The 57,671-nt window shown below is 33.4% G+C and carries 49 protein-coding genes and 1 tRNA gene (2 of these 50 cut by a window edge); 32 read left to right on the top strand and 18 right to left on the bottom strand.

The window, feature by feature from the left end:
• Together ACM55K_RS03800 and ACM55K_RS03795 are read left to right on the top strand one after the other, a co-directional pair.
• Positions 1-26, top strand: partial view of a bifunctional nuclease domain-containing protein gene (locus ACM55K_RS03800; RefSeq protein ID WP_416848905.1) — the 3' end only. It extends 604 nt beyond the left edge of the window; 26 of the gene's 630 nt are visible here — the last part of the coding sequence; its start codon lies off the left edge, out of view; the stop codon is at positions 24-26.
• A gap of 89 nt (positions 27-115) precedes the next feature.
• A complete protein-coding gene (locus ACM55K_RS03795) occupies positions 116-940 on the top strand; it encodes a thymidylate synthase (RefSeq protein ID WP_416848904.1) in 825 nt (274 codons plus the stop codon).
• Positions 941-1,005: 65 nt separating this feature from the next.
• Here the strand turns inward: ACM55K_RS03795 and ACM55K_RS03790 are convergent, their stop codons facing one another.
• Positions 1,006-1,302 carry an isoamylase early set domain-containing protein gene (locus ACM55K_RS03790; protein ID WP_416848903.1) on the bottom strand — a complete coding sequence of 99 codons (297 nt, stop codon included), beginning with the start codon at positions 1,300-1,302 and terminating at the stop codon, positions 1,006-1,008.
• Between the two features lie 236 nt (positions 1,303-1,538).
• On the opposite strand from ACM55K_RS03790, the gene ACM55K_RS03785 reads away from it, so the two are divergent.
• Positions 1,539-1,871: a 2TM domain-containing protein gene (locus ACM55K_RS03785; RefSeq protein WP_416848902.1), complete on the top strand. Its 333-nt coding sequence runs from the start codon at positions 1,539-1,541 to the stop codon at positions 1,869-1,871.
• A 14-nt stretch (positions 1,872-1,885) separates the two neighbouring features.
• Positions 1,886-2,368, top strand: a complete 483-nt coding sequence (locus ACM55K_RS03780) for a dihydrofolate reductase (protein WP_416848901.1) — start codon at positions 1,886-1,888, stop codon at positions 2,366-2,368.
• Between the two features lie 55 nt (positions 2,369-2,423).
• Here the strand turns inward: ACM55K_RS03780 and ACM55K_RS03775 are convergent, their stop codons facing one another.
• Positions 2,424-2,741, bottom strand: a complete 318-nt coding sequence (locus ACM55K_RS03775) for a hypothetical protein (RefSeq protein WP_416848900.1) — start codon at positions 2,739-2,741, stop codon at positions 2,424-2,426.
• A 221-nt stretch (positions 2,742-2,962) separates the two neighbouring features.
• Between ACM55K_RS03775 and ubiE the strand changes: the two genes are divergently transcribed.
• Together ubiE and porT are read left to right on the top strand one after the other, a co-directional pair.
• Positions 2,963-3,694 (top strand): bifunctional demethylmenaquinone methyltransferase/2-methoxy-6-polyprenyl-1,4-benzoquinol methylase UbiE, encoded by a 732-nt coding sequence (gene ubiE / locus ACM55K_RS03770; protein WP_416848899.1) that lies wholly within the window; start codon positions 2,963-2,965, stop codon positions 3,692-3,694.
• Position 3,695: 1 nt separating this feature from the next.
• Positions 3,696-4,400 carry a type IX secretion/gliding motility protein PorT/SprT gene (gene porT / locus ACM55K_RS03765; RefSeq protein WP_416848898.1) on the top strand — a complete coding sequence of 235 codons (705 nt, stop codon included), beginning with the start codon at positions 3,696-3,698 and terminating at the stop codon, positions 4,398-4,400.
• A 21-nt stretch (positions 4,401-4,421) separates the two neighbouring features.
• On the opposite strand, the gene ACM55K_RS03760 is transcribed toward porT, so the two are convergent.
• Positions 4,422-5,153, bottom strand: a complete 732-nt coding sequence (locus ACM55K_RS03760; protein ID WP_416848897.1) for an RNA methyltransferase — start codon at positions 5,151-5,153, stop codon at positions 4,422-4,424.
• A gap of 37 nt (positions 5,154-5,190) precedes the next feature.
• On the opposite strand from ACM55K_RS03760, the gene tamL reads away from it, so the two are divergent.
• The 3 genes from tamL to accD all read left to right on the top strand — a co-directional run bounded on the left by tamL (position 5,191) and on the right by accD (position 9,840).
• On the top strand, positions 5,191-7,755 hold the full coding sequence (tamL, locus tag ACM55K_RS03755) for a translocation and assembly module lipoprotein TamL (RefSeq protein WP_416848896.1): 2,565 nt from the start codon (positions 5,191-5,193) through the stop codon (positions 7,753-7,755).
• Positions 7,756-7,814: 59 nt separating this feature from the next.
• Positions 7,815-8,882, top strand: coding sequence for a class II fructose-bisphosphate aldolase (fbaA, locus tag ACM55K_RS03750; RefSeq protein ID WP_416848895.1), 1,068 nt, complete (start codon positions 7,815-7,817; stop codon positions 8,880-8,882).
• A 103-nt stretch (positions 8,883-8,985) separates the two neighbouring features.
• The gene (gene accD, locus ACM55K_RS03745) at positions 8,986-9,840 is read left to right on the top strand and encodes an acetyl-CoA carboxylase, carboxyltransferase subunit beta (RefSeq protein WP_416848894.1); all 855 of its coding nucleotides are present in this window, start codon (positions 8,986-8,988) and stop codon (positions 9,838-9,840) included.
• 133 nt (positions 9,841-9,973) lie between these two features.
• On the opposite strand, the gene ACM55K_RS03740 is transcribed toward accD, so the two are convergent.
• On the bottom strand, positions 9,974-11,224 hold the full coding sequence (locus ACM55K_RS03740; RefSeq protein ID WP_416848893.1) for an ABC transporter permease: 1,251 nt from the start codon (positions 11,222-11,224) through the stop codon (positions 9,974-9,976).
• 164 nt (positions 11,225-11,388) lie between these two features.
• Here ACM55K_RS03740 and purH point away from each other — a divergent pair, with 164 nt between their 5' ends.
• The 6 genes from purH to rodA all read left to right on the top strand — a co-directional run bounded on the left by purH (position 11,389) and on the right by rodA (position 18,619).
• Complete coding sequence (purH, locus tag ACM55K_RS03735) at positions 11,389-12,915, top strand: bifunctional phosphoribosylaminoimidazolecarboxamide formyltransferase/IMP cyclohydrolase (protein ID WP_416848892.1); 1,527 nt, start codon at positions 11,389-11,391, stop codon at positions 12,913-12,915.
• A 53-nt stretch (positions 12,916-12,968) separates the two neighbouring features.
• Complete coding sequence (locus tag ACM55K_RS03730) at positions 12,969-13,997, top strand: rod shape-determining protein (protein ID WP_416848891.1); 1,029 nt, start codon at positions 12,969-12,971, stop codon at positions 13,995-13,997.
• 104 nt (positions 13,998-14,101) lie between these two features.
• Complete coding sequence (gene mreC / locus ACM55K_RS03725; protein WP_416848890.1) at positions 14,102-14,926, top strand: rod shape-determining protein MreC; 825 nt, start codon at positions 14,102-14,104, stop codon at positions 14,924-14,926.
• Positions 14,919-15,425 (top strand): rod shape-determining protein MreD, encoded by a 507-nt coding sequence (locus ACM55K_RS03720; protein ID WP_416848889.1) that lies wholly within the window; start codon positions 14,919-14,921, stop codon positions 15,423-15,425. The genes mreC and ACM55K_RS03720 overlap by 8 nt, the downstream gene beginning before the upstream one ends.
• Complete coding sequence (mrdA, locus tag ACM55K_RS03715) at positions 15,422-17,365, top strand: penicillin-binding protein 2 (RefSeq protein ID WP_416848888.1); 1,944 nt, start codon at positions 15,422-15,424, stop codon at positions 17,363-17,365. The genes ACM55K_RS03720 and mrdA overlap by 4 nt, the downstream gene beginning before the upstream one ends.
• An 18-nt stretch (positions 17,366-17,383) precedes the next feature.
• On the top strand, positions 17,384-18,619 hold the full coding sequence (gene rodA, locus ACM55K_RS03710) for a rod shape-determining protein RodA (protein ID WP_416848887.1): 1,236 nt from the start codon (positions 17,384-17,386) through the stop codon (positions 18,617-18,619).
• Positions 18,620-18,785: 166 nt separating this feature from the next.
• On the opposite strand, the gene ACM55K_RS03705 is transcribed toward rodA, so the two are convergent.
• Both ACM55K_RS03705 and ACM55K_RS03700 read right to left on the bottom strand, forming a co-directional pair.
• A complete protein-coding gene (locus tag ACM55K_RS03705; protein WP_416848886.1) occupies positions 18,786-19,640 on the bottom strand; it encodes a DNA/RNA non-specific endonuclease in 855 nt (284 codons plus the stop codon).
• A 140-nt stretch (positions 19,641-19,780) separates the two neighbouring features.
• Positions 19,781-22,057: a carboxy terminal-processing peptidase gene (locus tag ACM55K_RS03700; RefSeq protein ID WP_416848885.1), complete on the bottom strand. Its 2,277-nt coding sequence runs from the start codon at positions 22,055-22,057 to the stop codon at positions 19,781-19,783.
• A 207-nt stretch (positions 22,058-22,264) separates the two neighbouring features.
• Here ACM55K_RS03700 and surE point away from each other — a divergent pair, with 207 nt between their 5' ends.
• From surE to ACM55K_RS03675, 5 genes are all read left to right on the top strand, one after another.
• Entirely contained in the window at positions 22,265-23,047 is a 783-nt protein-coding gene (surE, locus tag ACM55K_RS03695; protein ID WP_416848884.1) for a 5'/3'-nucleotidase SurE, read from the top strand.
• Positions 23,007-23,312: a hypothetical protein gene (locus ACM55K_RS03690; RefSeq protein ID WP_416848883.1), complete on the top strand. Its 306-nt coding sequence runs from the start codon at positions 23,007-23,009 to the stop codon at positions 23,310-23,312. Before surE ends, ACM55K_RS03690 begins: the two co-directional genes overlap by 41 nt.
• Positions 23,313-23,415: 103 nt before the next feature.
• Positions 23,416-24,528 carry a lipid-A-disaccharide synthase gene (gene lpxB, locus ACM55K_RS03685; protein WP_416848882.1) on the top strand — a complete coding sequence of 371 codons (1,113 nt, stop codon included), beginning with the start codon at positions 23,416-23,418 and terminating at the stop codon, positions 24,526-24,528.
• Between the two features lie 36 nt (positions 24,529-24,564).
• On the top strand, positions 24,565-25,062 hold the full coding sequence (locus ACM55K_RS03680; RefSeq protein ID WP_416848881.1) for a C40 family peptidase: 498 nt from the start codon (positions 24,565-24,567) through the stop codon (positions 25,060-25,062).
• A 65-nt stretch (positions 25,063-25,127) separates the two neighbouring features.
• Positions 25,128-27,164: a ComEC/Rec2 family competence protein gene (locus ACM55K_RS03675; RefSeq protein WP_416848880.1), complete on the top strand. Its 2,037-nt coding sequence runs from the start codon at positions 25,128-25,130 to the stop codon at positions 27,162-27,164.
• Between the two features lie 3 nt (positions 27,165-27,167).
• Here the strand turns inward: ACM55K_RS03675 and ACM55K_RS03670 are convergent, their stop codons facing one another.
• The 4 genes from ACM55K_RS03670 to ACM55K_RS03655 all read right to left on the bottom strand — a co-directional run bounded on the left by ACM55K_RS03670 (position 27,168) and on the right by ACM55K_RS03655 (position 33,320).
• Complete coding sequence (locus ACM55K_RS03670) at positions 27,168-27,629, bottom strand: thioredoxin family protein (RefSeq protein ID WP_416848981.1); 462 nt, start codon at positions 27,627-27,629, stop codon at positions 27,168-27,170.
• A gap of 45 nt (positions 27,630-27,674) precedes the next feature.
• Entirely contained in the window at positions 27,675-29,480 is a 1,806-nt protein-coding gene (locus tag ACM55K_RS03665) for a peptide MFS transporter (RefSeq protein ID WP_416848879.1), read from the bottom strand.
• A 5-nt stretch (positions 29,481-29,485) separates the two neighbouring features.
• Positions 29,486-31,030 carry a peptide MFS transporter gene (locus tag ACM55K_RS03660; RefSeq protein ID WP_416848878.1) on the bottom strand — a complete coding sequence of 515 codons (1,545 nt, stop codon included), beginning with the start codon at positions 31,028-31,030 and terminating at the stop codon, positions 29,486-29,488.
• A gap of 85 nt (positions 31,031-31,115) precedes the next feature.
• A complete protein-coding gene (locus ACM55K_RS03655; RefSeq protein WP_416848877.1) occupies positions 31,116-33,320 on the bottom strand; it encodes a S9 family peptidase in 2,205 nt (734 codons plus the stop codon).
• 269 nt (positions 33,321-33,589) lie between these two features.
• Between ACM55K_RS03655 and ACM55K_RS03650 the strand changes: the two genes are divergently transcribed.
• Positions 33,590-34,906: a hydroxymethylglutaryl-CoA reductase, degradative gene (locus tag ACM55K_RS03650; protein WP_416848876.1), complete on the top strand. Its 1,317-nt coding sequence runs from the start codon at positions 33,590-33,592 to the stop codon at positions 34,904-34,906.
• 53 nt (positions 34,907-34,959) lie between these two features.
• Positions 34,960-35,877: a GYDIA family GHMP kinase gene (locus ACM55K_RS03645; protein WP_416848875.1), complete on the top strand. Its 918-nt coding sequence runs from the start codon at positions 34,960-34,962 to the stop codon at positions 35,875-35,877.
• 125 nt (positions 35,878-36,002) lie between these two features.
• Here the strand turns inward: ACM55K_RS03645 and ACM55K_RS03640 are convergent, their stop codons facing one another.
• The 6 genes from ACM55K_RS03640 to ACM55K_RS03615 form a co-directional block, all read right to left on the bottom strand.
• Entirely contained in the window at positions 36,003-38,099 is a 2,097-nt protein-coding gene (locus ACM55K_RS03640) for a peptidylprolyl isomerase (RefSeq protein WP_416848874.1), read from the bottom strand.
• Positions 38,100-38,208: 109 nt separating this feature from the next.
• Positions 38,209-39,468: a hemolysin family protein gene (locus ACM55K_RS03635; RefSeq protein ID WP_416848873.1), complete on the bottom strand. Its 1,260-nt coding sequence runs from the start codon at positions 39,466-39,468 to the stop codon at positions 38,209-38,211.
• Positions 39,469-39,471: 3 nt separating this feature from the next.
• Positions 39,472-39,666 carry a hypothetical protein gene (locus tag ACM55K_RS03630; RefSeq protein WP_416848872.1) on the bottom strand — a complete coding sequence of 65 codons (195 nt, stop codon included), beginning with the start codon at positions 39,664-39,666 and terminating at the stop codon, positions 39,472-39,474.
• 17 nt (positions 39,667-39,683) lie between these two features.
• On the bottom strand, positions 39,684-40,238 hold the full coding sequence (lptC, locus tag ACM55K_RS03625) for an LPS export ABC transporter periplasmic protein LptC (protein ID WP_416848871.1): 555 nt from the start codon (positions 40,236-40,238) through the stop codon (positions 39,684-39,686).
• Between the two features lie 48 nt (positions 40,239-40,286).
• Positions 40,287-41,537 (bottom strand): hypothetical protein, encoded by a 1,251-nt coding sequence (locus ACM55K_RS03620; RefSeq protein WP_416848870.1) that lies wholly within the window; start codon positions 41,535-41,537, stop codon positions 40,287-40,289.
• Positions 41,530-42,264 (bottom strand): type III pantothenate kinase, encoded by a 735-nt coding sequence (locus ACM55K_RS03615; protein ID WP_416848869.1) that lies wholly within the window; start codon positions 42,262-42,264, stop codon positions 41,530-41,532. Before ACM55K_RS03615 ends, ACM55K_RS03620 begins: the two co-directional genes overlap by 8 nt.
• Positions 42,265-42,362: 98 nt before the next feature.
• Between ACM55K_RS03615 and ACM55K_RS03610 the strand changes: the two genes are divergently transcribed.
• The 10 genes from ACM55K_RS03610 (at position 42,363) to ACM55K_RS03565 (ending at position 54,329) form a co-directional block, all read left to right on the top strand.
• A tRNA-Phe gene (locus ACM55K_RS03610) sits at positions 42,363-42,435 on the top strand.
• Between the two features lie 279 nt (positions 42,436-42,714).
• Entirely contained in the window at positions 42,715-43,134 is a 420-nt protein-coding gene (locus tag ACM55K_RS03605) for a transposase (RefSeq protein WP_416848868.1), read from the top strand.
• A gap of 107 nt (positions 43,135-43,241) precedes the next feature.
• Positions 43,242-44,480, top strand: coding sequence for a hypothetical protein (locus ACM55K_RS03600; RefSeq protein WP_416848867.1), 1,239 nt, complete (start codon positions 43,242-43,244; stop codon positions 44,478-44,480).
• Between the two features lie 23 nt (positions 44,481-44,503).
• Positions 44,504-46,039 carry an MFS transporter gene (locus tag ACM55K_RS03595; RefSeq protein WP_416848866.1) on the top strand — a complete coding sequence of 512 codons (1,536 nt, stop codon included), beginning with the start codon at positions 44,504-44,506 and terminating at the stop codon, positions 46,037-46,039.
• Between the two features lie 11 nt (positions 46,040-46,050).
• Positions 46,051-46,275: a DUF6814 family protein gene (locus ACM55K_RS03590; protein WP_416848865.1), complete on the top strand. Its 225-nt coding sequence runs from the start codon at positions 46,051-46,053 to the stop codon at positions 46,273-46,275.
• A gap of 256 nt (positions 46,276-46,531) precedes the next feature.
• Complete coding sequence (locus ACM55K_RS03585) at positions 46,532-49,237, top strand: ATP-binding protein (RefSeq protein ID WP_416848864.1); 2,706 nt, start codon at positions 46,532-46,534, stop codon at positions 49,235-49,237.
• A gap of 1 nt (position 49,238) precedes the next feature.
• Positions 49,239-49,601: a response regulator transcription factor gene (locus ACM55K_RS03580; RefSeq protein WP_416837217.1), complete on the top strand. Its 363-nt coding sequence runs from the start codon at positions 49,239-49,241 to the stop codon at positions 49,599-49,601.
• A gap of 18 nt (positions 49,602-49,619) precedes the next feature.
• Positions 49,620-51,527, top strand: a complete 1,908-nt coding sequence (locus ACM55K_RS03575) for an AMP-binding protein (protein WP_416848863.1) — start codon at positions 49,620-49,622, stop codon at positions 51,525-51,527.
• A 17-nt stretch (positions 51,528-51,544) separates the two neighbouring features.
• Positions 51,545-53,452, top strand: a complete 1,908-nt coding sequence (acs, locus tag ACM55K_RS03570) for an acetate--CoA ligase (protein WP_416848862.1) — start codon at positions 51,545-51,547, stop codon at positions 53,450-53,452.
• A 331-nt stretch (positions 53,453-53,783) separates the two neighbouring features.
• Entirely contained in the window at positions 53,784-54,329 is a 546-nt protein-coding gene (locus tag ACM55K_RS03565; protein WP_416848861.1) for a hypothetical protein, read from the top strand.
• A 79-nt stretch (positions 54,330-54,408) separates the two neighbouring features.
• On the opposite strand, the gene ACM55K_RS03560 is transcribed toward ACM55K_RS03565, so the two are convergent.
• Complete coding sequence (locus ACM55K_RS03560; protein ID WP_416848860.1) at positions 54,409-57,261, bottom strand: alpha-amylase family glycosyl hydrolase; 2,853 nt, start codon at positions 57,259-57,261, stop codon at positions 54,409-54,411.
• Between the two features lie 74 nt (positions 57,262-57,335).
• Positions 57,336-57,671: the end of a SusE domain-containing protein gene (locus ACM55K_RS03555; RefSeq protein WP_416848859.1), read on the bottom strand. Its footprint extends 420 nt past the window's final position; 336 of the gene's 756 nt are visible here — the last part of the coding sequence; its start codon lies off the right edge, out of view; the stop codon is at positions 57,336-57,338.

Here is a 57,671-nt window from a genome sequence, read left to right as displayed (position 1 = left end):
ACGAAATTTCAAAGAGAGAAGCGTAATACATTTAATCATTGATTTGTTTAATCGCTTAATTGACATCTATTTCCTGATTAAACTGTAACTGATTATCCGATTAACCCCAAATAAAATGAAGCAATATTTAGATTTAGTGCAACACGTAATGGAAAACGGTTGTCAAAAAGGAGATCGAACAGGAACAGGAACAAAAAGTGTGTTTGGTTATCAAATGCGTTTTAATTTAAGTGAAGGTTTCCCAATGGTCACCACTAAAAAATTACATCTAAAATCTATTATTTACGAATTGCTTTGGTTCCTGAAAGGTGACACAAATATCAAGTACCTTCAAGAAAATGGAGTGAAAATTTGGGATGCCTGGGCAGATACCAACGGAGATTTGGGTCCTGTCTATGGCCATCAATGGCGTAACTGGAATAGCGAAGAAATAGATCAAATCAGTGAACTTATCACGGAACTAAAAACCAACCCAAACAGCCGTAGAATGCTTGTTTCAGCTTGGAATCCCTCTGTACTTCCAGATACAAAAAAGTCTTTTGAGGAAAATGTAGCCAATAACAAAGCAGCGCTACCGCCATGCCATGCATTTTTTCAGTTCTATGTTTCCAACGGAAAATTATCCTGTCAATTATACCAACGAAGTGCCGATATTTTCTTAGGTGTCCCATTTAACATTGCTTCCTATGCATTGTTAACTATGATGATTGCACAAGTTTGCGAATTAGAACCAGGCGAATTTATTCACACTTTTGGTGACGCACATATTTACAACAATCATTTTGACCAACTGGAATTACAATTGTCACGCGAACCAAAACCATTACCAAAAATGATTTTGAATCCTGAGATTAAAAATATTTTTGATTTTGATTTTGAAGATTTCACCCTTGAAGGTTATGAACCACACGCCCTTATAAAAGGAAGTGTTGCAGTCTAAAACAACAACAACTAATACCCGATAAAATAAAAAAATCCGCTTCACAGCGGATTTTTATATATTGATTAGATCGATAAAACACTATTCTCAGCACCGGCAAAATCATTCCATACAAATGAATCTGCTTCTGGCTCATTAACGAACTCTCCATCTATTACGTATTTAAACTGATAAGACGCGTCTTTGTTTAAGTCGTAAGTTGCTTTGAAAGTTCCATTTTTCAATTTACTTAAAGCGCCTTCGGTTAAATTCCAATTATTAAAATCACCAACCACTGATGCTGATGTAGCTTGCTTTGCTTCTACTGAAAATGTAACTTTACAAACTGGTTTTGTTTTTACAAATTGTTTCTTTATTGACATAACTATTTCATTTTTAGAATTATGAGACAAAGAAAATAAATTCAAGTGAACTTTCAACAAAGGACATGAAGTTTTAGCAGAATAACACAAACTATGTTAATTTTTAAATAAATTCCTAATTATCTTAATCTAAAATTTTATATCCTAAATAAGAAAACGTTTTCTTACTAAATAATCACCAATCAAAATAGTGCCTTTACAAAATAAAATTTACCTTTATAAACAAAATTTAACCTATGGAAAAATATCAACATGAACAATATGAGTATGCTAGAAGAAGAATTAAGCAAAAAAAAAGACTCTATTTCCATTTTGTTTTGCTTCTTTTAGGAAGTTTCTTTTTATTTATATCCAATAAGTTTTTTGGAATTGACGTAGATTCGGATAGGTATATTTGGGGAATTACAATATGGCTTTTTATTTTCATTTTGCACTTTATAAAAGTATATATTACCGATCGTTTCATGAATAAAGATTGGGAAAGAGAACAAATAGACCGACTGGTTACACTTCAGCAAAAAAAAATTGATCAATTAGAAACAAAAATCAACGAAGAATCCTCTATCTAAAAATTAAGAGAACTATGATAATAATGATTGCGGCTGTTGCCGAAAATAATGCACTTGGAGAAAACAATAAATTGGTTTGGCATCTTCCTAATGATTTCAAAAGGTTTAAAACACTTACTTCCGGACATCATATTATAATGGGCAGAAAAACTTTTGAAAGCTTCCCAAAACCATTGCCTAATCGAACTCACATTGTGATATCTAGACAGAAAGAATACCACCCCGAAGGCTGTATTGTAGTAGATAGTATGGAAAAGGCCTTGGCAATTTGCCCAGAAAACAAAACCTCTTATATTATTGGAGGAGGAGAAATTTACAATCTGGGACTACCTTTTACTGACAAGATTGAAATCACAAGAGTTCATAATAGTTTTGAAGCAGATGCTTTTTTTCCTGAAATCGATCTTGAAGAATGGGAAATTACAGTATCTGAATTTAATGAAAAAGACGAAAAACACCTTTACGACTATACGTATCAAACTTTTTCCAGAAAATAAAAAAAACATCCCATTTTGGGATGTTTTTTATTTAACAATGACAAGGGAAACTGACCTATACTTGAAACAGTATTTGATAACTCAAAATAAAAATCACTAATACTAGTAACGCTCCAGATATGGAGATAATAACATTTGATAATTTTTGAGAGTACATTTCAAAAAAGCCTTTAATACCAAATACCACGAAGGTACTAAAGACAAAGAAAATCAAAATTTCCAAAAACAAATTTAATCCTAAGAACGTATGTTGCGCTTTAAATACAATACCATTTTGTAAAATAGTAGTTTCAAAACTGCTCACAAGAACAAATGACATTGTTAACGCAAGAAACAACCATTTGATTTGGGTCATTGAATCCCTATTAATCATTGATAAATATTTTAAATATTATAATGTAAAATTGAACAATAAAAAGATTTGTTGCAATACCCACTTTTAGTGATATTTGCGATTCAGTGTAATCAATTTATAATTACTCCCAAAGAATAAAACTAATACTCTTTTTCTACGTAAAATAAAGTTTACCGCTAATCCTGAAACTGATTTTTAGTTTGTGCAGTTTGTATTATATTTGTGGGAAATTAAAAAAAATGTCGAAAAACATAACACCTTATAAAAACTCAACCTTAGGCAAAAAAGAACAAGTTGCAAAAATGTTTGACACCATATCTGGAAATTATGACAATCTTAATCGTGTCATTTCTTTTGGTATTGATATCAAATGGCGCAAAAAAGTTTTAAAAATTGTTGCTAAGTCCAATCCAAAAATAATTCTGGATATTGCAACAGGAACTGGTGACTTAGCTATTTTGATGGCACAAACTAACGCTGAAAAAATCATCGGACTAGATATTTCTACAGGTATGCTTGAAGTAGGCAAGAAAAAAATTGCCGCAAAGAATATGTCTAATACTATAGAAATGATTTTAGGTGACTCTGAAAACATGCCTTTTGATGATAATTATTTTGACGCTATCACAGTTGCGTTTGGTGTTAGAAATTTTGAAACTCTCGAAAAAGGTTTGGCCGAAATCTTAAGAGTTTTGAAACCAAATGGTGTTTTTGTAATTTTAGAAACCTCAGTACCGGAAAAAACCCCTTATAAACAAGGATATACTTTTTACAGTAAAAACATACTGCCACTTATAGGAAAATTATTTTCCAAAGACAATGTAGCGTATGGTTATTTATCTGAATCTTCAGCTGCTTTTCCTTACGGTGAAGTATTAAACAATATTTTGAGAAAAATTGGGTTTATAGATGTTATAGCAATGCCACAAACATTTGGCGTGGCCACCATTTATTCTGCTTCTAAAAAATAAGATGAAAAAAATAATTATTTTAGTTTTATTAACTTTCAATCTCAATGGATTCGCACAGTTTAATAAAAACATGTTTAGCAAGGATCCTATAATTAACTTGGAAAATTTTCAAAATAAAAGACTCTATTTTGGATATTTTTTAGGTTTCAATTCTTATGATTTTAAAATTGATTATAAAACCGTTGGGCCTGATATTCAAGTAAAGAAAACAACTGGGTTTAATGTGGGAATTGTTGGTGATTTAAAACTTCATGAATATATCAGTTTACGATTTGAACCAGGTTTATATTATACTAAAAGAGATTTGTATTACCCTGGGTTTACAACAAAAAAAGATATACTGAGAGAAGTAAACAGTACTTACATTCATTTTCCATTACTATTAAAATTCCTATCGCTTAGAACCGGAAATATTCGTCCATACGTTGTGGGAGGATTGTCTACAACCTTAAATTTATCTAGCAATTCAAAATCAATAGACGATAATTCAGCACAACGTTTTAGAGTAAAACCATGGACAACAAATTATGAAATGGGCTTGGGTATCGATTTCTTTTCCCCTTACTTTATATTTTCTCCTTCGATAAGAGGTGTTTTTGGACTTAAAGATGAACTTATTAGAGACAAAGACCCTAATAGTCCTTGGACTGGCGACATAGAGTCAATAAAATCCAGAGCTGTTTTTATCAATTTTACGTTTCATTAAAATCAATTGTTCTTAAAAATTTTATTGAGAATTTCTTCTAAATTCACTAAGAATAATTGCCGTTGCAGTAGCCACATTTAAACTTTCTGTCTTTTGAATTTCTCCGAAACGTGGAATTGTAAGTCTGTTTTGAACTAGTTTTTCAACTTCAGATGAAATTCCATTGGCTTCATTTCCCATAATGATGATTCCTTCCTGGGGCAAACTGGTTTTGTAGATATTCTCTCCATCCATAAAAGTCCCAAAAACAGGTAATTTAGTATGCGCTACAAAAGCATTCAAATCTATGTAACTAACATTTACTCTTGCGATAGAGCCCATTGTAGCTTGAACTACTTTTGGATTATAAATATCAACCGTTTCCTTAGAACACACTAATTGTTGAATTCCAAACCAGTCACACAATCGCAATATCGTACCTAAATTCCCCGGATCGCGAATGCTATCAAGGGCCAGAATCAATCCAGATTCAATCATTTTTTTTTCAACTGGTATTTTAAAAACTGCCAAACAAGAATTAGGGGATGAAAGTGCACTTATTTTTTTTAAATCATTATCATCAATACCCATTTTTTTTACATTAGAAACTTCTTCAAAATCATTTTGAGTCGTATACAAATATTCCAGTTCAAAATTCGACTGTAGTAATTCCTGAATTACTTTTACGCCTTCGGCAAAAAATAATTTATTAGTGAATCTATATTTTTTTTGCTGTAAACTCGTTATAAGTTTTATTTGGTTTTTACTAACCATAAAATAATGTACTTTTGAATTAAATATTTTAGAACACTTGAAAAACATTTCTACAAAAATAACAGCATTTATTCTAATTGCAATATTAATATGCGCATGTAACGCTGAAAAAAGAGTTCCAGAAGGCAAACTATTGCTTACTAAAAACGAAGTTTTAGTAAATAACAAGAGTACAAAAGAAGAAATTGTTTTTAATCAATTGTATCAAAAACCAAACAGTACCTTATTATTGGGCTTTCGTTTGCGTTTGAATTTGTATAATTTGGCTAATCTGAATCCAGACTCCACTTACCAAGCTAAGTTTACAAATAATCCCGAAAAATACAAAAGACAATCAAATTGGTTGTCTGCAAAACAAGTTGACCGACTCGGAAAATCATTTTTATACCATGGAATTCATGATTTTCTAAAAAAAACTGGTGAAGCGCCTGTAATTATTGACCAAACAAAAACTGACAAATCAATTTTACGATTGAAGTATTATTACTTTAATAATGGCTATTTTAACGTTAAAGCCACCTACAAAATAGACACTTTAAAAACTAAAAGAGCTGAAATAAAATATGCTATAACTACACAAGAGCCTTATTTATTGGATTCATTAACCACAACCATTTTGACTCCGGCACTCGATTCATTGTACGAAATAAACAAGTCTAAAACTTTAATTAAGTCAGGAAAGCAATATAAAACTGCCGATTTTGAAGATGAAAAAAATAGAATTACCACCAACTTTAGAAACAATGGTGCGTATTATTTTCAACCTAACTATATCACTTTTGATTTAGACACCATTAAAAAAGCAAATAAAGCAGATGTAAATTTGATCATCAATAATTATTCTTATCAACAACAAGACTCCACTAAAACAGAGCCTTTCAAGCTGTATAAAATAAGTGATGTGAATATTTATACTGATTATTTACCAAATGGTAATGACCAAAAAATAATTGATAGTATTTCCTATAATAATTTCAATTTGTACGGTCGCAAAAAAATAAAATACAAACCTCGTGCCATAACAAATGCTATTTTTATTACAAAAGGGACATTATTTGCCGATTATAAAACAGTACTAACGACTCGTTATTTAAATAATCTGAAAATTTTCAACTATCCATCGATACAATATGAAGTTGATCCCAGAGACTCAACCGCTCAATCACTAATTGCAAAAGTATATTTAACCCCAAGAAAAAAATATAGTTTTGGAACCACACTAGATGTTACCCATTCTAATATTCAAGATATTGGTATTGGATTAAGTGTTTCAGAAACCATAAGAAACGTTTTTAATGGTGCCGAAACATTAGAAATTGCGGCTCGTGGAAATATAGGTTCATCAAAAGATTTAGCAAATCCCAACAATACCTTTTTTAATGTTTCAGAATATGGACTGGATTTAAAGCTAAGTTTTCCAAGAATTTTCATGCCTTTTGGAACTGAAAAAATTATTCCAAAAAGCATGATCCCTTCCACTCTTATTACTGCAGGTTTCGCAAAGCAAAGAAATATTGGTTTGGACAAAGAGAATTTTACCGGAGCATTATCCTATAATTGGACCCCAAAAAGAAGTAATACAGCTCGTTTTGATCTTTTTAACGCACAATTTGTACGAAATCTAAATCCACAAAATTATTTTAATGTGTATAGATCTTCTTACAATGCATTGAATAATCTTGGAAAAACATACAATACAAATCCAGACTATTTTAATAATCCCATTGATAAAGATTTGATAATCGAAGATGGGACATTAGGATTCACTGATGATGTTTTGAATGGAAATACTTCATTAATCCCATCGGATGAAAATTATAAAAACGTAAAAAGCATCGAAGAGCGAAGAGTTAGACTTACCGAGAATGATTTTATTCTGGCTACAAGTTATAGCTTCTCTAAAACTACCAAAACAGATTTACTGGACAATAATTTTTATCTCTTTAGAACAAAAATTGAATCTGCGGGAACTCTATTATCCTTAATTTCGAAAACAGCAAGTTTACCTAAAAACTCTGATAACAATTATGAAATATTCAATTTAGAATATTCAGAATATATAAAAACGGAGTTCGACTATATCAAGCACTGGGATTTAACGAAAGAGAAAGTATTTGCTGTTAGAACTTTTTTCGGAATAGCAATCCCTTTTGGCAATTCGAATAACGTTCCATTTTCAAGAAGTTATTTTTCCGGTGGTTCCAATGATAACAGAGCATGGCAACCTTATAGTTTAGGTCCTGGAAGCAGCGGCGCTTCAAATGATTTTAACGAAGCAAATATGAAAATTGCTATTAGCGGTGAATTTAGATTTAAAGTATTAGGCAGTCTAAAAGGAGCTCTTTTTGCCGATGCCGGAAACATCTGGAATGTACTTGATAATGTAACGGATGAAAAGTCTACCTTTAAGAATCTAAACGATTTAAAAGACATAGCCTTAGGCTCTGGATTTGGACTGCGATACGATTTAAGCTTTTTTGTAATTCGATTTGATTTAGGATTTAAAACCTACAATCCGGCCAATGAAACTAACAAACGATGGTTTCGAGAATACAATTTTGGACACTCTGTTTTAAATTTTGGAATAAATTATCCATTCTAATGCTAATTAATTCTTATTTTTGCAAACTAAAAACTAAAAAACAACTAAAAAGAATTACAATGGCACACAACATAAAACCGGGCGTAGCTACAGGAGATCAAGTACAGGAAATTTTCAACTATGCTAAAGAAAAAGGATTTGCATTACCGGCAGTAAATGTTACGGGATCAAATACTATCAATGGTGTTCTTGAAACTGCAGCTAAATTAAATGCTCCAGTTATCATCCAATTTTCTAATGGAGGAGCACAATTTAATGCAGGAAAAGGGCTTTCTAACGCAGGTGAAAAAGCAGCTATCGCTGGTGGAATCGCAGGAGCATTACACATTCACACTTTGGCGGAAGCTTACGGAGCAACAGTAATTTTACATACTGACCACTGCGCAAAGAAATTATTACCTTGGATTGATGGTTTATTAGATGCTTCAGAAGCACATTTTGCTAAAACTGGAAAACCATTATTCTCTTCTCACATGATTGATTTATCTGAAGAGCCTATCGAAGAAAACATCGAAATTTGCAAAGGCTATTTAGAAAGAATGAGCAAAATGGGAATGACACTTGAAATCGAACTTGGAATCACAGGTGGTGAAGAAGATGGTGTTGACAACTCTGATGTTGATAGCTCAAAATTATATACTCAACCAGAAGAAGTTGCTTACGCATATGAAGAACTTTCAAAAGTAAGTCCTAAATTTACAATTGCTGCAGCTTTTGGTAACGTTCACGGTGTTTACAAACCAGGAAATGTAAAATTGACTCCAAAAATCTTAAAAAATTCTCAAGATTTCGTACAAAACAAATTCAATACAGGAGCTAATCCAGTAGATTTCGTTTTCCATGGTGGTTCAGGTTCTACATTGGAAGAAATCAGAGAAGGTATTAGCTACGGTGTAATAAAAATGAATATTGATACTGACTTGCAATTTGCATTTACGGAAGGTATTCGTGATTATATGGTTAAAAATATTGACTATTTGAAAACTCAAATTGGAAACCCAGAAGGTTCTGATGCTCCAAACAAAAAATATTACGACCCAAGAAAATGGCTACGTGAAAGCGAAGTTACTTTCAACACAAGACTTGAGCAAGCATTTGCTGACTTAAACAACGTGAATACACTATAATAAAATTAAGTTTAAAGCTTTTGAATCCCGATGTAACCATCGGGATTTGAAATCTAAACCGGAAACTACAGGAACGGATTACTGAACACTGAATACTAGAAAAATGGCTTGGTTTAAAAGAAAAGAAAAAGGGATTACTACTGCTACCGAAGACAAGATGGATATCCCAAAAGGGCTTTGGTACAAATCTCCAACTGGAAAAATTATTGATGCCGATGAACTAGCTCGAAACTTATTTGTAAGTCCCGAAGATGGTTTTCATGTTAGAATTGGAAGTGCCGAATATTTCCAAATTTTATTTGACAACAATGAATTTGTTGAATTAGATAAAAATATGACCTCTAAAGATCCTTTGCATTTTGTTGACACAAAAAAATATGCAGATCGGTTAAAAGATGTTATGGAAAAAACCAAACTTAAGGACGCAGTGCGCACTGGGGTTGGAAAATCCAAAGGAAAAGAATTAGTAATTTGCTGTATGGACTTTGCCTTCATTGGCGGTTCTATGGGAGCTGTAGTGGGAGAAAAAATCGCAAGAGGAATCGATCACGCAATTCAAAACAAATTACCATTTGTAATGATTTCTAAATCTGGTGGGGCAAGAATGATGGAAGCAGCTTATTCTTTGATGCAGTTAGCTAAAACATCCGTAAAACTGGCTCAACTTGCCGAGGCAAAACTTCCTTATATTTCATTATGTACGGATCCAACAACTGGAGGAACAACCGCTTCCTATGCGATGCTGGGAGACATTAACATTTCTGAACCAGGTGCATTAATTGGATTTGCTGGACCAAGAGTAGTAAGAGACACTACAGGTAAAGATTTACCGGAAGGTTTTCAAACTGCTGAGTTTCTTCTTGAACATGGTTTCTTAGACTTTATAACGCCAAGAAAAGAATTGAAAGACAAGATTAACTTGTACATTGATTTGATTCAAAACAACAATATCAGATAAATAAAAATCCCGAGCAATCGGGATTTTTTTATGTACTTCAAATTCTATCTTTTAAGATTCAATCCAATAAAAAACGGCTTTCAAATAATTTTGAAAGCCGTTTTTATATAAATTTTAGATTCTTCTTTGAAAATTACATTCCCGTTCTAATCGCCTCAACTGGATCTAGTTTTGAAGCCGCAATGGCTGGCAAGATTCCTGAAATTAATCCAATCAAAGCAGCCAAGCCAGTTCCCAAGACAATATTCCCCATCCCTAAAACAAATTCAAAATCTAAAGCTTTTGTTAAAACAACTGAAATTAACCAAACTAATAAAAGTCCAATTATTCCACCAATTACTGAAAGTATTATCGCCTCAAATAAAAATTGAAACAATATAAATTTATTTTTGGCACCCAATGATTTTTGAATTCCTATTAAATTGGTACGTTCTTTTACCGAAACAAACATAATATTAGCAATTCCAAAACCGCCTACAAGCAAAGAAAATCCACTTATAATCCAACCTACAAGATTCATTTGACCTAAAATACCATCAATAAAATCAGTAAAACCAGAAAACACATTAACAAAGAAGTTGTCAATTTCTCCTGCTTTTAAACCTCTATAACTTCTTAATTTTTGAGAAATTTCACTTTTATAAGCTTCCATATCAATCCCGCTTTCGGGCTTAAAAATGATTACGTTTGTCAATGAAGTATTATTATCACCATATAGTTGACGAACAAAATTTACTGGAATAAAAGCAGACGTATCATCGCTATCCCCAAACAATCCAGCACCTTGTTTTTTCAAAACGCCGATAACGGTAAAACGCTTTCCATACAAACGCACATTTTTTCCGATAGGCTCGGTATTTTCAAATAATGATTTTGCAATTTCATTTCCTAGAACTATTACAGTAGCTCCGGAATTAGCCTCAGACTCGTTATAAAATCGCCCTTTATCAAATTCCAACCCTTGGATATCTATAAACTCATATGAAACTGGAACAATATTAACGTCACTTACCGTTTTGGAATCATATTTTATAGATTCCCTTTTGGTAAAAATTTGATATCCCATTTGGTCTGTGTTAGTCATAACTCCTTTCATGTACGTGTATTCATCATACTTTACATTCGGGAACTGCTCCCTCTTCCATTGTGGCACATCCGAAGGGCCAAAAGAAAATTTCATTAAATAAATGGTATTTTTATCCAGGCTACTTAAGTCTTTAGTGATTTTCCTATCTAAAGAATCTACTGCCGCAAGTACTGCTATTATTGAAAATATTCCAATAGTAACTCCTAGTAAAGAAAGCAAAGTCCTTAATTTATTGTTTCGTAAAGCATTCATTGCAAAACCAAAACTTTCTTTTAATAATCGAAGATAAACTAACATAAAATCTTTTTTGCGTTAAAGTAAATTTCTAAAAATTTAATTCATAAACTTAATAAAAATACACCTATCCATAGGTAGTTTTTTTTAAGATAATGTTACACAAATTCATTGAATTTTATAATCAAAAAAAAACTATTTTTGCACTTTATAATTATAACTACACAATGAACACAACAAAAACTATTCAATCTGCATTAATTTCGGTATTCTCAAAAGAAGGCCTTGAACCAATTGTAAGAAAACTGCACGAACAAAATGTTATACTTTACTCTACTGGAGGAACCGAAGATTTTATAAAAAATTTAGGAATCCCTGTAGTTCCTGTTGAAGATGTAACTTCTTATCCTTCTATTCTTGGTGGAAGAGTAAAAACTTTACATCCAAAAGTTTTTGGAGGAATCCTAAACCGTCAAGACAACGACAGTGATGTGCAACAAATGCAAGAGTTCAACATCCCGCAAATTGATTTAGTGATAGTTGATTTATACCCATTTGAAAAAACAGTTGCTTCAGGAGCAAGTGAATCAGATATTATTGAAAAGATTGATATTGGCGGTATTTCATTGATTCGTGCTGCCGCAAAAAACTTTAAAGACACTGTAATCGTGGCTTCGGTTGAAGAATATAGTTTGCTTTTAGATTTGATCACAGATCAAAACGGAGCTACTACTCTTGCAAACAGAAAATTATTGGCTACAAAAGCATTTCATGTTTCATCACATTACGATACAGCAATCTTCAATTATTTCAATACTGACGAAACTGTTTACAAACAAAGTATTGCTCATGGTCAAGTCTTAAGATATGGAGAAAATCCACATCAAAAAGGATTTTTCTTTGGAGATTTTGATGCTATGTTCAAAAAAGTTCACGGAAAAGAATTATCATACAACAACTTATTAGATGTAGATGCTGCGGTGAATTTGATTAATGAATTCAAAAATGACGGCCCTACTTTTGCCATATTAAAACACAATAATGCTTGTGGCTTAGCGACAAGAAAAACTATTAGTGAGGCTTACAATGCTGCATTGGCCTGTGATCCAACTTCAGCTTTTGGAGGTGTATTAATTTCTAATACTAAAATTGACGTAGCGACTGCAACAGAAATAAACAAATTATTTTGTGAAGTAGTAATTGCTCCGGAATATGATACTGAAGCTACTGCCATTTTACAAGAGAAGAAAAACAGAATTATACTAGTTCAAAACGAAGTAGCTTTACCGCAAAAACAAGTAAGAACTTGCTTAAACGGAATTTTAGTTCAAGAAAGAAATAGCATAACCGACAATAAAGAAGACTTAAGAACCGTTACCACTACAGCACCAACTGAACAAGAAGTTCAAGATTTAATATTTGCTTCCAAAATTTGTAAAAACACAAAATCAAATACGATTGTTTTTGCAAAAAATGGTACACTTATTGCGTCAGGTACAGGTCAAACATCAAGAGTTGACGCCTTATTACAAGCCATTGAAAAAGCAAAAACTTTTGGATTTGATTTACATGGCGCGTCTATGGCAAGCGATGCTTTTTTCCCTTTTCCAGATTGTGTGGAAATAGCCAAAAAAGCAGGCATAACAGCTGTAATCCAACCCGGAGGATCAATAAAAGACGAATTGAGCATTAATTATTGTAATGAAAATAAAGTTGCAATGGTATTTACAGGAACTCGTCATTTTAAACATTAATTTGTTTAACTTTGCCCGTCACAAATTTATAACTTTTAACCCTTAAAAAACTTATGGGATTTTTTGATTTCATGACCGAGGATATCGCGATAGACCTTGGTACCGCTAATACTTTAATCATACATAATGATAAAGTCGTAATTGACAGCCCCTCAATAGTTGCTCGTGATAGAGTTTCAGGCAAAATCATTGCTGTTGGTAAAGAAGCCAACATGATGCAGGGTAAAACACATGAAAACATTAAGACGATAAGACCGTTGAAAGATGGTGTAATTGCTGATTTTGATGCATCCGAAAAAATGATCAGTATGTTTATAAAAAGCATACCGGCATTAAAGAAAAGAATGTTCACTCCCGCATTAAGAATGGTTGTTTGTATTCCTTCCGGCATCACCGAAGTGGAAATGAGAGCGGTTAAAGAATCTTGTGAAAGAGTAAACGGGAAGGAAGTCTATTTGATACACGAACCTATGGCAGCAGCTATTGGTATAGGAATTGACATTATGCAACCTAAAGGAAACATGATTGTTGATATCGGTGGTGGAACAACTGAAATTGCCGTAATTGCATTAGGCGGAATTGTATGTGACAAATCGGTAAAAATTGCCGGTGATGTTTTTACTAATGACATCGTATATTATATGCGTACCCAACACAATCTTTTTGTTGGAGAAAGTACTGCAGAGAAAATAAAAATCCAAATTGGAGCCGCAATTGAAGACTTAGAAACTCCTCCAGAAGACATGTCAGTTCAAGGAAGAGATTTACTTACCGGTAAACCAAAACAAGTAGAAGTATCCTACCGTGAAATTGCAAAAGCATTAGACAAATCAATTCAAAGAATTGAGGATGCTGTAATGGAAACCTTATCTCAAACACCTCCAGAATTAGCAGCAGATATTTACAATACAGGTATATATCTTGCAGGTGGAGGATCTATGTTAAGAGGCCTTGATAAAAGAATCTCACAAAAAACAGATTTACCTGTTTATATAGCTGAAGATCCATTAAGAGCAGTAGTTAGAGGAACTGGGATGGCACTGAAAAACCTGGCGAAATTTAAAAGTATCTTAATAAAATAAGGTTTAGTTAACAATTTAAATAATTCTATATAAGCTTAACTTCCTTATAGTTTTACAGAATAGAAATTTAAGGATAAAACCTGAAACAAAATAACCAATAATACATGCAGCAAATATTTAATTTTATATTTAAAAACAGTAATAGATTACTGTTTTTGCTGCTTTTGGGCATTTCACTTGTGCTTACTATTCAATCTCATTCTTTTCATCGAAGTAAGATAATTAGTTCTGCAAACTTTTTAAGTGGCGGAGTTTATGAAAAAGTTAATTCAGTAAATGAGTATTTGAATTTAAAGAGTCAAAACGATGCTCTAGCTTTAGAAAATGCAGAATTAAAAAGTCTTCTCTTTAATCGCAAAGACACAACTGCGGTACAAAAACTAGATAGTTTAAAAGGCGTAAAATCGGAAGACATCCTCGTTTCAAAAGTGATACACAATTCATACAATGTTTACGAAAACTACTTAACCTTAAACTCAGGGGAACTGCAAGGTTTGAAACCAGATATGGGTGTGATAAATAGCTTGGGGATTGTTGGAATTATTGACAATACTTCTCCGCATTATGCAACTGTAGTTAGTATTTTAAATAAAAAATCCCAAATTAACGCAAAGATAAAAAAATCAAATCATTTTGGTTCATTGGTTTGGAATGGAAAAAGTACCGGTTTCGTTCAATTGATAGATGTGCCAAGATTGGCAGCTATCAGAAAAGGTGACACTATTGTAACTGGTGGACAATCCGTTATATTTCCTGAGAATATCAACATTGGGACCATTGATAAAATTTATATTGACAATCAAACCAACTATTATACATTGGATGTAAAACTTTTTAATGACATGACTAATTTAGGACATGTTTACATTATAAAAAGCAAAAATCGTGATGAGCTTATTAATTTAGAAAAAGGAAAAAAAGATGAATAGCACGTTGTTAGTCAATATTTTCCGTTTTGTTCTGTTATTGGCGGTTCAAATTATTATTTTCAATAATATGAATTTTTTGGGCTATATAAGTCCATTTCCATACGTCCTTTTTATAATATTATATCCTGTAAACGGCAATAAGTCAGGATTGTTAATCGCTAGTTTCTTGCTAGGACTTATTATGGATATGTTCAGTAATTCAGGAGGAATACATACCACGGCATGTATCCTTTTGGCATATTTCAGGCCTTATATCTTTAAATTTTCATTTGGATTAAGCTATGAATATCAAACGGTGCGATTAAACGATGTTTTAACTCCGGAGCGGTTCTCTTTTATATTAATGTCGGTTGTAATTCATCACTTTGTATTATTCATACTAGAAGCATTCCAATTTAGCTTTATCTTGGATATTTTACTTCGAACATTGTTGAGTACGATATTTACAATCCTAATTTGCATTATAATAATATATCTTATTAAGCCAAACAAAAGATGAGAAAATTATTGCTGCCTTCCTTAATCATTGTTGCAGCATCATTGCTAGTAATGCGAATATTCTATTTACAAATTATAGATGATTCGTTCAAACTGAAATCAGACAATAATGCTATAAAAATAAAATATGACTATCCTGAAAGAGGTTATATTTATGATCGAAATGGCAAATTATTAGTAGCCAACCAGGCTTCTTATGATATCATGGTAATTCCAAGAGATGTAAAAGACATTGACACTTCTGAATTTTGTCTGCTATTAGACATAACAAAAGAGGATTTTATAAAAAGAATGGCAAAAGCCAAGGTATATAGTCCAAGATTACCTTCTGTTTTTTTACCTCAATTAAACAAAAGTGAATTTGCAGCCTTTCAGGAAAAAATTCGAAAATACGAAGGATTCTATTTTCAAAAACGTTCCTTACGGGATTACGAAGTAGATTTTGGTGCCAATGTTTTTGGATTTATCACTCAAGTCAACGAAAAATTAGTTGCAAAAAATCCATATTACAATAGCGGAGATTTAATTGGAAGACAAGGAGTTGAAGAGAGTTATGAAGATATTTTACGAGGTACAAAAGGAGTAAAATATTTCCAAAAAGACAAATACAATAGAGAGATTGGATCGTACAAAGAAGGGAGATATGATACTATTGCGGTTCAAGGAGAAGATATAAACCTTACTATTGATGCCGAACTTCAAAAGTATGGCGAAGAATTAATGATCAACAAAAGAGGAGGAATAGTTGCTATTGAACCAAAAACTGGCGAAATATTAGCTCTTGTTACTGCTCCATCTTATGACCCAGGAATACTTGTAGGCAGACAACGTTCTAAAAACTACACCTTATTGTATCATGATTCCATTGCAAAACCGCTTTATGACCGAGGATTATTAGCTGAATATCCTCCGGGATCTCCATTTAAAATCCTGACTGGACTTGTTGCACTTCAAGAAGGAGTCGTAAATGAACATACCACTTTTATGTGTCACCATGGTTTCAGTTATGCAAGAGGTCGATTCATGAAATGCCACGGATTTGGCCCACATCAATTGCATAATGGTATTTACAATTCCTGTAACACCTATTTTGCTAGCGCTTACATGTTAACTATTAACAAATACGCAAAGCCGGCTCAAGCAGTGGATGTTTGGAGTAATCATGTAAAAAGCTTTGGTTTAGGACAATTTATGGGATATGATTTACCAACCGGTAAAAAAGGGAATATTCCTGATTCAAAAACATACAAAAAAATCTACCCTAATGGTGGTTGGCGTAGTACCACAATCGTATCGAATGCAATAGGGCAAGGAGAAGTTTTAATGACTCCAATACAGCTTGCTAACATGATGGCTACTGTTGCTAATGAAGGCTATTATTATACGCCTCACATCATTAAACAAATTGAAGGTCACAAAATTGATAAAAAATTCACAACTAAACATGTTACCACAATAGACAAAAGGTATTATAAACCAATGATTAGCGGTTTATTTGATGTGTACAATTTAGGAACAGCAAGTTCCCTGAGAGTTGAAGGGATTGACATTTGCGGTAAAACAGGAACAGCGGAAAATTTCGCAAAAATAAATGGTAAGAGAGAACAATTAAAAGATCATTCCATCTTTGTCGCTTTTGCACCAAAAGACAATCCGAAGATTGCCATAGCAATCTTGGTAGAAAACGGTGGTTTTGGCGCAACGATAGCTGGTCCGATTGCCAGTTTAATGATTGAGAAATACCTCAGAAAAAAAATCACAAGAACGGATTTAGAAACCCGAATTTTGAATACCAGTTTACAAGCGCAATATGCTAAATTAGGTGGTCTTTCTGAAATTATAAAATTACAATTGAGAAAAAGTGATTCTATTTTGAAAAGTAAAAACGTTGTTGTCCCTGTTCTTACTCCTGTTATAATAGATACAACTAAAGAAAACTAATACACTATAATATTTCAAATGAAAAACCAAAGCGTAACGAACAATCTTGATTGGATATGCATCATTATCTATAGCTTATTAGTAATAATGGGTTGGTTGAACATTTACTCATCTTCATTATCTTCAATGGAAGATACGTATGAAAAGCAGCTTATATTCATTGTATTAACCATTCCATTAATATTCATTATACTTTCTGTAGACGGTAAATTTTACGAAAAATATGCAACCATCATTTTTGGTATATCCTTATTATCGTTGGCGGGATTATTTGTATTCGGAAAAACAATTGCCGGACAACGTTGTTGGTACGGTATTGGAAGCTTCACACTCCAACCTTCTGAATTTGCTAAAGCCGCTACAGCATTGGCATTAGCCAAATATTTAAGTGACACACAAATTAATTTAAAGGATGTTAATCGTCAAATACAAGCTTTAGCAATTGTGTTTTTACCGGTCATGCTCATATTACCCCAGCCTGACCCCGGAAGCGCTTTAATTTACAGTATATTCATCATCGTTTTATACCGCGAAGGCCTTCCTTCATGGTATGTCTGGACAGGCTTCATAACCATTCTTTTATTTGTTTTAACGTTAATATTACAGCCGCAATATGTTGTTTTAATCGCATTAGCTGTACTCGTTATTGTTCATTTCAAATCAAGATTATCAGATAGAAACATTCCGTTAAGTGGAATTTTATTCGTTTTAATGTCAGGATTCGTTCTATCTGTGAGTTACGTATTTGAAAATGTTTTTAAACAACATCATAGAGACCGTTTTAATATTCTATTAGGAAAATCGGTAGACATGAAAGGAATTGGTTATAATACCAATCAATCGGAAATAGCAATTGGATCAGGCGGTTGGTTTGGAAAAGGCTTCCTTGAAGGCACACAAACTAAAGGAGGTTTCGTACCGGAACAACACACCGATTATATCTTTACAACAGTAGGTGAAGAATGGGGATTTGTAGGCTCTTTAGTAGTTATAGGTCTTTTTGTAGGCTTATTTTTAAGATTAATATACTTGGCCGAAAGACAAAAAACAAAATTCAGTAGAGTCTATGGCTATTGTGTTGCGGGAATTCTATTCATTCATTTCTTTGTAAACATCGCAATGGTTGCGGGTATATTCCCAACAATTGGGGTACCCCTGCCTTTCTTTTCTTATGGTGGATCCGGTCTTTGGGGCTTTACAATCCTGCTTTTTATATTTATAAAAATGGACGCCAATAAAGTAAACGAGTGGTAAATAAAGCAATTTATTTAAACATTAGTAGCTTAATCCTGTTATTCATTTCAAGTTTTTCGGCTCGTTAAAATTTTTTAATTATTTTGTAAAGAGCTTCCGTTGGTCGCTTTTACAAAATAAAAAAACTAATAAACACGCCTTCAAAAGCTTTCCCTTGCTATCAGGGCTAATTAAAACTCCAGCTTTTATAATCACTATTCTTTTCCAAGTGATTTTCTATTGTATCTTCTAATTTTGGAAAGAAATCTATTCCTGTCAATTTTTCGATACGATCAACTGAAACCACAAAATGATATAATGGGTCATTACTTTCTGCATTAGGAATTAAAAAAGCAATCATTTTAAATTTCCCTTCAAAGTTATCCAATAGAACTTTATAAAAATACTCCGGGACAGAAACCTTTTCTTTTCCTATTGTTTTCAATGACGAATCTAAAACGCCACCTGTAATGACATAAACTCCATCGTATTTAGCTGCCCAATAGCGCACTTTTTGCTCTAATCTGTTCCAAACTCCATCATTAAAATCATGCAATTGGGGTGAAATATTAGAAGTAAAAAAAGTATCATTATAGGCGTTAAAAGCAAACTCCATGTCACCCGCCGGACAAAGATGTCCTTTGTCATATCCTGAATTTTTATAATTTCTCCAATCAGCAGAACCCGTTTTTACTTTTGGATCTTCAATAAAAAAAGGGCGCTTAAAATTACTATTCTTCAAGTAATTTTCCTTCAGCTCGTAGGCAACCCATTCGGCCTGTTCATATTTTTCATTATAAGACAAAGTATAAAACTCGTGTTTCACGATTTGATTCGTTGTAGAGGATGGTAAAAAACTAAACATTGATAAGTCTTCCGAATAACTATTTCCATCATCAGAATGGCCTTGGCTTTTTTCTAAACTATATTGATTATGTTTTCCACTCACAGAATTAATAACATCTGCATCCTTTTTACAGGAAGAAAAAAGCAATAAGCCAACCAGTATAGCAATTGAATTCAACAACGTACCGTTTTTCATTTCAAATTTATTTTAAGATTGTTACAATTCCTTTATATCAAAAATACAATAAACTAAAAACGCTCCAGTAATTCTTTTTTGAATTTCTGGAGCGCAATAGTATTCAATAAATTATGTCTTCAATTCATTAAAAAATAAACTTAGGATCTCGCTAATTTCTCTTTTTTCAATTTAGCAGGAATACTTTTTTTCAAGACTACTTTTGTTTGTAAATCATCTAATACATTTAATGCTTCTTCAACATAAATATCTTTAGACAAAGCCTCATGCCATCTGTCTCTTTTTTCTTTTAAAGCTACGTCTTTATTCACCTCGTCAACTTCATATGGCAGTGATGTAAATATCAGGGAATTTTTATATTGAGAAAGCGGTTTGTATTTTTTAGCTTTTTCTTCAATTTCACTTTGGGCCGTTTTGAATTTGTCGATATTTAAGCTATAAGTATTATCCTCACTTCTACTATCAATCCATTTAGCATTTTCCTCAATCAATTGAAATTGGGAACTCTGGGAAATTCTTTTTTTACTGTTTAAAATCGCTTGATTAAAATTTGCATTTTTATTCCAAATAGTATACTCCGCTGGGTCGATTTTATCCCATGGCATAGCATTGTCTACATCACGTTCCCCCATTTTTAAATAGGCATATCTATCTGGCATAACAATATCGCTACTTACTCCCTCAAGTTGCGTAGAACCACCATTAATTCTATAGAATTTTTGAGTAGTCGTTTTTACAGCCCCTAAATCTCCCACAGCACTATTACGAACAAATTGATTCAAATCAATTACATTTTGTACGGTTCCCTTACCATAAGTTTGTTTGCTACCAATGATAATTCCTCTTTTATAATCTTGGATTGCAGCTGCCAAAATCTCGGAAGCAGAAGCTGAAAAACTATTAACCATGATTACTAATGGACCGTCCCATTCAATTTTTTTATCTTTATCGAACAATACTTCTTTCTTTCTGCCTGCAGATTTAATTTGTACAATTGGCCCTTGCTCAATAAACAATCCTGCAATGTCCACAACTGTTGACAATGAACCTCCACCATCATCGCGAACATCCAATACAATACCATTTACTCCTGCACTTTTCAAACGTTCTACTTCCTTAGCGATATCTTTTCCTGCATCTCTACCATCCTTATTTTCAAAGTCGATATAGAACTTAGGCAAGTAAATAACCCCGTATTTCAATCCGTTTTTATCAACGATACTAGATTTAGCATACGTTTCTTCAATTTCAACAATATCTCTTATTATAGAAATGATTTTAATTGTTCCATCCACTTTTTTCACTGTAAGACGAACTTCAGTACCTTTTGGTCCTTTAATCTTCTTAACAACATCATCAAGACGCATTCCTACTACATCTACAGCTTCTGCATTTCCTTGAGCAACTTTCATAATCAAATCTCCTGCTTCGAGTTGTTTTCCTCTCCAAGCCGGACCTCCAGAAATAAGTTCAGAAATTTCAGTAAAATCATTTTTCTTTTGAAGACGAGCTCCAATCCCTTCTAATTTCCCGCTGATACTTACATCAAAACGTTCTTTTTCTTCGGGTGCAAAATAATTAGTATGCGGATCAAAACGTGATGTAATAGAATTGATGTATACTGAGAACCAATCATTTCTGTCTAAATCTTGCATGAAACCAAAATACTCATCCAATGATTTTAAAGCACTTTCTCTAGTCTCTTTTTCTAACTCAGCAAATGTCTTTGTTTTACCGTTATCAATTGCTTTGTTATTTTTAGTAGTATCTGAATTGATTGGATCAACTTTAAATTCTTCCTCTTTCAAAGGATCTAAAGTATCTTTCGCCTCTTTTTCTACAATACCTTTACTTTTATTTTCTTGGATTTTTAAACGATCCGTAAGTGACGAAAGCGTTGACAATTTAATTTGTTTACGCCATTTATCAGTAAGTTCTTTAATATCTTTTGGATAAGGTGCTTTTTCATAGTCCGTATTAAAACTCTCATCCGAATTATAGTCAAAAGGTTGACTCAAAACCGATTTGTAAATCTTTTTACTCTCTTCCATTCTTTTCATCAAACGATCATACGTAAGATTAAAAAACGTCAAATCTTTATTTATCAATTCATCGTCTAATTGTGTTTCAAATTTCGAAAATTCATCGATATCAGACTGTAGGAAAAAACGTTTAGAAGGATCTAAAGCTTGGATATAATCTTTATAAATTCCTTTAGAAAAGGTATCGTCTATTGCTGCAGGATTATAATGCCCTTTCTGAATCACAAACGTTAATAGCTCTAATAGTAATTTATCTTTATCGGGGTCGGCTTCTTTTGGTGCATTAATTTTAAATGCAAAGAGTGTTGCTGAAAGACAAACAACAACAAGAAGTATTTTATAATTTCTTTTCATAAAGTCAATAATAGTATTCATCAATTTTTAATCTAAATTACGGTAAAAACTATGCCAACAATAACAAGGGCCGCATAATTTTTTGTTAAAGATATAAAATTGTTTTTTCCATATGAGTTAAATATTCCAAGTTGACAAATTTTATTTTCTTTGTTATAAAATACGGTTTTGTGTGACTACATTTGCTATTTAAATATTTAATTAGAAATCCTACCTTGTAAACATAAAATGACAAAACATTCCAAACCTTTAATATTAGTTACAAATGACGATGGAATTTCTGCACCGGGAATTAGGGCATTAATAGCCGTTATGGCAGAAATAGGAGAAGTCGTTGTTGTCGCTCCAGATGCACCCCAAAGCGCAACAGGTCATGGAATTACCATCAATGACACGCTATATTTAAATAAAATTTCTAAAGAAAGCGATGCCATAACAGAATACAGTTGTTCCGGAACTCCTGTAGATTGTGTGAAATTTGCAGTTAGCGAAATTTTGAAAAGAAAACCAGATTTGTGTGTTTCAGGTGTCAATCACGGTTCCAATTCTTCTATAAATGTAATCTACTCAGGAACTATGAGTGCTGCTATTGAAGCCGGTATAGAAGGAATTCAAGCTATTGGATTTTCTTTATTAGATTACGACTGGAATGCCAATTTTGAAGAAATAAAGTCATTTATTCGAAAAATAACACTGGAAGTTCTTGAAAACAAATTACCTGAAGGAGTCGTTCTTAATGTAAATTTTCCCAAATTAAAAGAAAAAGACATTCAAGGAATCAAAATTTGCCGTCAAGCTAAAGCAATTTGGGCCGAAAAATTCGACAAACGTAAAACCCCGCAAGGAAGAGATTATTATTGGCTAACTGGAGAATTTGTAAACCAAGACAATGGTGAAGATACTGATGAATGGGCATTAAAAAACGGGTATATATCTGTAGTTCCAGTTCAATTTGACTTGACAGCGCATCATGCTGCACAACAACTTAACACTTGGAATTGGAATGAATAAAATAGATTTATTAACTGGATTTGTAATCGGAATTTTAGCTTCACTATTGGGTAGTTACCTTTTTATCACTTTCTTCACTGAATTTGACTTTATGAATGGAATGTATACGATGAAATCAGAAGGCAAACTAGGAAAAATAATCACCCTGGGATCCATTCTTGATTTAGTAGCTTTTGGCATTCTACTCAAATTAAATAAAGAACTCATGGCGCGAGGTGTGATTTTAGCAGTTATTATTATGACACTTGTGTCTTTATTTATTTAAAAATGCAATATTCATACCTTTGTCAACTATAAAATTTTTGGAAGAAAGGTTTCTGAATTTATTGCTGACACTAAAAAATTGAAAAACTCCAAAACATAAAAACATGAAATACTATATTATAGCCGGAGAAGCTTCAGGGGATTTACATGGTTCTAATTTAATGAAAGCACTTTACAAAGAAGATCCTAAAGCCGACATTCGGTTTTGGGGTGGTGATTTGATGCATAATGTTGGCGGAACTTTGGTGAAACATTATCGCGAATTGGCTTTTATGGGATTTATTGAAGTGATTTTCAATTTAAAAACCATTTTGAGCAACATTAAAATATGTAAAAAAGACATTCTAAAATTTCAACCGGATGTACTAATATTCATCGATTATCCTGGTTTTAATTTACGAATTGCAAAGTGGGCAAAAGAATTGAATATAAAAACCCACTATTATATTTCACCCCAAATTTGGGCATGGAAAGAAAGCCGTATTACAGAAATAAAACGAGATGTGGACAAAATGTATGTGATTTTGCCTTTCGAGAAAAAATTTTACGAAGACAAACATCATTTCCCCGTTGAATTTGTAGGCCATCCATTGATTGACGCGATTCATAACCAAACCCCAATCGAAGCTAGCGTTTTTAGAAAAGAAAATAAATTAGACGAAAAACCCATTATAGCCATTCTGCCTGGTAGCCGGAAACAGGAAATCACTAAAATGCTGTCGGTGATGTTGAGCGTTGTCAATGATTTTCCGGAATATCAATTTGTCATTGCAGGCGCTCCAAGTCAGGAATATTCATTTTATGAGAGTTTTATATCCAATGAAAATATAAAATTCATATCCAATAAAACCTATGCTTTATTGCAAAATGCGACTGCCGCATTAGTTACTTCTGGAACAGCAACATTGGAAACAGCGCTTTTCAAAGTTCCGGAAGTGGTTTGTTATAAAGGGAGCTGGGTTTCATACCAAATTGCAAAACGAATCATTACGCTAAAATACATTTCATTAGTGAATTTGATTATGGACGAAGAAGTGGTAACCGAGTTAATTCAGGAAGACTGTACAACGAAACGCATTCGGGAAGAATTGAAAAAAATTCTGGAATCTGATCATCGCGAACAACTTTTAGAGAAATATAACGTTCTAGAAGCGAAACTTGGCGGAATTGGTGCCAGCGAAAAAACGGCAAAATTGATTGTGGCTGATTTACAATGATTCCAATTCTTTTAAAATATGTAAAAAACAACTCTTTTGAAACACCTGCTTTACCTTTTATTAATTCTTATTTTTTTTACGGCATGTAAATCAACTTCGGTAATTATTCCTTCAAAAAAAACTGAAGTAAATACAGATAGAACCAGACATCTAATAGAGCAATTAATTCATACGGCTTCTGATAATATTGGTGTTAAATATAGAACTGGAGGCACTACAAAAGCAGGTTTTGACTGTTCCGGTTTAATCTATTCCGTTTTTAACTCTTGTAAAATTCAACTCCCACGCACCTCTTTTGAACAATCAAAATTAGGATCAATCATTGATCGGGATGATAATATTAAAAAAGGAGATTTAATATTTTTTAAAACCAATAGGAAATCTCAAATTAATCACGTGGGAATGGTAATCGATGTTTCTGATGATGACGTAAAATTCATTCACTCTTCTACCTCCAGAGGCGTAATAATTTCCTCAACAAAAGAGCCATATTATCAACGTTCATTTGCCCAAGTGAATAGAATTATTCGATAAATAATTCGTTCATTTTATTATAAAAAATAAAGCTATTTCTTACTAAAAATTTGTACTTTAGAAAAATGAAAGTGCTACAATTTCCTTTAGCGAGAATCACAATTGGTTTCATTTTAGGGATTCTTCTGCCCTATTATTTAAAACCTGAGCCTAAAATTATTTTTGTCCTACTTTTTGTTTCTGTCTTCTTTTTTAGCATTCTTTATTTTTTATCCAAAAAAAAGGGCAACGACACTACTTATTTTGGCATTTCGACTTACGTGCTTTCTTTTTTTATCGGAGCAACAACTCTAATTGTACACACCGATTATTTTCAAAAAAGCAATTATATCCATTATAGTTCTATTTTCGAAAAACCGCATCTGATATTAGTCACGCTGCGGGAAAAATTAAAAAGTTCTACTTTTAATGATCGTTATATTGCTACAGTAAATCGCATCGATAAAACAGAAAATACGGGTAGAATAATCCTTAATATTCGAAAAGACAGTTTGAATCATCAATTCGAAATTGGAACACCTCTTCGCATCAAAGGCACTTTATATAAAAACAGTCCGCCAAATAATCCCAACCAATTTGACTACAGCAAATACCTGGAGAACAAACAAATCTATGCGCAACTCTACGCTGATGCTGCGGAAATTAGTGTGGGTTCTAAAATGGAAAAGAACATTTGGTATTACACCTCCAGATTAAGAACAAAAATCATTCATAACTTAGAAAAAAACAACTTCCACAAAACCGAATTAAACGTAGCAGTTGCATTGATTATGGGTCAGCAACAAGATATTTCTCCTGAAATCATTCGGGATTATCAATATGCTGGCGCTGTACATATTTTATCCGTTTCAGGATTGCATATTGGATTCATATTGCTCTTTGTCACTTATATACTAAAACCGTTGCCCAATACTAAAAAAGGGTCCTTTATCAAACTGATAATCATTCTGGCTTCATTATCTCTATTTGGACTAATAGCAGGACTAGCACCTTCAGTAGTTCGCTCAGTGGTTATGTTTTCGTTTGTTGCAATAGGCACTCATTTGCGCAGAAGTGTGAATATTTACCACACCTTATTGGTATCTGTCTTGTTAATTTTGCTTTTTCAACCAACCTTTTTGTTTGATGTTGGATTTCAGCTGAGCTATATCGCTTTATTTTTCATCATTTGGTTACAACCACTTTTGGCTTCTATTTGGTTGCCAAAAAACAAAATTTCTAAATACATTTGGGATATTCTCACCGTTTCTTTTGCAGCGCAAATTGGGACTTTGCCATTAAGCATCTATTATTTCCATCAATTCCCAGGTTTATTCTTTGTAACCAATTTAATTATCATTCCATTGCTCAGTCTCATCATGGTTTTAGGCGTTTTTGTCATGGTATTAGCAGCTTTCGGATGCGTTCCCTTGTTACTTTCCAAACCATTGGAATGGAGCATCTTTTATTTGAATAAAATAATCAACTCTATCGCCTCACTGGAACAATTTATAATTCAAAATATCTCTTTCAATTTGTACTTTTTAATTAGTTTTTATTTGATAATTATAAGTACTGTCTTTTGGTTCAAAAAACCAAGTTTCACCAAATTGGCAATGGTTTTAATTTCGATAATCGTTTTACAAATTTCATATATAAAAAACGAATCTGATGTGAAAAACCAAAAAGAATGGATTGTTTTCAATTCCAAGAAAAATACGCTTATTACGGAACGAAACGGAGAAGCGGTTACCTTATATGCTAATGACAGTATTTTGAAAGCCTCCCCAAAAAATAATATTCTGACATCATATTTAGTTGGGAATTTCAGCACTTTGAAAACTAAAAAGAGAATTCAAAACACTGCTTTTTTTAACGGAAAAAAAATTCTGATTTTGGACAGCTTAGGAATTTATACGATAAATATAAAACCTGATATTTTGTTACTTACCCAATCTCCAAAAATAAATTTGGAACGACTATTTCAAACTGTAAAACCAGGAATAGTTATCGCTGATGCATCGAACTATAAAACAGTACAAAAATATTGGAAAGCAACTTGCAATAAACAAAAAATCCCTTTTCACGCAACTGGCGAAAAGGGATTCTATACGTTAAATTGAAATTTATTTCTTTTTCAGAATTCCATCAGCAACAGCTAACCAAGCCGAAGGCCCGCCAGCAACATAACCGGTACTTCCCAGTCCTTCAAAATTCACTTTCCCTTCTTTATTAGTGCCATTGGCAAAATAAATAGTCGGGAATCCTTGAATCCCAAAAGCTTGTTGTAATTCATTATTTTGCGTTTTAATTTCAGGCGTTTGCGGTGTTCTTCTTGGATAATCTAATTCAACCAAAACCACATTATCCTTTGCCCAAGTAGCAAATTCCGGTGTCTTCAACACTTCTTTTTGCAATCGAATACACCAACCACACCAATCGCTACCTGTAAAAAACAGCAACATTGGTTTCTTGGTTTTATTAGAAACTTCCATTGCCTTTTTGACATTGGTCTCCCAGACTAATTCTTGTGCTTCAGCAGCATATGAAGCAACAAACAGCAATGCTGCTACTACTATTTTCTTCATCATTTATATTTTTGTAGTTATCTAATCAATAATAGTGCCTGAAATTTACCTGACACCATGCATTAATTTCTTAATTACAGGAGTCATTAAAATAGAGAACAAAGCTACAACAATTGAAATTATTGTCAACATCCAAAAGAAATAACTTAACCCATGTTCGTTGGCGATTTTATCAATATTCTCACCAAACATACCCGCTCCTTTCATACCAATTGCTACTGCAAGATACCAAACTCCGAACATAAATGCAATCATTCTTGCAGGAACTAATTTACTAACATAAGACAACCCTACAGGTGAGATACACAATTCTGCCATAGTATGAAAAAGATATACCAAAATAAGCCAAATCATACTAACCGAAGCTGTTTTTGCACCTGCTTCAATACCACTCGCGCCACAAGCAACACAAGCCATCCCAAGGGCTAATAATCCCATTCCGATTCCATATTTTAAATTTGCAGAAGGGTTATATTTACTTTCCCACCATTTTGAAAATAATGGAGCCAGGGAAATGATAAACAATGAGTTTAATGTAGAGAACCAAGTAGCTGGAACCTCCGTTAATGCAGTTGTTACTTTATCAATTTTTAGTGATTGCAAAGTGGAATCTGATAAAGATAAATATCCCGCAGTATAATAATCTTTGGTCAACATCCAAATTGCGATTGCCCATATTATAACAAAACTTATGCTCAAAATTATATTTGCCACCGCATAGTATTTGAATGTTTGTTTAAATAACAAATACAAAACCCATGTAATAATCACTAATGGCATAATTGTAATTAATGAATTAACCACTAAAAACACGACGCTCCAATTCCCAACTAAAACCCGATCAGTATAGTCATTAGCAAAAATGGTTAAACTATTTGGAGACTGTTCAAAAATCGCCCAAAAGAAGATGGTCAGAAAAGCGAAAAATGTCACTGCTATTAATTTTTCTTTAGTGATTTGTGAATATTGCGTAAATCTGTAAACTAACAGTATAACGAATAAAAGCAATGCTGAAACTATAGCAATTGCGTTTCCGTTTTCACCAAGAAAAGAAAAAATATTTATTTTACCTCCTGAAATTTTTGAAGCAGGATCATTTAAAATCCACAACAATCCTAAAATTGATGACAGCGCAATAATTCCAAGTTGCCAAGGTGTAAATGGATTTCTTTTATCAGTATCCAAAGCCTCGGCCTTAGCTTTACTTGCTGCACTTGGTTTTAAACCAATGTCTCCAAAGATATTTTGAGACAACCAAAATTGCAACATACCAAAGAACATAAAAATTCCGGCAAGACCAAAACCATAACTCCATCCTACTTTTTCTCCTAAATACCCACAAAGCAATATTCCAAAGAATGCACCAGCATTGACACCCATATAAAATAAAGTATAAGCACCATCTTTCTTCTCAGGACGGTCCTTATACATTTCAGATACGATTGAAGTCATATTAGGTTTGAAAAATCCGTTTCCAAAAACTAATAAAACCAATCCTAAATAAATAGAAAATTCTGTTTCAACCGCCATAGAAGCATGACCTAACGTCATTAAAACTGCACCTACAACAACTGCCCATCTAAAACCAATCACTTTATCCGCAAAGTAACCTCCTAACATGGTTGATAAATAAACCAGACCAACATAAGAACCAAATAAAGCGGATGCATTTTCTCTAGTCCATTCCCAACCTCCATCAGTAAAAGAAGTGGTCAAAAACAATATCAATAAAGAACGCATCCCGTAGAATGAAAATCGCTCCCACATCTCTGTGAAGAATAAAACGAATAATCCCGCTGGATGTCCTAAAACGGTGCTTTTAAAAAATTGGTCTGTAGTATTTTCACTCATAATAATTAATTATTTAATTCTTTGTCAACTCCGTGCATTAATTTTTTGATTACTGGCGAAAGTGCTAAAAGAACAATTCCGAAGCCAAGTCCAGTATAAAATAAATATTCAAAAAGCGTTAAGTAACTCTGTTTTGCTAAATTTAAATCCGGTGCTGTACCATTTGAAGTATCTACAGAGGCGATGTTAGCTAAAATTGAAGCAATAAATTCTGAACTGGCTGTTGCCAAAAACCAAACTCCCATCATAAATCCCACAATTTTCACAGGAGACAATTTAGTAACGGCTGAAAGACCAACTGGTGACAGACACAATTCTCCACAAGTATGTAAAAAGTAGGTAAGAATTAGCCAAACCATAGCCACTTTTCCTAAACCTGACAAACTAATCCCTAAAACCAAAGAACCGAAACCTAACCCTACAAATAACAAAGCTATTGAAAATTTCACTGCCGTATTCGGATTATACTTACCTAATTTCACCCATAACCAAGCAAAAACCGGGGCTAATAAAATAATAAACAAGGCGTTAAAACTTAAAAATTGCCCTGCAGATATTGTATACCCAAAAATAGTTCGGTCTAAAATTCTATCCGCAAATAAATTTAACGAAGTATATGCTTGTTCGAATAATGCCCAGAAAATTACTGTAAAAACAATTAAAATGGTTAATGCAATTAATTGCTCTCTTGCTTTTTTATCTAATTGTGTGATGCTGTAGTAAATTATATAAATAAATGAAGCTGCACCAGCAACCATCAATGAACTAGAAACTACATCATGGCGTTGTACCATTTGCCAAAAAATCAAAGCAGATGAAACACTAATTATGTATATTAACCATTCGTTTTTCAAACCAAAAGATTTTTTCTCCAAGAGTTCTGGCACTTTTGATTCTCCTTTTCCCATCAACAATTTTCTTCCTGAAATAAAAGTCAATAATCCAAAAAACATTCCTACGCCAGCTGCCCCAAATCCGTAGCTCCAACCGTACGTTTCTCCAAGCCAAACACAAATTATAGTTGCTAAAAAAGACCCTAAGTTGATCCCCATATAAAATAATGTAAAACCAGAATCTCTTCTTTTATCCCCTACTTCATACAATTCACCAACTAATGAAGAAATATTCGCTTTAAGAAAACCGACTCCTACAATTATTAATGATAAAGAAAAATAAAATATTTGTAATGCTGCATCGTCTCTAGTAATTTCTCCCGTGACCGATTGTGTAGCGGCATTTCCTTCATAAGCCATTCCTAAATGACCAAGAACGAGCATTATTCCACCAAAAACTATTGCTTTTCTAAAACCTAAATATCGGTCTGCAATAAAACCTCCAATTACTGGTACAGCATATACCAAGGCGGCATAGCTTCCTATCAATAGATTTCCACTGCTATCAGAAAAAAGATGGTATCTTGTTAAATAGAAAATTAATAGTGCTTTCATCCCGTAAAACGAAAAGCGTTCCCACATTTCTGTAAAAAACAATATAAAAAGTGCCCTTGGATGTCCAAAAAAATCTTTTTCCTTCGATAAGTCGTTTGTCATAAAGTTGTGTTATAAATTTTCTTTGATAAAGTTAGTCATTTTATTATAGAATTGAATTCTGGTTTTTATCGGTTAGATTTGAAAATCAAATAGTCTCCTTGCTTGAATCAATAGTATTCCCCAAATTTTCTTTTATAAAATTGGTCATTTTAGTATACAATTGAATTCTCGTTTTTCCGCCTCTAATACTGTGATCATTATCGGGATAAATCTGCGAATCAAATTGTTTGTTGGCTTGAATCAAGGCTTCCATCATTTGCATCGAATTTTGCACATGCACATTATCATCACCAGAACCATGAATCAAAAGAAATTTTCCTTTTAGTTTATCTACATAATTTATTGGGGAGTTTTCATCGTAACCACTAGGATTTTCTTGAGGCGTTTGCATGTAACGCTCGGTATAAACACTATCATAAAATCTCCAATTCGTTACCGGAGCAACCGCAATTGCCATTTTGAAAACATCATTCCCTTTCATAATACAATTAGAAGCCATAAATCCTCCGAAACTCCATCCCCAAATTCCAATTCTGGATTTATCAACAAAAGAGTAATTCCCTATAACCTTCGCTGCGTCAATTTGGTCTTCCACTTCATATTTCCCTAATTGCTTTTGGGTCACCTTCTTAAAATCGGCACCTTTAAAACCTGTTCCACGACCGTCAACACAAGCCACAATATAACCTTGTTGGGCTAACATCATAGCCCAGTAATCATTGGAAGCATTCCATTGATTGGCTCCAGACTGTGATCCAGGACCAGAATATTGAACCATGAAAACTGGATATTTTTTTAAAGCATCAAAATCTTTCGGCTTCATAATCCAAGTATTCAGCTCATTTCCTTTTTCAGTTTTCAAAACAAAAAATTCTTTCGCAGGTAAGTTGTACGGTTTTAATTTTGCTGCTAATGCTTCGTTATTCTCAATAACTTGAACTTGTTTTCCTGCCTTAGCTTCGTTCAAAGAATAAATCGTTGGTTGTAAAGTACTAGAAAACGTATTGATGTAGTATTGGAAATTAGGGCTAAAAGTTGCTGTACTTGTTCCCACATTTTTAGACAGACGCACTTTATTTTTTCCGTCAAGAGCTATTCTATAAACATCTCTATTAATCGAGCCATTCTCTACCGATTGGTAAAAAACAGTATTCGTTTTTTCATCAAATCCATAGTAATTGGTTACTTCCCAGTTTCCTTTGGTCACTTGATTTTTCAACTTTCCTCTTTTATCATAAACGTAAATATGATTGAATCCGTCTTTTTCGCTAGTCCAAATAAAACTATTGTCTTTCAAAAAAGTAAGGTTATCAGTAACATCTACATACGCTTTGTCTTTTTCATTCAAAACTACTTTTGCAGCTCCTGAATTCCCATCGATAAACATCAAGTCTAAATTATCCTGATGACGATTCAACACTTGAGCCGAAAGCACATTGGCATCATTAGTCCATTTTATTCTTGGAATATAAAAATCATTGTAGTTTCCAAGATTTACTTTTTTGGTGGCGTTGCTGGTAACATCATAAATATGCAAAGACACTAACGAGTTTTTCTCGCCTGCTTTTGGATATTTGAATGTTTCAATTTTAGGATATAAATCCTTTCCAAATATAGACATGGAGAATTCAGGAACTTGACTTTCGTCAAAACGGATATAAGCCACTTTTTTACTGTCTTTACTCCAGTCGAATGCTCTTACGAAAGCAAATTCTTCTTCGTAAACCCAATCCGTTATTCCATTGATGATGTTATTCTTCTTTCCGTCTGTAGTAATAGCAGTTGCTTTTTTTGAAGCCAAATCATATATATAAAGATTATTTTCTTTTGCGTAAGCTATCTTTTTACCATCTGGGGAAAATGTAGGTTCTTGAATTTGAAAATCAAATAACTTTGTTAATTGTTTGGTCCCTATGTTATACACATAATAATCGGCAGTAAAAGAATGACGGAAAATCTTATTGGTGTTACACGCTAACAAAATCATTTTTTCAGAAGCATCAAACGTATAACTGTCAATCCCGCTAGATAAATCTTTATGCGATTTTGTATCTATAAGTGTAGTTACTTTTTTCAAGGTTGCAAAATCATACAAATCTATTTGTGTACTTCTTGACTTTTGGTCAAAATTCAATACCGAATATTGATTGGTAATTTTCATGGACTGTAACTCATCCATTCCTTTAGCAGTAAAAGCACCATTAAAGATTTCATCGATTGTAATTTTTTGTTGACCAAAAACAGTAAAACACAAGAATAAAAGTAAGGTTGTAATTTTGTTCGAATTCATATATAGCTAATATTAATTTTGGAAATATGTTAAACGCCAAGAGGCGTTATTTTCATTTGATATTGTTATTTTTAATCACGACTATTTCATAATTTTTATTTAAATATAAAAACCGTCAATTTTAGTGAAAAATTTACAATTATTTCACATTTGATGTGTTAAATGTTAAAAACAATATTAAACACACTCATTTATTGAGGATAATCTGATAGTAAACAAAACGGCTAAAAGCGTATCTTTGCGCGTATATATATTATAATCTATTGAGAATGAATAACGCCGTAGCAGGATTTTCTAAATTATCCAAAGAAGAAAAAATAAACTGGATTGCCAAAGAATACTTTTCAACTCCTTCTGAAGCAATAGCATTACTTAAAAACTATTGGAATTCAGATGAAAAAATACAGAAATTACACGATGAATTCATAGAAAATACGATAACCAATTTCTATATTCCACTAGGAGTCGCTCCAAATTTCCTAATCAACAACAAATACAGTGCCATTCCGATGGCAATTGAAGAAAGTTCAGTGGTTGCTGCTGCTTCAAAAACCGCAAAATTTTGGTCCACTCGAGGAGGTTTTAAAGCTACTGTTATCGATACCGAAAAAATTGGCCAGGTTCATTTTATTTTCAAAGGTGACGTTTCAAAACTGGAATTATTCTTTGTTCAAACCAAAGCTAAGTTTTTTTCAGAAACAGAATCCATCACAAAAAACATGCAAAAACGTGGCGGTGGAATTCTTGATATTGTCCTAAAAGACAAAACTGATTTACTACCGAATTACTTTCAGCTTCATGCTACATTTGAAACCAAAGACAGCATGGGTGCTAATTTTATCAATTCTTGTTTAGAGCAATTTGCCAAAACATTAAGAGAAGAAGCATCGATTTATGAATTATTCTCTGTAACCGAGAAAAACATCCAAATCGTAATGAGCATTCTCTCGAATTATGTTCCTAACTGTCTCGTTAGAGCTGAAGTTTCGTGTCCTGTTGAAGAATTAAAAGAAAAGCACATTTTAAATCCTACAGCATTTGCAGAACGATTTGTCCAAGCAGTTCAAATTGCCGAAGTAGAACCATACCGCGCCGTAACACACAACAAAGGAATTATGAACGGCATCGATGCTGTTGTGTTAGCTACTGGTAATGATTTCCGCGCAGTAGAAGCTGGAATTCATGCCTATGCAGCACGAAACGGAAAATATACCAGTTTATCACATGCCAAAACAGAGAATGGAATATTCACTTTTTGGTTAGAAATACCGTTAGCTTTAGGTACCGTTGGCGGATTAACTTCTTTACATCCATTAGTAAAACTAGCATTAGAAATGCTTGAAAACCCATCCGCGAAGGAATTAATGCAAGTGGTCGCAGTCGCTGGTTTGGCACAAAATTTTGCCGCTTTACGCTCCTTGACAACTACTGGAATTCAGGAAGGTCATATGAAAATGCATTTAAACAACATCATCAATCAGTTTGAAGCCAACGATGATGAACGAATTTTGATCCATAAATATTTCAAGAAAAATACTATTTCACATAGTGCGGTAGTTGACTTTATTGAAAATTTAAGAAACTAATTTTACCCCTAATGCAACAAAAAAAGGAGATTGCTTCGTTCCTCGAAAAAATAATGAGACAAACATTCTACAGTAACGGAAAACTTTTAATCACAGGAGAATATCTTGTTTTGGATGGCGCAAAAGCTTTTGCATTACCCACAAAATTAGGACAAAACCTGATTATAGAAAAAGGAACCAACAAAGAAATCATTTGGAAAAGCTACGATGCTGATGGCAGCATTTGGTTTGAAGACAGCATTTCATTTTTGGATATTTCAAATAAAAGAAATTCAGAAAGTGAATCCGTTAAAGCTACATTGACAGCTATTTTACACGAAGCTTTTGTATTAAATCCTGATTTCATTATTAATTCCGAAGGATACACAATCACCACTGAACTTGGATTTCCTAAAAGTTGGGGTTTAGGCACCTCGTCCACTTTGATAAACAACATTGCTCAATGGCTGCAAATTGACGCCTTTACGCTGCTTAAAAACAGTTTTGGAGGAAGCGGTTATGATATTGCGTGTGCTCAAAACGACACTCCCATTTTATACCATTTAGAACAAGGAAAACCTATTGTTGAAAAAGTAAATTTTAGTCCTGTATTTACTGAAAATATTTATTTTGTATATCTCAATAAAAAACAAAGCAGCAAGAATGCAATCGCTTCATACAACACCAATAAAAAAAACAACCTGGCACGAACCATTGTTTTAAATGACAAAATAACTTTTGAAGTTTTAAAAGCCACTACGCTTCACTCATTTACCTTAGCGATAGAAAAGCACGAAACCGAAATGAGTGTTATTCTGGAAATGCAAACCATTAAAGAATCTTTATTTCCAGATTTTAATGGTGCAATCAAAAGCCTTGGTGCTTGGGGAGGCGATTTTATAATGGTAATTGCAGCTGAAAATCCTAGTGAATATTTTGCTTCAAAAGGATATAAAACAATTATTCCTTATCACGAAATGATTTTATCTTAATTCAACAATTAGATTTTCATCTTAAATTCTAATCAACCTTTCAAACAAAACCATACTAAAAACAAAATCCCGATACATTCAGAACGTATCGGGATTTTTTATCTTGAAAATAATTACTTATGATATTAGTAATTGAATTGTTTTCTGTTGTCTTCTATTTTAGCATTCCCTTTCAATGCAGGAATAACTCTATTTACATCTGAAGCGCTTTGTGATTTCAATTTAGCTACGTAAGCTTCATGACTTTTCAAAACCGGTGCTTTTACTGTACTTACGTTTTTCACAACATAAACACCTGTATTTCCTTCAATCGGCGCTGACAATTTATTAGCTGACAATGCAAATGCATTTCCAACAACTTTAGGTTCTTGTCCTGCACCAACTAACATTGGGTTTTCCATTGTAACTTCAGTAGCTTGTTGTATAACTGAACCTGTAGCTTTTGCAATTGCTTCTAGAGAAGTTCCTGTCATTTTAGCTTTGATCAATTCCGCTTTTTTCTTGTTTTTAAGAATTGGCTCTACATAAGGTCTAGCCAAAGTGATTGACACTAAACCAGATTTATCGATACTTTTAACTTTTGCAATAACATGACCTAGATTAGCCACTTCAAATCTTTTTACAGCACCAACTTTAGCATCATCTTCAAATGCCCATCTTACTATTGTTCTTTGATTTCCTAAAGGACCAAAAGTTTCATCCATTGCTTTTACAGTAACTGGAGCAGCTATTGTAAGTTTCATGTCTTTTGCAACTTTTGCAAAATCCTTATCAGCAGCATCCATTTCAAACTTGGTTGCTTGTGAGAAAATTTTATCTGAAGTTGCTTCTGAAGCTTCAATTTTTTGAGCTACTGTAGCTAGACGAATCCCGTCTTGTTTATCTGTAATTTTGATAATATGAAATCCGAAAGGTGTTTCAACTAATCCTATATTACCAATTGAATTATTGAAAACGAAATCGTTAAAAGGTTTTACCATTTGGTTTGGACCAAAATAACCTAAATCACCCCCTTGTTGTGCTGATGAATCATCCGAATTTGTGAAAGCCAACATTAGGAAACTATCTGGATTTGCATTCACCTGAGCCAATACTGCTTCTGCTTTAGCTTTAGCTTGCTCTTTGTTTCTTTTTTCTTTTTGATTCGGAACTTGCGTTCCTTCATAACTAATTAAAATGTGACTTGCTTTTGCATTTACACCTAATTTTTTACCCATAGATTTTGAAATACAATAGTATTTTCCAAACATATAAGGGCCATATACTTCTCCTGGAGCAAGATTAAACAATCTATCCGCATCAACTGCAGGCAAATCTTTCTTAGCAACATAAGTAGAATCATAAGGGACATCTGAATTTGAGTTTACAAATTCGATATTATTTGTAGCAGCTTTAAATCCTGGCAAAGTATCGTTTTTACCAGTTGCCTGATTATAAACTACACTTCCAGATAACAATCCGTTAATTTTAGATTTAACTTCATTCTCATCAGTAACTGAAGCTTTATCTTCAATCAAAACATACTCTACTTCACGAGATTCGTCTGCTTTGTATTTTTTTTCATTTTTCTTCATGAAATCTACAATCTCAGCATCAGTAACTTTAACGTCACTATCTTTAATAGTAGAATATAAACCTGCAACGTAAGCAAAATTTACTTTGTTAGCTTCCATTTCATATTTCAACTTTCCTTCGCTTTCAGTAGTATAAACCGCTGCTTTTATCAAAGTATTGTAAATTTGATATTTTGCATTTAACTCCGCATCTTTTTCTCTGTCTTTCAAGTATTGTGCTTGAGCCGGATTTGATTTGAAATATTCTTTGAATTTTGCAATATCAAACATACCTGCTGCATTCAAGAACAATGGATTTTTACCAATGTTTTCATCCCCTTTTAAAACCTCCAATAAGTGTTTTTCACCTACTCTTAATCCTAATTTATCAAATTCAGAAGTCAGTAAAGCGATAGAAACTTCCTGATCCCAAACTCTGTTAGCTGCAGCCGTAGAAGTAATTCCTTCTTGACTTTTCTCAACATTGCTCACTTTGATTCTAAAATCTTCAAATGCGATGTCTTTTCCATCAATACTTCCTACATCTTTGGTATTTTGACCAAGGCCACCTTGACCGACAAGATCTTGTATTATAAATGCAAATAATGCGATAGCAATAGCTGCTATTAATAAGGCGGAACGTTGTCTAATTTTTGCTAAAACTGCCATTTTTATTGTTGTTAATTTTTATATTCAGTTTGCGAAAATACAATTATCTAATTAATAATTATAGTAGTAGCGTTTTATTTTACAAGAAATTTCAATTTTATAAAAAAAATCAGTCTCTTAGCGACATTTTAACTAATTCTATTTTCTTGTTTGTGGCTTCTTCTATTATAAAATGGAAGCTTCCTATAGTAATTACAGCTCCTTTTTGAGGAATTTCTTTGGTGTGATCCACTATAAAACCCCCCAGTGTACCGTAAGAATCGCTTTCCGGAATATGAAGTTTATAGGTCTGATTTAAATACTCCACATCGAGTCGGGTTGAAAAAACATATGTATCGTCTCCGAGTTCATTTTCAATCAGCTCTTCTTCTGAATCGTGTTCATCTTCTATTTCTCCAAAAAGTTCTTCCACAATATCTTCAATGGTGATAATCCCGGAAGTTCCACCATATTCATCCAAAACAACTGCTACACTTTTCCTTTTTTTGGTCAACAAATTCATTGCATCTTTAATGAAAATTGTCTCAGGAACAAATTCAACAGAAATTACAATTTCCTTGATACTATTTGGCTTTTTAAACAAATCGAATGAATGTACATATCCAACTATATCATCTAATGAATTTTGATAAACAACAATTTTAGAATAACCAGTTTCAATAAACACTTTATTCAACTCTTCAATAGAATCATATAAATCAATTGCTACGATTTCAGTCCTGGGACTCATAACATCCCTTGCTTTTACACCCGAAAATTCCAAAGCATTTTGAAACATTTGTATTTCAGAATCGACCTCTTCATTATCTTCAACAGTACTCATTTGTTCCGTAATATAATTTCCTAACTCCACTTTACTAAAATAAAGCTGCACTTGATCCCCTTCCGTTTTAAAAAATTTTTTCAAAACAAAATCAGAAACCCAGATAAAAAAAGTAGAAATAAAATAAAACAAGATGTAAAAAACATATGCCGGAACAGCAAAAAACTTTATTAATGTGTTGGCATAAATTTGAAAAAACACTTTAGGTAAAAATTCTGCTGTAATCAAAACGATTAGTGTAGAAAGCAGTGTTTGAAGAAATAAATCCAGCAAGCTTGAAAAATGAAACCCCATAGCTTCAATCCACTTCATTAATAATTCGCCCATAAAAAATCCATAAACCACTAATGCTATATTGTTTCCAATAAGCATAGCCGCTATAAACTTGGAAGGCTTTTCTGTAAGTTTTGTAAGTATTTTAGAAACGAAGTTATCCTGTTTTTTTTCTATTTCAAGATAAATTTTATTGGAAGAAATGAAAGCGATCTCCATTCCTGAGAAAAAAGCACATAGTATTAAACACAGTATTATAATACTAATCTCCATGTACTAGGATTTTTTATTTCGGTCTTCAAATTTTTTAGCAAATTTCAATCGGAAGAAAAACATAAAAATTGCTAATCCTGCTATAATAAAACTCAACCATGGTGTGCTGTCGGCTGCGTTTAATTTTGTAACTCCATCATAAATGAAGTACGCTCCAAAAATAAGGTAAATGTAAGGTGTGTATTTTAAGTAGCTCATACTATAGTTTTATAAAATTATTCGGCTGTTTGAATTTCGCCGGTTATCCTTTGCGAATTAATCACTTTGAAATCTTTGCTAAAATCGATTCCCTGACCGTTTGATGTTCCTTTAATATCAGTAAATTTAAACTTTTTTTCAGTAAAAAACCATTCGTTTTTTTGATCGTAGTACAATTGTTCCGTTTCCATAGTCTGACCATTTTCCGATTTTATTTTCACCTTTCCCTGCAAATCAATAATACCGGTTCCTTTGTAAGAAACGGCATAATTTGAGGTTATAAATGTTTTTTTAGCTTTGTTATCATACAAAGTAACATCAATTCCTTTTGGAAATTCAGTAAAAGGAAAATCTACACTTGAGAAATCTAACATTTTAGGACTAACCAAAATCGCTTTAATCAATCCCGAATCCGTATATTTCAGGTTCACATTATCAGCATCACCACTGGGAACAAACTCAGAAAAGTTTATTTTTTGCACTTCTTTAAAATTACTTTCACACCCAAAAAACAGAGTCACAGTGAAAACTGTGACTATTGGGATGATTATATATTTTTTTAGTAAAAGCATACGCTGTACTCGAAAAAGCAGTTTGATTAGATGTACTCGATTAGATTTTTAGTTGAATTTTCGTTTATCGAACCATTTGTCATTAAGAGAAAAACCAACACTGAAATTAGCATAATTCTCTTGAATCAAATTTGCATTTGTAGTTCCTCTTTTCCCTAATTCAAAACCTAAATTTATATTAGAAAAACTACCCGTAATTGGCAAACCTAATCCGAAAGTTAATCCCATATCATTTATAGACTGAGAATTAATCATTAGACCGGTTTTTTCATATTTAAGTCCCCCTCTGTAAACAATTCTTTTTGCATAATTTGTAAACGAGTTATAATTAGGAATGTAATACCCCCCTAAACTAACACTACCGTATCTTCCATAACCAACATTACTTGCTTTATTATAGCTATTTTCCTGACCTGAAGTTTTTTGATACGAAATTTTTCCTCCAACAAGCCATTTTTTCGCCTCTCCAATTCCAGCAGCAAATGATATTTTGCTAGGCAATTTTACATTCGTTTCTGTTTTTTGATCTGCAAGTGCGTCTACAACAGCTACATTAAATTCCGAATTATACACTACAGTGGCAATATTTCTGGTGTTTTGAGAAGTTAAGGTTCCTTGTACGGTATAATTTAAACTCGAGTAAGCCGTTAATTTTTTATTTATTTTAGTTTGGTACATCGCTCCAATATTAAAATTCACACCAGATAAATCTGCGGTATTCAATTCGCGAGTTCCCACTGGAACATTCGTAAGAAATTCTAAACTATTGGTTTCAATTTTACCAAAATTATAATGCACATCAGCACCAACACTGAAATTAGGAGCTATTTTATAACCTGCTCCCAAAAAAACTTTATTCAAACCACCCGTTCCGCTTAAACGTCTGTTTGTTGCTCCGTCTTCTGAAGACAATGACTCAATTTTATATCCTACAGAAGAATAAGGAATCAATCCAAAACCTATTCCCAATTTACCTAAAGGCAAACCAACAGCTAAATAATCTAAAGTTGTTCGACGAGCACTAGCTGATCCTGAATTACTTTTTAAGCTTTTTGTGCCATAAGTACCTCCCAAAGAAAAAGTAGTTAATTTTAGATTTGAATAACTGGCTGGATTTTCTAAATTGATATGAACACTGTCCTGCTCAACTGCTACACCTGCCATAGAACGATTTTCGAGTGTTCCTTTGAATCTTATGTCGCCAATTCCGTAAAAAGAATAAGGTGATGAAGTTCCTTCTTGAGCAAAGGATATAAGTGAAAAAAGCAAATAGGCGCTTATTAGAAATTTTTTAATCATTTTTGATTTTATATTGAAATGTTTGGTTCAAACTTTCTAAAAGAAAATTTGAATTGGCAAATATGGTATTTTTTAATCGTTTAGCCAAAAATTCTGTGTCCCCTCCCGTTAAAATTATTATAAAATTTAAATACCGTGCGCTATATTCATCGATGAAACCGTCAATCTCATAGACTAAACCATTCGCCACACCAGAATGAATAGACTCAGAAGTCGATTTTCCTATCAAATCCTTTGGGTCTTCTAAGGTTAACAAAGGCAATTTTGCAGTATAGTTATGCAATGATTCATATCGCAACCGTAGTCCTGGCGCTATTGCTCCACCAAGATAGTTGTTATTTTCATCTATAAAATCAAAGGTGACACAAGTTCCTGCGTCGATGACCAATCGGTTCTGATTTGGAAACTGAAGCGTTGCTCCAGCAGCAAGAACCATCCTATCAATTCCTAAAGTTTTAGGGGTAGCATAACAATTAACAAAAGGGAAAGGATTTTCATGGGATATAAAATGGACTTTTAAATCATTTTCAAATTCCAAAAATGATTGTTTTTCGACATCTCCAACGGACGAAACGACCAAATCATCAATTTTTTTATATTTTTTTAAAATATTTTCAATATTCTTTTGGAGTTCATTTTTAACAAACACAAAATTTTCTACGAGTATATCACCCTCAAAGACAGCAGCTTTAATTCTTGTATTTCCGACATCAATAGCTAGAATCATATTTTATTTTTTGATGTTGCGAAGATACGAATTGATTTTTTTTAAAAATTGTTTTGGATAAACTAAAAATCATTCTATATTTGCACCCGCAATAGCGAGGTACCTTAGCTCAGATGGTAGAGCAATGGACTGAAAATCCATGTGTCCCTGGTTCGATCCCTGGAGGTACCACAAAACCCGAATAGAAATATTCGGGTTTTTTGTTTTTATACGTTTCTCAAATCCACAACACTTTTGGATTTACTCCTTCAAAAGATAAGTTACCCACCTTTTATCTGAAGAAGTCCTATTCTAAGACATCAACCTCATTTTTACAAAACGCCTTTATTTTGCTAAACCCCTACCTATTCTTCAACAAAAATGAAAGGTTCGCAATTTTTTTTATATTTTTTTACGAAATTAAAATAATAATAATTGCTAATTTACTATATTTATGCAAAATTTATATACATGGAGCTTTTAACCTGTCCAAAATGTCAAGGAAATCAAATTACTAAAAGCGGCGTAATAAACAACAAACAACGGTATTTATGCAAAAAATGTAACTACTTTTTTACTGTCAATAAAATTGGAAAAAAAATTGATGATTACTATGTTACCAAAGCATTGCAATTATATTTGGAAGGATTGAGTTATCGAGAAATCGAACGCATTATCGGGGTATCACATGTTACTGTCAGCAATTGGGTAAAGGCCTTTAATATCAAAAAACCTTCCCATGCCAATTACCATCCTACCTATAAGATTTTTAATCATTTAGAACTAGTAGAATATGTAAAAAACAAAGAATTACTTTCAGGAGCAGGAATGATAATAACAGAACTTGGAGATAAATTTATGCTTATAAAATGGGAAAGATTTAAAGATTAACTATAATACTTTACATATATATATATCTTAATTTTTTATATAAACAAAAAATTAGAATTTGGCTGTGTTGAAACTAACCATTTTCACTAACCAAATTACAATCTATTATGAAAAAAATGTATTTGATAGCGGCACTACTGCTTTTATCTCTAAAATGCTTTTCACAAGGCTCCCCAGATTATGGAGCCGGAATGAAATTCAATTTTAACGAGGATGGCTCAAAGTATCTTAGAGTAATTTCATGGGCACAGTTTTGGGCCCAATACAATTCGGATCGCCCTTTGGATGCTAATGGCAACGAGCAAGGCGACTTGGATTTTAGCGTTAGAAGAGCTCGTATTTTAATGTATGCACAAATCAATAAAGACTTTTTAATCTTAACTCATTTTGGACTAAATAGTTTAAATTCAAATTCTTTAAGCCCTACTGGAACCGGAGAAGGCTCTCAATTATTTTTACATGATGTCTGGGCACAATACAGTTTAGGCAAAAATCACGCTATTGGAGGCGGATTACATTATTGGAACGGAATTTCACGTTTAAATAATGCAAGTACATTAAACATAATGACTTTAGACAATCAAAGACAGTCATGGGCTACCTTAGGTTTGTCTGACCAATTTGGTAGACATATTGGGGTTTATGCAAAAGGGACTATAGAAAAACTACAGTACCGAATTTCCATAAACGAAGCGTCAACGAATAATTTACAGTCAACTACAGTCCCAACAAATGGTGGAGCAGCAACTTTCACAGGAAGACGTTTGTTAGGTTCTAAAGAAGCAGGCAAAACATTTGCAGGATATTTTGAGTACGGTTTTTTAGATTCTGAAAGTAATTTTTTACCTTATAAAGTGGGCACATATCTAGGATCTAAAAAAGTTTTCAATATCGGAGCTGGTTTTTCTAACCAACCAAATGGAGCTGTAATCGCTGATAATTCGGGTAATTTAAGTGGCGAAAACGTATTTATTTTTGCATTGGATGCTTTTTATGATGTCCCGATGGGAACTAAAGGAGCAGCACTTACTGCCTATGCTTTGTATCAAAATTCGGATTATGGAAAAAATTTCAGATTAGGCACTACTTATGAAACAGGCTCCATGCTTTATGGCCATGTTGGTTACGTTATCCCAGGAAAATCAAAAACCCGTTTCCAACCTTACGCATCTTACAACGACAGAAAGATTGATGCTCTAAACGACAATGCCACTCAATTTGGAATTGGCACCAATGCCTTTTTTAGCGGACATAATTCTAAATTAACTTTGGAATATCAAACTTTAAAATACGCTACAAACAAAGCTATAAATACTGTTACGTTACAAGCAATGATCTATCTATAATAATTTAAAAACAAGAAATAAATATGAGTACTAAATCAACAAAAGGAATTTGGAAAGTGATTTCCGCATCTTCAATGGGCACAATGATCGAATGGTATGATTTCTACATTTTTGGAAGTTTAGCCGTTGTAATTTCAACAAAATTTTTCCCCTCTGACAATCCTACAGCAGCCTTTTTATCTACATTGGCAACATTTGCCGCAGGATTTGTAGTTCGTCCGTTTGGAGCACTTTTTTTTGGAAGATTAGGTGATTTAATTGGTCGTAAATATACGTTCATGGTCACTCTGCTATTAATGGGTGGCGCAACATTCCTGATTGGCTGTATTCCGAGTTATGAAACTATTGGATTTATGGCTCCTTTATTAGTATTAATTCTTCGTTTACTTCAAGGTCTTGCTCTTGGTGGTGAATACGGTGGTGCGGCGACTTATGTGGCTGAGCATGCACCAGTAGGACAACGAGGTTATTGGACTTCTTGGATACAAACCACAGCTACTGTTGGATTATTCATCTCCTTAATGGTTATTTTAGTAACAAGAAACATTCTTACTCCAGAACAATTTGACGAATGGGGATGGAGAGTTCCATTCTGGGTTTCTATCATTATGGTTGGGGTTTCTTATTTGATTAGAAAGAACATGGATGAATCTCCCGTTTTTGCTAAAGCTAAATCTGAAGGAAAAACAAGCACAAATCCATTGAAAGAGAGTTTTGGAAACCGTTACAATTTGAAATTTGTATTATTAGCTTTATTTGGAGCCACTATGGGTCAAGGGGTTGTTTGGTACACCGGCCAATTCTATGCTATGAATTTCATGAAAACAGTAATGTCTATTGATTCTTCACAAGTTGACACATTACTAGGAATTTCATTAATGCTTGGCACACCATTTTTCATTCTTTTTGGTTGGTTAAGTGATAAAGTAGGACGAAAATACATCATGATGGGTGGAATGTTGCTAGCCATCATATTATACAGACCTATTTACAAAAGCATGTACGAAACCACATCGATAGCCAATAAAACCGAAATGGTAGAAAAAACAACTCTAATCGCTGAGTTGAAAGAGAACAAGAAGCAAACTATGGACTCTATCTATACTACTAATAAAGAGTATGTGGATGGAACTACTTTTCAAGAAATAAAAACCGTACATTTAGAAAACGGAATGGCTATAGTTGTAGATGGTAAAGCAAAAGTTGACACCAAAACAACAATTAAAATCACTACTGCTGACGAATGGTCTTTAATATTTTTAGTATTCGTTCAAGTCATATTTGTTACTATGGTATATGGTCCAATTGCGGCGTTCCTTGTAGAAATGTTCCCAGTTAAAATTAGATATACTTCTATGTCATTACCATACCACGTAGGAAATGGAATTTTTGGAGGACTGCTTCCTGCAATTTCCACCTATTTTGTTATAAATGCAAAAGAGGCCGGGAATCCGGAATTTTATCTCGAAGGACTTTGGTATCCAATTGTTATTGCTGCTGTCAGCTTTGTAGTTGGAATGGTTTACATTAAAAATAAAGACAAAAACGCTCACATTTAAAACACACAGCCATGAATCAAATAAAAAGAATTTTAGGATTAGTTTGGATTGCATTAGCAGTTGCTGCAGCCTATTTTTGCATCTTCACTTTTGGATTACCAAAATTTATGTCGGGGAAACAAGAGGATTTAGTATTTGGAATTATCATCCTTTTTATACTTACGCCTTTGATAGTTTTAGGATTAGGTGCATTTGGGTATTTTTCCCTAATGGGTGACTATGATGAAAAAAAATAATATTTTAAATCCATTTTTACAATATACAGTCTCTACATTTATCTGTAGAGATTGTATGTTTTTATTACAATGAAAAAGAGACATGAACAAAAGTTGGTTATCCTTTCAATGCTAATGCTATTAGCGTTGAACATTCCGCTTTTGCTGTTATTCGATAGTTCAAAACCCCTTTTTGGTTTTCCAATTATATACATCTATATTTTTTCGGCATGGTTAATTTCAATCGCGATCACCTACCTAATTATTAAAAGATATTATGAATAGCATTGGACTCTTATTAATATTGGCGATTTATTTGTTGATTCTTTTTTACATCGCCTATTGGGCAGAAAAAAGGAGTCATTCTAAATGGACCAATAATCCTTATATTTATTCGTTTTCATTAGCGGTTTATTGCACCGCCTGGACGTACTACGGCAGTATAGGTCTTGCAGCAAATTCAGGCTTGAGTTATATCCCTATTTATTTAGGTCCAATAATAATTGTACCTACATGGATGATTGTCCTCAAGAGAATTATCCGAATTTCGAGAGTAAATAAAATATCCAGTATTGCCGATTTTATTTCTTTACGATATGGGAACAGCAGATTTCTAGGCGCATTAGTGACCATGATTTGTATTTTTGGGATCGTACCTTATATTTCTTTACAACTAAAATCCATTTCAGACACCTTTCATATTGTTAGCAAAACCCAATCGAGTGACGACATTTTCACTGACACTACAACTTATGTTTGCATCGCTTTGGCTTTATTTGCCTCTTATTATGGCACAAAATACGTAGACGCTTCAGAAAAAAGACGCGGTATTGTAACCGCTGTGGCAATGGAATCCATCTTGAAATTAGTTTTCTTTTTAATCATTGGTATTTATGTGACCTATTTTGTTTTTGACGGTTTTGATGACATTTACAAAAAAGCGTCAGTCCTTAAAGATTTTGATAAAAAGAATACGATAGGCGGCATCACAAACGGAATCAATTGGTTCTTCCTTTGTGTTTTATCCATGTTTGCCATTTTTCTATTACCAAGACAATTTCATACTGCCATTGTTGAGAACAACAAAGAAACCCATATCCGAACAGCGATTTGGCTTTTTCCATTGTACTTGTTGCTTTTTAATATTTTTGTATTTCCAATTGCTTGGGGAGGAAATATCCTTTTTGAAGGAAAAGGACTCAATTCAGATACGTATTCCTTATTAATTCCTCAATTTTTCAACAATAATTTATTAACCGTTTTAGTATTTCTTGGTGGATTTTCGGCAGCCATTTCGATGATTATCGTATCATCGATTGCACTCGCCACAATGCTGAGTAACAACTTATTGATCCCATATGGTTTCATTGGATCGCTAGAAAACTCTTCACAAAAAAAGAACAGCAAACGAATTGTAAACAGCCGAAAAATAGGAATTTTTTCTCTTATCATTTTGGCGTATGCCATATACCGAATTTTCATTCTGGATTATTCTTTGGTTTCCATTGGATTAGTCTCTTTTGTAGTTATAACCCAACTGGCTCCCTCCTTTTTTGGCGCTATACTTTGGAAAAGAGGATCTAAAAATGGTGCTATAGCGGGAATTATTCTTGGTTTTTTAATTTGTTTTTATACGCTTTTAATTCCGTATGCCATTGGAATTACAAAATCAACAAGTCTATTTATTCAGGAAGGACCTTGGGGAATTGAATTGCTAAAGCCTTTTCAACTTTTTGGATTGGATTATTTAGAGCCTATTCCGCATGCCGTTTTCTGGAGTTTATTATTTAATGTAATGAGTTATGCAGCCATCTCCGTAAGTTTCAGAGGAAATTATAGAGAACGCAATTATGCCGAAATGTTTGTGGATATTGACACATACATTACCAATCACGAAAATGCTTTTGTATGGAAAGGAACTGCATACATCTCAGACATTCAGAAAGTTTTACAACGATTTCTTGGAGAAGAAAGAACAAAACGAGCACTGACCATTTTTAATTTAAAATACGGCATCGATAAAAATATCACAACTGCCGATGCTCGTTTTATAAAATTTGCCGAAAATTTATTGACAGGACATATTGGTACGGCTTCCGCCAAAATTTTAATATCGAGCGTAATCAAAGAAGACAAAATCAGCTTGCCGGAAGTACTTCGAATTTTGGAAGAATCCAAAGAAAACATCATAATCAACAGAAAACTCACAGACACTTCGACTCAATTAAAAAAAATATCAGAGCAGCTAAAAAATGCCAATCAGGAATTAGTCAATAAAGACATTCAAAAAGATGAGTTTCTGGATACGGTTACCCATGAATTGAGAACGCCAATTACCGCCATTCGTGCCGCTAGCGAAATTCTTCATGACGACGATGACATTCCTGAAGAATTAAGAAAACAATTTTTACAAAATATCATTTCCGAATCGGATCGTCTAAATCGTTTGATTGACAAAATTCTGGATTTAGAGAAATTTGAAACAGGAAAACAAAAAATTTATTTATCAAAAAACAATATTTCAAAAACAATAAAAAATACTTTAAATTCAGTAAAACAATTAATAAAAAACAAAAATATAACTATTGAATTTAGTGAGGCTTCCAAAGAAAAAAAGGCATTTTATGATGAAGAACGAATCGTTCAGGTAATCCATAATTTATTATCGAATGCTATAAAATTCTGTTCTGAAACAAATGGAAAAATAACCATTTCTATTCATGAAAATAAAGATGTTGTAGAAGTCAGTATTCATAATAATGGTAAAGGAATTAAAGACGATGATTTTGAAGCCATTTTTGATAAATTTTATCAATCCCGAAATCAAAATGTAAAAAAACCAATTGGCAGTGGTTTAGGACTTGCCATTTGCAAACAAATTATAGAACATCATAAAGGGAAAATTTGGGCTGAAAGTACCGAAGGAAACGGAGCCACTTTTATTTTCACATTACCCAATTACAATACAACTGAAAATCGTTAAAATGAAAAAAATTTTAATTGTAGATGACGAACCAAATATTGTCATGTCGCTGGAATACACATTCAAAAAGAACAATTTCGAAGTTTTCATAGCTCGTGACGGACAAGAAGCATTAGACATTCTAAAAAAACAATTACCGGACGTAATCATTCTAGATGTCATGATGCCCATGGTTGACGGCTTTGCCACATTGGAACAAATAAAAAAAGATGAAAGATTACAACATTGTAAAGTCATTTTCCTTTCGGCAAAAAATAAAGAAAAAGACATTGAAAAAGGACTTTCATTAGGTGCAAATTTATATGTTGTCAAGCCCTTTTCATTAAAAAAATTAGTAGAACAAGTACAGGATTTAATTCAATAATTTAGAATTTCCAATATCATGAATTACAAAGATTTTTATACCAAAAGCATCCATCATCCCGAAGAATTTTGGGCTAATCAGGCTAATGCAATTGAGTGGTACAGTAAACCGGAAACTATTTTGTCAAAAGACGAAAATGGATATCCGCTTTGGTACAAAGATGGAGAATTGAACGTTTGTTATTTGGCATTAGACAAGCACATTCAAGATGGTTTTGGAGATCAAGTTGCTCTAATTTATGATTCCCCAGTAACACAAACCGTAAAAAAATATACTTTTTCGGAAGTAAAAATCGAGGTGGCAAAACTTGCAGGAGGCATGCAATCATTAGGTTTAAAAAAAGGTGACAATGCCGTTATTTATATGCCAATGATTCCCCAAGCTGCATTTGCTATGTTAGCTTGCGCAAGAATTGGAGTAACTCATTCTGTAGTTTTTGGTGGTTTTGCACCACATGAATTGGCGATTAGAATTGATGATTGCAAACCCAGAGTGATTATAACTGCTTCTTCAGGAATCGAAATTGATCGCTTAATCGCATACAAACCGTTAGTGGATGAAGCAATTGAACTGGCTTCACACAGACCAAAGAAAGTAATTATTTTCAATAGAAAATTAGGTGCGAGAGTTCCGTTTAAAAAATATGATGTTGATTATGATGCCTTAGTTTATGGTTCCGAAGAAACTGCTTGTGTTCCAGTAAATGCAACGCATCCTTTGTACATTCTTTACACATCAGGAACAACAGGAAAACCAAAAGGAGTAGTGAGAGATACTGGCGGTTGTGCCGTAGCACTAAAATTCTCCATGACACATATCTATAATGTAAAACAAGATGAAGTTTTTTGGGCTGCATCAGATGTGGGTTGGGTAGTTGGACACAGTTTTATCGTTTATGGCCCTTTAATTAATAGAAACACAACGATTATTTTTGAAGGAAAACCAATCAGGACCCCTGATGCAAGTACGTTTTGGAGAATAATTGACGAGCACAAAGTCAATGCGATGTTCACGGCTCCAACAGCTATTCGTGCTATAAAAAAAGAAGACCCTAACGGTGATTTTATAAAACAGTATGATTTGAGTTCTTTGAAAACTCAATTTCTAGCAGGAGAACGTTGTGATGTCGCTACATTAGAATGGTATTCAGAACACATTCCTGTTCCCGTAATCGATCATTGGTGGCAAACTGAATCAGGCTGGCCCATGATTGCTAATATGATGGGCGTTGAGCAATTGTCTGTAAAACCTGGTTCCGTGGGGAAAGCCGTTTGCGGATATAACATCAAAATTTTTGGCGAAGACGGAACTGAATTAGGTCCAAATGAAGAAGGGTATGTAGTACTGAAATTACCTTTGCCTCCAGGTACTTTACTTGATTTATGGAATGACAATCCTAGATTCAAAGCAGGATATTTGGATAGATTTCCAGGGTATTATTTCTCTGGTGATGGCGGATTTAAAGATAATGAAGATTACATTTTCATCACCGGAAGAGTTGACGACGTAATAAATGTTGCAGGACATCGCCTTTCGACAGCCGAAATGGAGGAAATAGTTGCTTCTCATACATGTGTTGCGGAGTGTGCCGTTATTGGAATAAATGATGCGTTGAAAGGACAAATTCCTTTGGCTTTGGTTGTAACCAAATTAAATGAAGATATAGAGCATTTTCAATTGGAACAAGAAGTAATAAAATTAGTGCGTCAAAAAATTGGTGCGGTAGCTTCCTTGAGAAATGTAGTAATTGTGGAACGACTACCAAAAACACGTTCCGGAAAAATCCTTCGAAAATTAATGCGCAGCATTGCTGATGGCGATAACTTTCAAATCCCATCAACAATTGATGATGAAAATATCGTTAGTGAAATTGACACAGTATTAAAGAAATATGAAATTGGAATTTATAATAAGAAACAAGAATAACTAAATTTATCTAAAACATGAGTCGCTATAAAATTAATACTTTAGAAGAATACTTTAAAGAATATAAAAAATCAGTCCGTGAGCCCAGAAAATTTTGGGACAAAATTGCTGCTGAAAACTTCACTTGGTACCAACAATGGGAAAAAGTAGTTGATTTTAATATGGCTGAAGCCGAAATAAAATGGTTTACTGGAGCCAAAGTAAATATTACTAAAAACTGTATTGACAGGCATCTTACCAAAAAAGGGGATAAAACTGCGATAATTTTCGAACCTAATGATCCAAAGGAAGAAGCATTGCATATTTCTTATAATGAATTACACCAACGTGTTTGCAAAATGGCAAATGTATTGCGGGAACAAGGCATAAAAAAAGGAGATCGTGTTTGTATTTATTTACCAATGATTCCTGAATTAGCCATAACCACTTTGGCTTGTGCCAGAATTGGAGCCATCCATTCGGTTGTTTTTGCTGGATTTTCGGCTTCAGCAGTAGCCGCCAGAATAAATGACAGCGATTGTAAAATGGTCATCACTTCAGACGGAGGTTATCGCGGTAACAAAACCATTGATTTAAAAGGAATCATTGATGAATCGTTAGTAAACTGTCCTGGTGTTTCAAACGTTTTGGTGGTAAAAAGAACCAATACTTCAATAAACATGAAAGAAGGTCGTGACCAATGGTTGCAATCCCTTTTAGACGAAGCTTCTGACAACAATGTCGCTGAAATCATGGATGCCGAAGACCCATTATTTATTCTTTACACTTCTGGTTCAACCGGAAAACCAAAAGGAATGGTACATACCACTGCCGGTTATATGGTTTACACCGCCTATACGTTCAAGAATGTATTCAATTATGAAGAAAATGACGTTTTTTGGTGTACTGCTGATATAGGCTGGATTACCGGGCATTCTTATATTCTTTATGGCCCATTATTGAATGGTGCAACAACCGTTATTTTCGAAGGTGTTCCTTCTTATCCTAATTTTAGTCGCTTTTGGGAAGTAATCGAAAAACACAAAGTAACACAATTCTATACTGCTCCAACTGCTATTCGTGCTTTGGCAAAAGAGAGCTTAGATTATGTACGAAAATTTCCTTTAAAATCTCTCAAAGTGATTGGTTCAGTAGGGGAACCCATCAATGAAGAAGCTTGGCACTGGTACAATGACCATGTTGGAGATAAAAGATGTCCAGTTGTGGATACATGGTGGCAAACCGAAACGGGAGGAATCATGATTTCGCCAATTGCTTTTGTAACTCCTACGAAACCTACGTACGCTTCTTTACCATTACCTGGAATTCAACCCGTGTTGATGGATGAAAAACGCAATGAGATTGAAGGCAATCAAGTTACCGGAAGTTTATGTATCAAATTTCCTTGGCCAGGAATTGCCAGAACTATTTGGGGAGACCATCAACGGTATAAAGACACTTATTTTTCAACCTTTCCAGGCAAATATTTTACTGGAGACGGTGCTTTACGAGACGAAGTAGGCTATTACAGGATTACTGGTCGTGTAGACGATGTTGTTATTGTTTCAGGACACAATCTAGGAACCGCTCCAATTGAAGATGCTATTAATGAGCATCCAGCAGTTGCAGAATCCGCCATTGTAGGTTTCCCTCATGATATCAAAGGAAATGCCTTGTACGGCTTTGTTATTCTAAAAGAAACTGGGGAATATCGTGACAGAGAAAATTTGACCAATGAAATTAATCAACAAATCTCTAATCATATAGGACCTATTGCTAAACTGGATAAAATTCAATTTGTTTCCGGTTTACCAAAAACCCGTTCGGGAAAAATTATGCGTAGAATTTTACGCAAAATAGCCGAAGGAGATTATTCGAATTTTGGAGATACCTCAACATTGTTGAATCCCGAAATTGTCGAAGAAATCAAAAACGGCAAAATTTAAATTTTAGTTTTTAGTTATAAAAAAAGGTTGTCTTTCCGGACAACCTTTTTTGTTTAGTCTTATTTACAAGCACCTATTCTTAATAAAAAAAGCAATTATTTTCTCCTGTATTTTTAACATAAATTATGGGTATCGTTAACTGTAACAGCTAGTTAAAAAATCTAACTTTATCCCTATCTAACTGACAATCAACCCCAAAAGACAAAACAGTTATTTTTTATTTTTTTTTAAATCTCAATATAAAACAGATTATAAAATAAAAATAGGAAAAATTAAATCCTCAAATTTATTTTGTGGATTTCACTTAGCTATTAATTTAACAACAAATTTTATGAAAAAAATTATTATGACATTGTTATTTTCAGGGTTTGTCACCTCATCTTATTGTCAATATCAACATAAGAAAAGTAGTGGTCCAGATGCGGGCAGTTTTGAAACAGAAGAATTACCTAAAGTAATAACAAAAAATACAGGAAAGGATTTTTTAGCGTATATACCGGATAAAAATCCAGATAATAAGGTTATAGGTCTTCAAAAAAAATTCTTCGATTACCACCTAGAGAAAGGTCACGAAAGAGCTAAACCTTATTTAGTAACCATGAAGATGAAAAATGGATCATTGGCTGCAACCTATAATGAAGAAGGAAAATTAACTACTGTTATTGAAAACTATGAAAATGTTAAACTTCCGAATATCGTAGTCTATACCATTCTCAAAAAATTTCCGAAATGGGAAATTATCAATGATACATTTCTATATACACAAGAAGACGGAAACGTTATGAAAAACCAATACTCAATAAAAATTAAAAAGGACCATGAGGTTCGTAAATTAACCGTTCATGCAAACGGTGAACTTTTAGAAGAAATTGATTAAATGTATAGAAGAATGATTTTATTTAAATATCGAAAAGGCTGTCTTTTTACGGACAGCCTTTATATTTTATCAGTTATTCTTACATTTTTAAAAACTTCATAACCTGAGCTTCATTATTCTCATTATACGCTTTTACTATATAAAGCCCTTTATTCAAATCATTGACAGCATATTGGTAAGCAGCGCTCTGACTTGTATTAAAACTTTTTACCAATTGTCCCGTAATTGAAAAAACTTGAACTTTTAAAGTATTCGTATTTAAAGTAAAGTAATTTGTGGCAGGATTTGGATATAAGTAAATACCGTCTTTTTTTTCAAAATTAGCAATTGCCAATGAAGCAACTTTATTACCATATATTCTAAACTCTCCTGCAGGAATCGCTATTGTCGCAGCAATATTAGTAACAATTATTGATGAATTATCCATCAAGTTGTACCAAGTCCCGGTATATGGAAAACCAGTTGCAATATTTTGAACGGATACATCAAAATTAGCCAGAATCAATACATCTTTAAGTTGCGTTCCTGCCAAAGCGCTATTTGTAATTTTGATATTCGGTGTTAACGAAGTGCCACTTGCCATAGTTGCAGTTCCTACAAACACAGGTTCGTTTATTTTCAAAGCAATCATTTTTGCCCAATCCGTATAAATTTTATTTCTACCGGAATCGCCTAACCAATTATTTACCCACTGTGGCTGTGGTTTTTTATCCAATTTACAATCCCCTGATAACGTTGCTGAAGAATCATTAATCGTTCCATCATTACACGTATAAATAGAAGAATCCCATCCCAATTCACCAAAATGCCAAATCATTTTTGGTCCCGGAACTAATAAAGAAACGGCTCCTAAAGTTGACATTCTAGAAAGTGCAGTTGCTGGCGTTTTTACGTTATATCCATTTAGATTAGCACCATATTGTATGTTTTTATACATCAAGCGTTCTTCATCATGACTTTCAGCATAACCCATCAATCTATTTTTTGTAAATCCATGGCTAGTACTATTCATTCTGGAAATATCATTGCTAGAATTATAACCCATCGTCAATTGATTGTAAGGATCGGTCATTTTACCCCACATCATAATCCCTTTGCTTGGTGTTTCATTAATTCTATAATTTGCCCATTCCTGCTCTTCAGAATCGGTGCCTAAATGTTCAAAAATAGTATAATGTGTTGCATCTAAACTCCAGGAATAATCAGCATAATCTTTCAAAATGGCAACTCTGTCTGCCTGATACGCATTCGTACACGTTTCATCGCCGGAAGTGCAATTTTGCGTAAAACCTTTGGTTAAATCCCAACGGAGACCATCAATTTTATACTCTTGAATCCATTGTTTAACTACTCTTTTTACGTAATTTTTAGTCAATGCCGAAGCATGATTAAAATCTTCACCTACACTATACGAATGTTTTGCTACCGTATTGAAATACGGATTCTCCGTTGAAGGCGACCCCCACCCGTCTCCATCAGGATCGTTCATCCACATTCTAACCATTGGATTACGTCCAAAAGCATGATTCAGAGCCACATCAAGAATTACCGCAATTCCGTTTTGATGGCATACGTCAATCAATTCCTTGAATTTAGTTGAAGTACCGTAAAATTTATCTAGAGCCATGTGAAAAGAAGTGTTGTAGCCCCAACTTTCATTTCCTTCAAATTCCATTACCGGTAATAATTCAATAGCGTTTATTTTTAAATTTTTGAAATAATCAATTTTGTCAATTACACTTTGGTAGCTTCTACCAGCATCAAAATCCCTTACCAAAAGCTCATAAACTACCAGTTTTTCTTTTTCTGGTTTTACAAAATTAGTCGTTGCAGTACTCCACGGATATGCCGTTTGTCCCGTTTGTAAAACAGTCACTTCTCGCTCTTGGCCTACAGGATATGCAGGAAGAGACGGATAAGACAGAGCCGGAATATAAGGATCATCATCTGGTGACAGTACTAAAGTAGCATAAGGATCTGCGGTTTTGACTAAAGATGGTGTTCCAGCAATAGGCGTTGCATCGACAACCCAATATTGATAGGTATAATTTGAACCCGATGTCAACCCGGTTAATTCCAACCAGAACTTCCCTGAAGCAGGATCTTTTTTCATGGCGTAGTTAGCATCCGGTTGCCAATTATTAAAACTTCCTGCAACATATACAAAGTCTTTTAATGGCGCATCGATAACTAGAATAGCTTTTGTAGCATCAGCACCATTATAATTGATTCCGTCTACTAATCCAGTAGGCATCGCAGCGCTAACTGTTCCTGGATTTACGATCACACTGAATTTCTTGGTAACAGAAGTTGTTCCTTGTGTTATTTCTAATGAGTAATTTCTATTGCTGGTAATATTAGCATCATTAAAAGTATAACTTGAGGTACTTAAATTTGCATTTATACTTGTTCCATTTGCTTTTAAGGTATAACTCGCATTCCCGCCCGTATTGTTTGCAGTGACATTAAAACTTGCGCCTGAAGCAATAATCGTAGCGCTATTTTGGACCGGTGTTGCTAAATTTACTTGAAAAGCGCCAACATTAAAAAAAGTATCCGCGGTTTGCATATTCCCAGCATCATTTCTTAATACCACACAAATTTCTGTAATAGAACTCGTATTTGGAATCCCAAAATAAGTATACAAATCTGGAGTAAGGTCTAATTTATAAGTAGTTCCTGAAACTACCGTTAAAGCGGGTTGTGTTGTATTATTACCCCAACTTCCTTTAACGTTTTGCCATCTTGTACCATTAACAGTTAAACCAATATGCGCGTATATTGTCCCTGAATAGGCCGCTAATGCCGTTCCGGTTTTATTAAAATTAAGTGTAATTAATCCACTTGCAATTGCAGGAGATGGTGTTGTTGTAATTTGGGAATAACTTATAGAAGTTATCAGTAAAATTAATAAAAGTAGATTTTTTTTCATGGCTTAGTATTAATTGAATAAGAAACTAAAAAAAGGCTACCATTATAGTAGCCTTTTCAGTTAATTGCATTTTACTAAAGTTTAGTCATCGTATAGGTTTTCGCAGTAAAATCTACCACAATGTTATAATCCCCCGCAGCAGCAACTGAAATATCAGACCCACCGGCTTCTAAAGTACCATTACTACCATCGTCACCATAATTTAAATCCCAAGAATCATCTAATCTAAATTTGAAATGTCCCGTAGTCAAATGGATTGTAATTGAATATTTTTGTGTAGCCAAATCATAATCCAAATTAGTATCAGAACCCCAACCTGTTGGTGTTGCATCGCCAATAATACCCCAGTTTGGCCAAGATGGAAATGGTGTAGCTTTGATGGCAAAAGAATTTGAATATTGCGCAGCACC

Source organism: Flavobacterium arabinosi, from assembly GCF_048158725.1.
In the GTDB taxonomy this organism is placed as follows: Bacteria; Bacteroidota; Bacteroidia; order Flavobacteriales; family Flavobacteriaceae; genus Flavobacterium; species Flavobacterium arabinosi.
Note: the sequence above shows the minus strand (reverse complement) of the source record. Positions and strands in the feature narration are given on the sequence as shown.

Bases quoted from the DNA above. Each gene is read 5' to 3' on its own strand.
- ACM55K_RS03775 (WP_416848900.1), bottom strand. From the start codon at position 2,741: ATGATTAATAGGGATTCAATGACCCAAATCAAATGGTTGTTTCTTGCG.
- ACM55K_RS03615 (WP_416848869.1), bottom strand. From the start codon at position 42,264: ATGATTCTAGCTATTGATGTCGGAAATACAAGAATTAAAGCTGCTGTC.
- purH (WP_416848892.1), top strand. From the start codon at position 11,389: ATGAACACAACAAAAACTATTCAATCTGCATTAATTTCGGTATTCTCA.
- ACM55K_RS03585 (WP_416848864.1), top strand. From the start codon at position 46,532: ATGAATAGCATTGGACTCTTATTAATATTGGCGATTTATTTGTTGATT.
- fbaA (WP_416848895.1), top strand. From the start codon at position 7,815: ATGGCACACAACATAAAACCGGGCGTAGCTACAGGAGATCAAGTACAG.
- ACM55K_RS03790 (WP_416848903.1), bottom strand. From the start codon at position 1,302: ATGTCAATAAAGAAACAATTTGTAAAAACAAAACCAGTTTGTAAAGTT.
- surE (WP_416848884.1), top strand. From the start codon at position 22,265: ATGACAAAACATTCCAAACCTTTAATATTAGTTACAAATGACGATGGA.
- ACM55K_RS03645 (WP_416848875.1), top strand. From the start codon at position 34,960: ATGAGACAAACATTCTACAGTAACGGAAAACTTTTAATCACAGGAGAA.
- ACM55K_RS03665 (WP_416848879.1), bottom strand. From the start codon at position 29,480: ATGAGTGAAAATACTACAGACCAATTTTTTAAAAGCACCGTTTTAGGA.
- ACM55K_RS03720 (WP_416848889.1), top strand. From the start codon at position 14,919: ATGAATAGCACGTTGTTAGTCAATATTTTCCGTTTTGTTCTGTTATTG.
- ACM55K_RS03705 (WP_416848886.1), bottom strand. From the start codon at position 19,640: ATGAAAAACGGTACGTTGTTGAATTCAATTGCTATACTGGTTGGCTTA.
- ACM55K_RS03560 (WP_416848860.1), bottom strand. From the start codon at position 57,261: ATGAAAAAAAATCTACTTTTATTAATTTTACTGATAACTTCTATAAGT.
- lptC (WP_416848871.1), bottom strand. From the start codon at position 40,238: ATGCTTTTACTAAAAAAATATATAATCATCCCAATAGTCACAGTTTTC.
- accD (WP_416848894.1), top strand. From the start codon at position 8,986: ATGGCTTGGTTTAAAAGAAAAGAAAAAGGGATTACTACTGCTACCGAA.
- lpxB (WP_416848882.1), top strand. From the start codon at position 23,416: ATGAAATACTATATTATAGCCGGAGAAGCTTCAGGGGATTTACATGGT.
- ACM55K_RS03605 (WP_416848868.1), top strand. From the start codon at position 42,715: ATGGAGCTTTTAACCTGTCCAAAATGTCAAGGAAATCAAATTACTAAA.
- mrdA (WP_416848888.1), top strand. From the start codon at position 15,422: ATGAGAAAATTATTGCTGCCTTCCTTAATCATTGTTGCAGCATCATTG.
- ACM55K_RS03575 (WP_416848863.1), top strand. From the start codon at position 49,620: ATGAATTACAAAGATTTTTATACCAAAAGCATCCATCATCCCGAAGAA.
- ACM55K_RS03660 (WP_416848878.1), bottom strand. From the start codon at position 31,030: ATGACAAACGACTTATCGAAGGAAAAAGATTTTTTTGGACATCCAAGG.
- ACM55K_RS03780 (WP_416848901.1), top strand. From the start codon at position 1,886: ATGATAATAATGATTGCGGCTGTTGCCGAAAATAATGCACTTGGAGAA.
- ACM55K_RS03595 (WP_416848866.1), top strand. From the start codon at position 44,504: ATGAGTACTAAATCAACAAAAGGAATTTGGAAAGTGATTTCCGCATCT.
- ACM55K_RS03700 (WP_416848885.1), bottom strand. From the start codon at position 22,057: ATGAATACTATTATTGACTTTATGAAAAGAAATTATAAAATACTTCTT.
- ACM55K_RS03675 (WP_416848880.1), top strand. From the start codon at position 25,128: ATGAAAGTGCTACAATTTCCTTTAGCGAGAATCACAATTGGTTTCATT.
- ACM55K_RS03655 (WP_416848877.1), bottom strand. From the start codon at position 33,320: ATGAATTCGAACAAAATTACAACCTTACTTTTATTCTTGTGTTTTACT.
- ACM55K_RS03635 (WP_416848873.1), bottom strand. From the start codon at position 39,468: ATGGAGATTAGTATTATAATACTGTGTTTAATACTATGTGCTTTTTTC.
- acs (WP_416848862.1), top strand. From the start codon at position 51,545: ATGAGTCGCTATAAAATTAATACTTTAGAAGAATACTTTAAAGAATAT.
- ACM55K_RS03630 (WP_416848872.1), bottom strand. From the start codon at position 39,666: ATGAGCTACTTAAAATACACACCTTACATTTACCTTATTTTTGGAGCG.
- ACM55K_RS03760 (WP_416848897.1), bottom strand. From the start codon at position 5,153: ATGGTTAGTAAAAACCAAATAAAACTTATAACGAGTTTACAGCAAAAA.
- ACM55K_RS03600 (WP_416848867.1), top strand. From the start codon at position 43,242: ATGAAAAAAATGTATTTGATAGCGGCACTACTGCTTTTATCTCTAAAA.
- ACM55K_RS03690 (WP_416848883.1), top strand. From the start codon at position 23,007: ATGCTGCACAACAACTTAACACTTGGAATTGGAATGAATAAAATAGAT.
- ACM55K_RS03730 (WP_416848891.1), top strand. From the start codon at position 12,969: ATGGGATTTTTTGATTTCATGACCGAGGATATCGCGATAGACCTTGGT.
- ACM55K_RS03785 (WP_416848902.1), top strand. From the start codon at position 1,539: ATGGAAAAATATCAACATGAACAATATGAGTATGCTAGAAGAAGAATT.
- ACM55K_RS03580 (WP_416837217.1), top strand. From the start codon at position 49,239: ATGAAAAAAATTTTAATTGTAGATGACGAACCAAATATTGTCATGTCG.
- ACM55K_RS03795 (WP_416848904.1), top strand. From the start codon at position 116: ATGAAGCAATATTTAGATTTAGTGCAACACGTAATGGAAAACGGTTGT.
- rodA (WP_416848887.1), top strand. From the start codon at position 17,384: ATGAAAAACCAAAGCGTAACGAACAATCTTGATTGGATATGCATCATT.
- ACM55K_RS03565 (WP_416848861.1), top strand. From the start codon at position 53,784: ATGAAAAAAATTATTATGACATTGTTATTTTCAGGGTTTGTCACCTCA.
- porT (WP_416848898.1), top strand. From the start codon at position 3,696: ATGAAAAAAATAATTATTTTAGTTTTATTAACTTTCAATCTCAATGGA.
- ACM55K_RS03590 (WP_416848865.1), top strand. From the start codon at position 46,051: ATGAATCAAATAAAAAGAATTTTAGGATTAGTTTGGATTGCATTAGCA.
- mreC (WP_416848890.1), top strand. From the start codon at position 14,102: ATGCAGCAAATATTTAATTTTATATTTAAAAACAGTAATAGATTACTG.
- ACM55K_RS03670 (WP_416848981.1), bottom strand. From the start codon at position 27,629: ATGAAGAAAATAGTAGTAGCAGCATTGCTGTTTGTTGCTTCATATGCT.
- ACM55K_RS03650 (WP_416848876.1), top strand. From the start codon at position 33,590: ATGAATAACGCCGTAGCAGGATTTTCTAAATTATCCAAAGAAGAAAAA.
- ACM55K_RS03640 (WP_416848874.1), bottom strand. From the start codon at position 38,099: ATGGCAGTTTTAGCAAAAATTAGACAACGTTCCGCCTTATTAATAGCA.
- ACM55K_RS03740 (WP_416848893.1), bottom strand. From the start codon at position 11,224: ATGTTAGTTTATCTTCGATTATTAAAAGAAAGTTTTGGTTTTGCAATG.
- ubiE (WP_416848899.1), top strand. From the start codon at position 2,963: ATGTCGAAAAACATAACACCTTATAAAAACTCAACCTTAGGCAAAAAA.
- ACM55K_RS03620 (WP_416848870.1), bottom strand. From the start codon at position 41,537: ATGATTAAAAAATTTCTAATAAGCGCCTATTTGCTTTTTTCACTTATA.